The organism is uncultured Clostridium sp. (assembly GCF_934754925.1).
Lineage (GTDB): Bacteria > Bacillota > Clostridia > Clostridiales > Clostridiaceae > Clostridium.
In genome coordinates this window covers 1-57,671 of record NZ_CAKVJA010000011.1, presented here as the reverse complement: position 1 = coordinate 57,671, position 57,671 = coordinate 1, and the positions used below count along the sequence as shown (strand labels likewise).

General features: G+C 27.3%; 56 protein-coding genes, 1 other RNA gene and 1 riboswitch. Of the genes, 11 read left to right on the top strand and 46 right to left on the bottom strand.

Going from position 1 to position 57,671, the window contains the following annotated elements; all coding sequences use genetic code 11:
• Nucleotides 1-81: 81 nt before the first annotated feature.
• Nucleotides 82-573, top strand: a complete 492-nt coding sequence (locus Q0G30_RS05865) for a DUF4883 family protein (protein ID WP_294387772.1) — start codon at nt 82-84, stop codon at nt 571-573.
• A 73-nt stretch (nt 574-646) separates the two neighbouring features.
• Here the strand turns inward: Q0G30_RS05865 and folK are convergent, their stop codons facing one another.
• The 7 genes from folK to Q0G30_RS05830 form a co-directional block, all read right to left on the bottom strand.
• Entirely contained in the window at nt 647-1,450 is an 804-nt protein-coding gene (gene folK / locus Q0G30_RS05860) for a 2-amino-4-hydroxy-6-hydroxymethyldihydropteridine diphosphokinase (RefSeq protein WP_294387771.1), read from the bottom strand.
• Nucleotides 1,451-1,458: 8 nt separating this feature from the next.
• Complete coding sequence (folP, locus tag Q0G30_RS05855; RefSeq protein WP_294387770.1) at nt 1,459-2,268, bottom strand: dihydropteroate synthase; 810 nt, start codon at nt 2,266-2,268, stop codon at nt 1,459-1,461.
• A gap of 13 nt (nt 2,269-2,281) precedes the next feature.
• Nucleotides 2,282-2,755, bottom strand: a complete 474-nt coding sequence (locus Q0G30_RS05850) for an HD domain-containing protein (RefSeq protein ID WP_294387767.1) — start codon at nt 2,753-2,755, stop codon at nt 2,282-2,284.
• 100 nt (nt 2,756-2,855) lie between these two features.
• On the bottom strand, nt 2,856-3,407 hold the full coding sequence (folE, locus tag Q0G30_RS05845; RefSeq protein ID WP_294387764.1) for a GTP cyclohydrolase I FolE: 552 nt from the start codon (nt 3,405-3,407) through the stop codon (nt 2,856-2,858).
• A gap of 1 nt (nt 3,408) precedes the next feature.
• Nucleotides 3,409-4,155: an aminotransferase class IV gene (locus Q0G30_RS05840; protein ID WP_294387761.1), complete on the bottom strand. Its 747-nt coding sequence runs from the start codon at nt 4,153-4,155 to the stop codon at nt 3,409-3,411.
• A gap of 11 nt (nt 4,156-4,166) precedes the next feature.
• Nucleotides 4,167-5,510: an aminodeoxychorismate synthase component I gene (pabB, locus tag Q0G30_RS05835; protein WP_294387758.1), complete on the bottom strand. Its 1,344-nt coding sequence runs from the start codon at nt 5,508-5,510 to the stop codon at nt 4,167-4,169.
• Nucleotides 5,511-5,536: 26 nt separating this feature from the next.
• Nucleotides 5,537-6,133 carry an aminodeoxychorismate/anthranilate synthase component II gene (locus Q0G30_RS05830; RefSeq protein WP_294387755.1) on the bottom strand — a complete coding sequence of 199 codons (597 nt, stop codon included), beginning with the start codon at nt 6,131-6,133 and terminating at the stop codon, nt 5,537-5,539.
• A 215-nt stretch (nt 6,134-6,348) separates the two neighbouring features.
• Here Q0G30_RS05830 and Q0G30_RS05825 point away from each other — a divergent pair, with 215 nt between their 5' ends.
• Nucleotides 6,349-7,182, top strand: coding sequence for a PHP domain-containing protein (locus Q0G30_RS05825; protein WP_294387753.1), 834 nt, complete (start codon nt 6,349-6,351; stop codon nt 7,180-7,182).
• A gap of 34 nt (nt 7,183-7,216) precedes the next feature.
• Here Q0G30_RS05825 and Q0G30_RS05820 read toward each other — a convergent pair whose 3' ends face one another.
• The 3 genes from Q0G30_RS05820 to Q0G30_RS05810 are packed head-to-tail and all read right to left on the bottom strand — an operon-like array spanning nt 7,217 to nt 9,741.
• Entirely contained in the window at nt 7,217-8,605 is a 1,389-nt protein-coding gene (locus Q0G30_RS05820; protein ID WP_294387752.1) for an aminopeptidase, read from the bottom strand.
• A 13-nt stretch (nt 8,606-8,618) separates the two neighbouring features.
• Nucleotides 8,619-9,533, bottom strand: a complete 915-nt coding sequence (gene hprK / locus Q0G30_RS05815; protein ID WP_294387749.1) for an HPr(Ser) kinase/phosphatase — start codon at nt 9,531-9,533, stop codon at nt 8,619-8,621.
• A gap of 13 nt (nt 9,534-9,546) precedes the next feature.
• A complete protein-coding gene (locus Q0G30_RS05810; protein WP_294387748.1) occupies nt 9,547-9,741 on the bottom strand; it encodes a DUF896 domain-containing protein in 195 nt (64 codons plus the stop codon).
• A 308-nt stretch (nt 9,742-10,049) separates the two neighbouring features.
• Between Q0G30_RS05810 and Q0G30_RS05805 the strand changes: the two genes are divergently transcribed.
• Nucleotides 10,050-10,259 (top strand): hypothetical protein, encoded by a 210-nt coding sequence (locus Q0G30_RS05805; RefSeq protein WP_294387747.1) that lies wholly within the window; start codon nt 10,050-10,052, stop codon nt 10,257-10,259.
• 40 nt (nt 10,260-10,299) lie between these two features.
• Here Q0G30_RS05805 and ssrS read toward each other — a convergent pair.
• From ssrS to Q0G30_RS05785, 4 genes are all read right to left on the bottom strand, one after another.
• Nucleotides 10,300-10,478, bottom strand: a non-coding RNA gene (gene ssrS / locus Q0G30_RS05800) — 6S RNA.
• A 62-nt stretch (nt 10,479-10,540) separates the two neighbouring features.
• A complete protein-coding gene (locus tag Q0G30_RS05795; protein WP_294387744.1) occupies nt 10,541-10,942 on the bottom strand; it encodes a hypothetical protein in 402 nt (133 codons plus the stop codon).
• Nucleotides 10,943-10,959: 17 nt separating this feature from the next.
• Nucleotides 10,960-11,232: a DUF1292 domain-containing protein gene (locus Q0G30_RS05790; RefSeq protein WP_294387741.1), complete on the bottom strand. Its 273-nt coding sequence runs from the start codon at nt 11,230-11,232 to the stop codon at nt 10,960-10,962.
• Between the two features lie 48 nt (nt 11,233-11,280).
• Entirely contained in the window at nt 11,281-11,796 is a 516-nt protein-coding gene (locus tag Q0G30_RS05785) for a SprT-like domain-containing protein (protein ID WP_294387739.1), read from the bottom strand.
• Nucleotides 11,797-11,930: 134 nt separating this feature from the next.
• Between Q0G30_RS05785 and Q0G30_RS05780 the strand changes: the two genes are divergently transcribed.
• Nucleotides 11,931-12,557 carry a CoA pyrophosphatase gene (locus Q0G30_RS05780; RefSeq protein WP_294387735.1) on the top strand — a complete coding sequence of 209 codons (627 nt, stop codon included), beginning with the start codon at nt 11,931-11,933 and terminating at the stop codon, nt 12,555-12,557.
• A 25-nt stretch (nt 12,558-12,582) separates the two neighbouring features.
• Here Q0G30_RS05780 and Q0G30_RS05775 read toward each other — a convergent pair whose 3' ends face one another.
• Both Q0G30_RS05775 and Q0G30_RS05770 read right to left on the bottom strand, forming a co-directional pair.
• Entirely contained in the window at nt 12,583-14,262 is a 1,680-nt protein-coding gene (locus Q0G30_RS05775) for a YrzE family protein (protein ID WP_294387733.1), read from the bottom strand.
• Between the two features lie 134 nt (nt 14,263-14,396).
• Nucleotides 14,397-15,566 (bottom strand): clostripain-related cysteine peptidase, encoded by a 1,170-nt coding sequence (locus tag Q0G30_RS05770; RefSeq protein ID WP_195468253.1) that lies wholly within the window; start codon nt 15,564-15,566, stop codon nt 14,397-14,399.
• Nucleotides 15,567-15,861: 295 nt separating this feature from the next.
• Between Q0G30_RS05770 and Q0G30_RS05765 the strand changes: the two genes are divergently transcribed.
• The gene (locus tag Q0G30_RS05765; protein ID WP_195468252.1) at nt 15,862-16,137 is read left to right on the top strand and encodes a DUF3343 domain-containing protein; all 276 of its coding nucleotides are present in this window, start codon (nt 15,862-15,864) and stop codon (nt 16,135-16,137) included.
• 22 nt (nt 16,138-16,159) lie between these two features.
• On the top strand, nt 16,160-17,296 hold the full coding sequence (locus Q0G30_RS05760; protein ID WP_294387728.1) for an aminotransferase class V-fold PLP-dependent enzyme: 1,137 nt from the start codon (nt 16,160-16,162) through the stop codon (nt 17,294-17,296).
• 56 nt (nt 17,297-17,352) lie between these two features.
• Here the strand turns inward: Q0G30_RS05760 and Q0G30_RS05755 are convergent, their stop codons facing one another.
• Nucleotides 17,353-19,146: a hypothetical protein gene (locus Q0G30_RS05755; RefSeq protein WP_291658744.1), complete on the bottom strand. Its 1,794-nt coding sequence runs from the start codon at nt 19,144-19,146 to the stop codon at nt 17,353-17,355.
• A gap of 61 nt (nt 19,147-19,207) precedes the next feature.
• Nucleotides 19,208-20,362: a hypothetical protein gene (locus Q0G30_RS05750; RefSeq protein WP_195468249.1), complete on the bottom strand. Its 1,155-nt coding sequence runs from the start codon at nt 20,360-20,362 to the stop codon at nt 19,208-19,210.
• Nucleotides 20,363-20,530: 168 nt separating this feature from the next.
• On the opposite strand from Q0G30_RS05750, the gene Q0G30_RS05745 reads away from it, so the two are divergent.
• Nucleotides 20,531-21,442: a hypothetical protein gene (locus Q0G30_RS05745; protein ID WP_195468248.1), complete on the top strand. Its 912-nt coding sequence runs from the start codon at nt 20,531-20,533 to the stop codon at nt 21,440-21,442.
• A gap of 90 nt (nt 21,443-21,532) precedes the next feature.
• Here Q0G30_RS05745 and Q0G30_RS05740 read toward each other — a convergent pair whose 3' ends face one another.
• From Q0G30_RS05740 to Q0G30_RS05720, 5 genes are all read right to left on the bottom strand, one after another.
• On the bottom strand, nt 21,533-22,513 hold the full coding sequence (locus tag Q0G30_RS05740; RefSeq protein WP_294387726.1) for a calcium/sodium antiporter: 981 nt from the start codon (nt 22,511-22,513) through the stop codon (nt 21,533-21,535).
• A 220-nt stretch (nt 22,514-22,733) separates the two neighbouring features.
• Nucleotides 22,734-25,025: an RNA polymerase recycling motor HelD gene (helD, locus tag Q0G30_RS05735; RefSeq protein ID WP_294387724.1), complete on the bottom strand. Its 2,292-nt coding sequence runs from the start codon at nt 25,023-25,025 to the stop codon at nt 22,734-22,736.
• A 263-nt stretch (nt 25,026-25,288) separates the two neighbouring features.
• A complete protein-coding gene (locus Q0G30_RS05730; RefSeq protein WP_294387721.1) occupies nt 25,289-26,644 on the bottom strand; it encodes a PFL family protein in 1,356 nt (451 codons plus the stop codon).
• Nucleotides 26,645-26,673: 29 nt separating this feature from the next.
• Nucleotides 26,674-26,943, bottom strand: a complete 270-nt coding sequence (locus tag Q0G30_RS05725) for an ACT domain-containing protein (protein ID WP_294387719.1) — start codon at nt 26,941-26,943, stop codon at nt 26,674-26,676.
• Nucleotides 26,944-27,219: 276 nt separating this feature from the next.
• Nucleotides 27,220-28,434 carry a GHKL domain-containing protein gene (locus Q0G30_RS05720; protein ID WP_294387717.1) on the bottom strand — a complete coding sequence of 405 codons (1,215 nt, stop codon included), beginning with the start codon at nt 28,432-28,434 and terminating at the stop codon, nt 27,220-27,222.
• A gap of 269 nt (nt 28,435-28,703) precedes the next feature.
• On the opposite strand from Q0G30_RS05720, the gene Q0G30_RS05715 reads away from it, so the two are divergent.
• Both Q0G30_RS05715 and Q0G30_RS05710 read left to right on the top strand, forming a co-directional pair.
• On the top strand, nt 28,704-29,285 hold the full coding sequence (locus tag Q0G30_RS05715; RefSeq protein ID WP_294387715.1) for an accessory gene regulator B family protein: 582 nt from the start codon (nt 28,704-28,706) through the stop codon (nt 29,283-29,285).
• Complete coding sequence (locus Q0G30_RS05710; RefSeq protein WP_294387711.1) at nt 29,263-29,400, top strand: hypothetical protein; 138 nt, start codon at nt 29,263-29,265, stop codon at nt 29,398-29,400. Before Q0G30_RS05715 ends, Q0G30_RS05710 begins: the two co-directional genes overlap by 23 nt.
• Before the next feature lie 73 nt (nt 29,401-29,473).
• Here the strand turns inward: Q0G30_RS05710 and Q0G30_RS05705 are convergent, their stop codons facing one another.
• The 17 genes from Q0G30_RS05705 to Q0G30_RS05625 all read right to left on the bottom strand — a co-directional run bounded on the left by Q0G30_RS05705 (nt 29,474) and on the right by Q0G30_RS05625 (nt 46,964).
• Entirely contained in the window at nt 29,474-30,742 is a 1,269-nt protein-coding gene (locus tag Q0G30_RS05705; RefSeq protein ID WP_294387708.1) for a GHKL domain-containing protein, read from the bottom strand.
• Nucleotides 30,739-31,461, bottom strand: a complete 723-nt coding sequence (locus tag Q0G30_RS05700; protein ID WP_294387705.1) for a LytTR family DNA-binding domain-containing protein — start codon at nt 31,459-31,461, stop codon at nt 30,739-30,741. The genes Q0G30_RS05705 and Q0G30_RS05700 overlap by 4 nt, the downstream gene beginning before the upstream one ends.
• Before the next feature lie 225 nt (nt 31,462-31,686).
• Nucleotides 31,687-32,142 carry an S-ribosylhomocysteine lyase gene (locus Q0G30_RS05695; protein WP_294387703.1) on the bottom strand — a complete coding sequence of 152 codons (456 nt, stop codon included), beginning with the start codon at nt 32,140-32,142 and terminating at the stop codon, nt 31,687-31,689.
• Nucleotides 32,143-32,157: 15 nt separating this feature from the next.
• Nucleotides 32,158-33,045, bottom strand: a complete 888-nt coding sequence (gene metF, locus Q0G30_RS05690) for a methylenetetrahydrofolate reductase [NAD(P)H] (protein WP_294387700.1) — start codon at nt 33,043-33,045, stop codon at nt 32,158-32,160.
• Between the two features lie 171 nt (nt 33,046-33,216).
• Nucleotides 33,217-33,385: riboswitch (SAM riboswitch) on the bottom strand.
• Between the two features lie 51 nt (nt 33,386-33,436).
• Nucleotides 33,437-34,390: an MraY family glycosyltransferase gene (locus tag Q0G30_RS05685; protein WP_294387698.1), complete on the bottom strand. Its 954-nt coding sequence runs from the start codon at nt 34,388-34,390 to the stop codon at nt 33,437-33,439.
• 150 nt (nt 34,391-34,540) lie between these two features.
• Nucleotides 34,541-35,185: a V-type ATP synthase subunit D gene (locus Q0G30_RS05680; RefSeq protein WP_195468239.1), complete on the bottom strand. Its 645-nt coding sequence runs from the start codon at nt 35,183-35,185 to the stop codon at nt 34,541-34,543.
• A 3-nt stretch (nt 35,186-35,188) separates the two neighbouring features.
• Nucleotides 35,189-36,571: a V-type ATP synthase subunit B gene (locus tag Q0G30_RS05675; protein ID WP_195468238.1), complete on the bottom strand. Its 1,383-nt coding sequence runs from the start codon at nt 36,569-36,571 to the stop codon at nt 35,189-35,191.
• Nucleotides 36,571-38,340, bottom strand: coding sequence for a V-type ATP synthase subunit A (locus tag Q0G30_RS05670; RefSeq protein ID WP_294387693.1), 1,770 nt, complete (start codon nt 38,338-38,340; stop codon nt 36,571-36,573). The genes Q0G30_RS05675 and Q0G30_RS05670 overlap by 1 nt, the downstream gene beginning before the upstream one ends.
• Before the next feature lie 17 nt (nt 38,341-38,357).
• The gene (locus Q0G30_RS05665) at nt 38,358-38,669 is read right to left on the bottom strand and encodes a V-type ATP synthase subunit F (RefSeq protein WP_195468236.1); all 312 of its coding nucleotides are present in this window, start codon (nt 38,667-38,669) and stop codon (nt 38,358-38,360) included.
• A complete protein-coding gene (locus Q0G30_RS05660) occupies nt 38,662-39,663 on the bottom strand; it encodes a V-type ATP synthase subunit C (protein WP_294387690.1) in 1,002 nt (333 codons plus the stop codon). Before Q0G30_RS05660 ends, Q0G30_RS05665 begins: the two co-directional genes overlap by 8 nt.
• Nucleotides 39,664-39,674: 11 nt before the next feature.
• Nucleotides 39,675-40,259 (bottom strand): V-type ATP synthase subunit E family protein, encoded by a 585-nt coding sequence (locus tag Q0G30_RS05655; protein ID WP_294387687.1) that lies wholly within the window; start codon nt 40,257-40,259, stop codon nt 39,675-39,677.
• A gap of 48 nt (nt 40,260-40,307) precedes the next feature.
• Nucleotides 40,308-40,790, bottom strand: a complete 483-nt coding sequence (locus Q0G30_RS05650) for a V-type ATP synthase subunit K (RefSeq protein WP_294387682.1) — start codon at nt 40,788-40,790, stop codon at nt 40,308-40,310.
• A gap of 13 nt (nt 40,791-40,803) precedes the next feature.
• Nucleotides 40,804-42,753, bottom strand: coding sequence for a V-type ATP synthase subunit I (locus Q0G30_RS05645; protein ID WP_294387680.1), 1,950 nt, complete (start codon nt 42,751-42,753; stop codon nt 40,804-40,806).
• Nucleotides 42,740-43,066, bottom strand: coding sequence for an ATPase (locus Q0G30_RS05640; RefSeq protein WP_294387677.1), 327 nt, complete (start codon nt 43,064-43,066; stop codon nt 42,740-42,742). Before Q0G30_RS05640 ends, Q0G30_RS05645 begins: the two co-directional genes overlap by 14 nt.
• A 213-nt stretch (nt 43,067-43,279) precedes the next feature.
• Nucleotides 43,280-44,956 carry a B12-binding domain-containing radical SAM protein gene (locus tag Q0G30_RS05635; RefSeq protein WP_294387673.1) on the bottom strand — a complete coding sequence of 559 codons (1,677 nt, stop codon included), beginning with the start codon at nt 44,954-44,956 and terminating at the stop codon, nt 43,280-43,282.
• 21 nt (nt 44,957-44,977) lie between these two features.
• Complete coding sequence (locus tag Q0G30_RS05630; RefSeq protein WP_294387670.1) at nt 44,978-45,472, bottom strand: hypothetical protein; 495 nt, start codon at nt 45,470-45,472, stop codon at nt 44,978-44,980.
• A gap of 217 nt (nt 45,473-45,689) precedes the next feature.
• Complete coding sequence (locus Q0G30_RS05625; RefSeq protein ID WP_294387667.1) at nt 45,690-46,964, bottom strand: hypothetical protein; 1,275 nt, start codon at nt 46,962-46,964, stop codon at nt 45,690-45,692.
• A 195-nt stretch (nt 46,965-47,159) separates the two neighbouring features.
• Between Q0G30_RS05625 and spoVB the strand changes: the two genes are divergently transcribed.
• A complete protein-coding gene (spoVB, locus tag Q0G30_RS05620) occupies nt 47,160-48,659 on the top strand; it encodes a stage V sporulation protein B (protein ID WP_294387665.1) in 1,500 nt (499 codons plus the stop codon).
• A 52-nt stretch (nt 48,660-48,711) separates the two neighbouring features.
• Here the strand turns inward: spoVB and Q0G30_RS05615 are convergent, their stop codons facing one another.
• The 6 genes from Q0G30_RS05615 to Q0G30_RS05590 form a co-directional block, all read right to left on the bottom strand.
• The gene (locus Q0G30_RS05615) at nt 48,712-50,166 is read right to left on the bottom strand and encodes a catalase (protein ID WP_294387663.1); all 1,455 of its coding nucleotides are present in this window, start codon (nt 50,164-50,166) and stop codon (nt 48,712-48,714) included.
• A gap of 114 nt (nt 50,167-50,280) precedes the next feature.
• Nucleotides 50,281-51,885 (bottom strand): polysaccharide biosynthesis protein, encoded by a 1,605-nt coding sequence (locus Q0G30_RS05610; protein WP_294387660.1) that lies wholly within the window; start codon nt 51,883-51,885, stop codon nt 50,281-50,283.
• 21 nt (nt 51,886-51,906) lie between these two features.
• The gene (locus Q0G30_RS05605) at nt 51,907-52,875 is read right to left on the bottom strand and encodes an RluA family pseudouridine synthase (protein ID WP_294387656.1); all 969 of its coding nucleotides are present in this window, start codon (nt 52,873-52,875) and stop codon (nt 51,907-51,909) included.
• Nucleotides 52,876-53,058: 183 nt separating this feature from the next.
• Nucleotides 53,059-54,243 carry a M20 family metallopeptidase gene (locus Q0G30_RS05600; RefSeq protein WP_294387653.1) on the bottom strand — a complete coding sequence of 395 codons (1,185 nt, stop codon included), beginning with the start codon at nt 54,241-54,243 and terminating at the stop codon, nt 53,059-53,061.
• A gap of 125 nt (nt 54,244-54,368) precedes the next feature.
• Nucleotides 54,369-54,755, bottom strand: coding sequence for a hypothetical protein (locus Q0G30_RS05595; RefSeq protein WP_294387649.1), 387 nt, complete (start codon nt 54,753-54,755; stop codon nt 54,369-54,371).
• A gap of 70 nt (nt 54,756-54,825) precedes the next feature.
• Nucleotides 54,826-56,820, bottom strand: coding sequence for an ATP-dependent helicase (locus Q0G30_RS05590; protein ID WP_294387646.1), 1,995 nt, complete (start codon nt 56,818-56,820; stop codon nt 54,826-54,828).
• Nucleotides 56,821-56,943: 123 nt separating this feature from the next.
• Between Q0G30_RS05590 and Q0G30_RS05585 the strand changes: the two genes are divergently transcribed.
• Nucleotides 56,944-57,671, top strand: a 728-nt coding sequence (locus tag Q0G30_RS05585) for a nicotinate phosphoribosyltransferase (RefSeq protein WP_294387644.1), incomplete at its 3' end; no start/stop codon positions are given.

Here is a 57,671-nt window from a genome sequence, read left to right as displayed (position 1 = left end):
AAGTTATTTATACTTTAGCTTTGTTCTAAAATATACTTTTACAGAATAATTATTTATATAAGCATTTTCTAGGAGGATAAAATGAAATACTTAAAGTTTATTTATATATTGTTATTAGTTACTCTTTTATCTGGCTGTGTTTTTAATGATCCTAAATACATAAACCTTAGAACTAAACCTAATCTTTATTATTACTCAAGTGAAATTTACGAAAAAATAAAGAATAGTGAAAGCTATTCCCTTAAAGTCTTTGATGTTAACTTTTATGAATATCATGAAGTTGCAGAAGAAGATGAAGATATTTTGCCTTGTTTTTTAGAATCTTTAAATAACGATAACTATGTAAGCGAACTAAATTTAGAAGATGAAAAAGTTAAATATAAGCTTATTATTGAATTTGATAATGATAACTCAAAATATGTTATAAATGTTTATGATAAAAATTCTATAACACTCTTTCCTTGGGATGGAAATTTAGAAGAAGATATGATAACTATGACTGATATCCCTATGAGGAATAATATTTACTCATTTTGTGTTTATATAATTAATAAAGCTAATTCTAACAATTAATTTGCTACCTACTAAAAATAGAAATACACTCAAAATACTCTATGAAATCATAGATATTTTGAGTGTATTATTTTTACTCTATAAGTTCAAAAATTCTCTTATTTTTTAATGGATGTAATGCATATGGTGCTATTTCATTTAATGGCTTTAATACAAAATCTCTTAAGTGCATTAATGGATGTGGTAAAATAACAAATTCATCATTACTTACTATATCATCATATAAAACTATATCTAAATCTATTATTCTTGGTCCCCATTTCATTTCTCTAACTCTTCCAAGTTCATGCTCTATTCTAAGAAGTTCAGACATAAGTTCTCTTGGCGTTAAATATGTTTCTACTTTAATTGCAGCATTTAAAAATTCTTCTTGATTTTCATTTCCCCATGGCTCTGTAACTATCAAAGATGAAGTTTTAATAATTTTTATTCCACTAACCTCTTCAATTTTTTTCATAGCATTTTTAAGGTTTTCTTCCTTATTTCCCATATTACTTCCCATTGTTATATAGGCAAAATGTCTCTCTCTAGTAATTTCAACTGCTGCATAATCTAAATGTCTTCCTATAGGTGCCCATGGTTTTTTTAATAATACTTTAACACCTTTAACCATTGAATAATTATCTAAAATGAAGTTAGCTACCTTATTTACAACACTTTCAATTAAATCTAAAGATTCTTCTTGGAAAATATCTATAACCTTATGACATAACTCCCCATAATGAACTGACTTAGTTAAATCACAAGTTGTTGCAGCTTCCTTAATATCTAATGATAACTCTAATGATAATATAAACCTTTGACCTAATGTTTTTTCTTCTTGGAAAACACCATGGTTTGCAAAAATTTCAATATCTTTTAAATATATTTTATCCATTTTCTTACCTACTTTGCTTTTAATATAGTATCTGTCATAACAGCTACTCTTTTATTTTCTAAAACATCATGAACTCTAACAAATTCCATCCCCTTCATTATTCCTATAACAGTAGTTGCAAGTGTTCCCTCAACTCTCTCATTAACAGGTAAATTTAAAGTTAATCCAATCATAGACTTTCTTGATGTTCCTAAAAGTACTGGATATCCCATCTTCCTTATAATTTCACAATTATTCATTACTATTAAGTTTTCTTCATAAGTCTTAGCAAATCCTATACCTGGATCTAAAATTATATTTTCCTTTTTTACCCCAGCTTCTAATGCAATATCAATACTTTCTTGTAAATCGCTTATTACATCCATCATTAAATTCTCATAAGGCTTATCCTCTCTGTTATGCATTAAAACAATTGGAACATTATATTTTGCAGCTACTTTAGCTATATTTTTATCATATTTAGCTCCCCAAATATCATTTATAATGTCTGCTCCAGCTTTTATAGCTTCTTCTGCTGTTTTACTTTTATATGTATCTATTGATATAGTAACATCTAGCTCTTTTTTTATAGCTTTAATTATCGGAACTACTCTTTTTATTTCTTCTTCCTCTGTTACATACTCTGCTCCTGGTCTCGTTGATTCTCCACCAACATCTATAATATCAGCCCCATCTTCCACTAGTTTTTTAGCTTGATTTACAGCAGCCTCTATTTCATTAAATTTTCCACCATCTGAAAATGAATCTGGTGTTACATTTAATATACCCATTATATAAGTTCTTTCACCTAACTTATATTCCTTATTTCCTATTCTCAATTCCTTTTCCTCCTTAATATGTTATCTTAAAGTTTTTCTTTTCACTACTCCAATAACATTCTTTTTCAGCTTTACAATTAAAACATTGCCTAGATAGTTTATCCGCCTTATATATTATTTCTTCTAATTTATTATCACTTTCTTTTCTATGATTAGCAATTCCATTTAAAATAATATTAATTTCATTCTTTGTAAAGCTTGTTTCTTTTAATATTTCTCTGCTTATTTCTACACTAGCAATATCATGATGAATTCCTTCTTCATATTGCTTTACTCTACCTATATCATGTAACAATCCAATTGCATAAACAATTTCTTTTGAAACATTTAAGTTTTCCTCCAAAATCATTATATATGCAATTCTTGATACATCCATAAAATGTTCTATAGTATGATTACAAAACTCTCTATCCTTCTCATACTCTTCTATTTTTTTTAAGGCTTGCTTATATTTTTTATTATTAAGAATTATATTTACATTCTCCATGTTACACCTTCTTTAAAGTTAATAATTATTGTTTAACTTAAATATACTAAATTTATATTTTCACTTCTATTCAATTTCTATTAACTATTAACCTAAAAAACTATCTTATAAAGTTCATAACTTCTCTTCGTAATTCTATATTTTCTCTAAATACACCTCTATAAGTAGTAGTTACAGTCTTAGCTCCTGGTTTCTTAACTCCTCTCATAGTCATACATGTATGTTCTGCTTCAATTACAACCATAGCACCTTCTGCATCTAAATATTCCATTATGGCATCTGCTATTTCTGTTGTTAATCTTTCTTGTAATTGTGGCTTTTTGGCATAAACCTCAACTGTTCTTGCAAGCTTTGAAAGTCCTGCTACCTTGCCTTTAGGTATATATGCTATATGGGCTTTTCCAAAAAACGGCACTAAATGATGTTCGCACATAGAAAAGAATGTTATATCTTTTTCTAATACTAAATCATTATTTTCCACTGAGAATGTTTTAGATAATACTTCTCTAGCATCCTTACCTATCCCTTCAAAGATTTCCATATACATTCTTGCTATTCTATCTGGTGTTTCTATTAATCCTTCTCTGTTAATATCTTCTCCTATACCTTCTAGTATTAATTTTACACCTTCCATTATCTTCTCTTTATTCATGTTACTCGCCTCCATTTATTGCTTTATCATATTGCTCTTTTATTTTTTCAATAATTTCACTATTAAATAGTTTGTTTTCTATATTAGAAACTTTTATAACCCCAACTAATGAATTAGTTAAGAAAACCTCATCACTATTTAATAATTCTTCTCTTGTTATTTCTTTCTCTATTACATCAAAATTATTAATAATCCATTGACGAACTATTCCTGGTAATAATCCACACTTAATTGATGGAGTATATATTACTTTATCTTTAATAATAAAAATATTAGTTGTACATCCTTCACATAAATTACCCTTTTCATTAAAAAAAATTGATTCGTTTAAATCATTTCTTTGACATAATTCATATTCTATAATATTTTCTAAATAATTTAAAGTTTTAAAACTCACTATCCTAGAAGTAGAATTTCTTAAGACCTTAGAAATTCCAACTTTAAACCCTCTTTGATAATCACTATCTTTATATTTTATTTCTCTTATAGAATAAATTAAATTCTTCTCAGTTACAGTAATTTTTAAGGCTTTATTTTTTATATTATGTTTATTTATAAACTCAATTACATCTTCTATATATATTAATTCACCTAGCTCTAGTTCTATAATTGATTTATTTAGCCTTTTTATATGCTCTTCTAAAAATATTGGTATTGTTGTTATTAATATAGTTTCAAAAACTCCCCTACCAAAAAAGACTCCACTATCTATATTTATAGTATCATTATCATATATAAGTTCTCTCATACATTTTCCTCTTATAATACTCTCATTAAGGCCTTTGCTTTATCTAATGTTTCACTATACTCATCTTCCTCTATTGAATCATAAGTAATTCCGCCACCCACACCAAAGTATGCCTTATTATTTTTTTTGATTATTGTTCTTATTACTATATTAAAGTCACAATTACCCCTAAAATCAAAATATCCTATAGAGCCTGTATAAATATTTCTTTTAATCCCTTCTAATTCTTCGATTATTTCCATAGCTCTTATTTTAGGAGTTCCTGTTATTGATCCACCTGGAAAACACTCTTTTATACATCTTACAGATGAAACATTATCCTTTAGTTCCCCCTCTACGGTAGAAACTAAATGAAATACTGTAGCATATTCCTCTAGTTTGAAATTTTCAGTTACCTTAACTGTATGTGGTTTACAAACTTTACTAAAGTCATTTCTCTCTAAATCTACAACCATTAATAGCTCTGCCTTATCCTTCTCGCTATCAATAAGTTCTAATTTATTCTTTTCATCCTCTTCAACATTGTTACCTCTAGGTCTTGTCCCTTTTATAGGCCTTGTATGTGCTTTATTATTAAATACTTGAACAAATCTTTCTGGTGACGAGCTTATTATTTGAAAATCTTCAAAGTTTAAATATGCTGAAAAAGGAGCCTTATTTATGCTTCTTAATTTCTTGTATATATTAAAGGAATCCTCTTCATTATGACACCAAAATCTTTGTGTCATATTTGCAATATAAACATCTCCAGACACTATGTATTCCTTTAATCTAGTAACTGCTTTCTTATAATCTTCTTTAATAAAATTTGAGTAAAAATTATTTTCACTTTTTTCACGTACTATTTCATCATGAATTTTTTCTCCACTATCTATTACTTTCAAAAGAATATGTATATTTTCAATATTTCCATCTAAATCAGTTATATATTTTTTGTCATTAATTAAATCAAATATTATTATATTCTTATAAAAAACAAATCTCATGTCTGGTATATTAAAATCTTCTTCAGCTGTATTAGGTAATTCTTCTAATAACCTTCCAGTATCATAAGAAATATATCCCATAGCCCCACTTAATAACGGTATATTATCTTCTATATCATATCTATATTCATTTACTAAGTTTTCTAATATTTTAAATGGATCACCTTCAACTATATTACCATTTATATATGTATTTTCATTTTTTACTTCAAATTTTAAAAATGGATTTACTCCAATAAAAGAATATTTAGAAAGATTTTTATCTTCCTTAGAACTATCTAATAATATTGTATCTGTTTGATTTTTAAATAAATTATATACTTCAAATGCATTTAATTCACTATTAAATTCTATTTTAATTAACCCCACTTACCTCACTCCTAATAGTATTTTTATTAGCATTTATTATGTTTTTTGCTAAATTCCTTTGTTATTTTGATAAAATTATTTAAAATTTTATGCCCCTCTTCTGTCATTTCAGCTTCTGGATGGAATTGAACTCCATATATATGATACTCTTTATGCTTAATTCCCATTATTATCTTATCTTCAGTCTCACTAATTATTTCTAAATCATCTGGAAAATTTTCTTTATCCACTATTAACGAATGATATCTTGTAACTCTTAAAGGATTCTTTACATTTTTAAATATCCCTTTATTATTATGAGTTATGTTAAAAATTTTTCCATGAACCGGTTCATTTCCCTTTTTGACAACAGCGTTAAAATAATGTCCTATGCATTGATGCCCTAAACAAATTCCTAATATAGGAAGCCTATCTTTAAACTTATCAATAATATCTAAACTTAATCCAGCCTCATTAGGTGACTTTGGCCCTGGAGAAATAACTATTCCATCTATATTCATACTTTCTATATCTTTAATAGTAATTTTATCATTTCTATAAATAATAATTTCTTCCCCTAACTCTTCAAAATATCTAACTAAGTTATATACAAAAGAATCATAGTTATCAATCATTAAAAGCATTATATTCCTCCAATTTCATTTGTAAAATTTCAAATTTTCTAATTTCAAGCTATATTTTTTTTATTTAAACATAAATTATTAATAATATATTACTCACAACTAATAACTTTACCTATAAGAAAAGTTAATTCATTATTATTGCATTATTGATGAATAAATTATATCATAGCTTTATATACTACAAAACACTTACTTGAAAGGAGTTTAAATTTATTATGATTATATGCGATTTACATACACATTCTACTGCATCAGATGGTAAATATTCACCTAAAGATGTTGTAAGAAAAGCTTATGATAGAGGAGTAAAATATCTAGCATTAACTGACCACGATACTCTATCTGGAATAGAGGAAGCAAAATCTGAAGCTGACAAACTAGACATGCACTTTATTCCAGGAGTGGAGTTATCTACAACTTATAAAGGGGAAACTATTCATATTTTAGGGTACTTCAAAGGTGATGATTATAAAAATCCAGATTTAAATCACTTTTTAGAAGATTTAAAGAAAAAAAGAATTGCTCGTGCTCATGAAATAGTTAAAAGATTAAAGGAATTTAATAATATTGAAATAGATGTTAATGAAGTTCTTAAAAATGGTAAAGATACTATTGCAAGACCTCATATAGCTAAAGCTATAATAGATGCTGGTTATCCTTATACAAAAGAATATATCTTTGATAACTTTATTGGAGATCATTGTCCTGCATATATACCAGCAAATAAATTAGATGCAGAAGAGGGAATTAAATTATTAAGAACTTATAACGCTCTTGTAATTTTAGCTCACCCTGTATTGTTAAAAAAATTACATGTACTTGACGTACTTCATCTTGATTTTGATGGTATCGAAGGCATCTATGGCCTTAATACTGCTGAAGATACTGAAAACTTCTTAAAGATTGTAGATGAAAAAGATATATTAACTTCTTGTGGCTCTGACTCACATGGTCATGAAGGTGAAGATGCAAAACATGGAATATTAGGTTCTCAATCTATGGAAGAACATAGACTGCAAAAGTTTTTAAATAAACTTAACACTAAATAAGAGTTGCCATTGGCAACTCTTATTTTTAAACTATTTATTCTTCAATTAAAAATGCTTTATATCCATTCTTAGTTTCATATATATCAACTTTACTTGATACTTCCCATGGAGCATGCATATTTTGCAGAGCAACTCCGCAATCTATTACTTCCATATTATATTGAGCTAAAATGTAAGCGATAGTTCCACCGCCACCTTGGTCAACCTTTCCAAGTTCTGCTGTTTGATATGCAACATCATTTTTCTCCATAATCTTTCTAAGCCAAGCAACGAATTCTGGATTTGCATCATTACATCCACTCTTACCCCTTGCTCCAGTATATTTACTAAATACTAATCCTCTTCCAAAATAAGCTGTATTCTTCTTTTCGCAAACCCCTGGATAATTTGGATCAAAAGCTGCAGTAACATCAGCTGATAACATTAATGAATTTTGAAGAGCTCTCTTTAACTTTAATTCAGAATATTGTCCCATTCTATCCATTACTTCAGCTAAAGAGTTTTCAAAGAATCTTGAATGCATTCCTGTTGCTCCAATGCTTCCTACTTCCTCTTTATCTACTAATAATACAACAGAAGTCTTTTCAACATTTTCAACTTCTAATAAAGCCATTAATGAAGTATATGCACATATTCTATCATCTTGACCATATCCCATTACCATGCTCTTATCTAAACCTAAATCCCTAGCTTTACCTGCTGGTACAATTTCAAACTCTGCTGAAATAAAATCTTCTTCTTCAAAATCATATTTATCTTTTAGAAGAACTAATATATTTTCCTTAACAGCTTCTTTTTCCTTACCTTCTAATGGAATATTTCCAACAAGAACATTTAAATCTTCTCCAGCAATAACTTCGTTTGCTTTCTTTTGTAATTGATGTGCTGAAAGATGTATTAAAAGATCTGAAATTCCAAGTACAGGATCAGTATCATCCTCACCTACTACAACATTAATTTTTGTCCCATCTTTTTTAACTACAATACCATGTAATGCAAGTGGTAATGCTACCCATTGATATTTTTTTACTCCACCATAATAATGAGTGTCCATTAATGCTAACTCACTATCTTCATATAATGGATTTTGCTTTAAGTCTAATCTTGGAGAATCAACATGAGATCCTATAATTCTCATTCCATTTTCAATAGAATCTTTTCCTATTAAATATAAAGCAAGACTTTTATCTTTATTATTAGAATAAACTTTATCCCCAACTTTTAAAGTTTCATTATTCTTTATTATTTCATTTAAATTTCTATAACCTTTTTCTTCAGCTAATCTTATGGCTTCATGAATACATTCTCTTTCTGTTTTTCCTACTGAAAGATAATTCTTATATCCTTCACAGAAATTAAAAACCTCTTGTTTTCCACTTTCATCATATTTTAGCCATGCATTTTTTTTAGCCTCTTTACTCATAATATAGCCCTCCTTATTCTTCTTCACTAATTTCACACATTCTTTGTTCTATAATATCTACTGGTGTAACATCTGACATTAATGAGTGTCTATAATTACCTGCTGCAGCTTCAATTATAACTGCGATATTTCTTCCTGGTCTAACAGGCACCCTTAATCTTCTAACCTTTACACCAAGTATATCTTGTGTTTCTTTATCAATTCCTAATCTATCATAATCTCCATCGTCTTTCCAATGCTCAAAATGCATTAACAAATTTATGTCTTTTGATGGTAAGATAGAACTCAATCCATATAATGAAGATATATCAATAATACCTATACCCCTAACTTCTAACATTCCAATAGTTATTCTAGGTGATGTACCTATTAAACTACCATCTATTTCTTTAATATCAACTGCATCATCAGATACTAATCTATGACCTCTTTTTATAAGTTCTAATGCAGTTTCACTTTTTCCTATTCCACTTTCTCCAGTTATAAGTATACCTATACCATATACATCCATTAAAACACCATGTAATCTAGTTTCCGGTGCAAGTTTTCCGGCCAAATACATAGTAAGTTTACTTATAAATTTTGTTGTAACCATATTGGTTCTTAACAACCATGACTTTGATTTTTTAGCAGCCTTTAGGAATTCATTATGTGGTTCTAATCCTCTAGTAATAATTATACACTTAGAATCAAAACTAAAATACTTATTAATTCTTTTTCTCATAAGTTCTATTCCCATGTCATCTAAAAAGCTCCATTCAGCTTTTCCAATAACTTGGATTCTTTCAGGTGCAAAATAATTATAAAAACCAGCTAACTGTAATCCAGGTCTATTTATATCGTTAACAGATATCTTTACATTCTTTTCGCCCTCAACTAAAACTTCTAATTCAAAATCTGATATTAACTTTTCTACAGTAACTGACAATATTAATCACCTTCTACTTTTTTTTGTTCTTAGGCTCAATACCCTGTAATTGTGCTCTAAGATTCGCCTTATAACTGTCTATATATCTTCTTCTTAGAATTTGTTGTTCTTCCTTTTCTTGTTCATTTAAGCCTTCTTCTTTGCTCTTCTTATATAACTCATTTATTCTAATTACTACATCTTCAATTTTTGCTTTTGTATAATCCATTTTTTACATCCTTTCCTTATTTAAGTATCTTAAATATTTAATACTTCTTATTTTTATTTTACATTTATTTCTTTTTAATATCAACTTTAAATATTTTTTATTTCATCTTTTTGATAATTTCGGCAAAATATTTACTTTTTTTCTATCTTTAATCTCCCATATATTATTAACAAATTTGATTTTAAAGATACTTATGTTTATTAATTAAATGTTTTGTGTTTTTTTGTAAAATTATATTATTTTACTTTTCTTCCAATTATGTTATAATAATCCATATAATGTTAATTAATAACATAGGGAGGTGCTTTATGAACAAAAAAAGTCTTAAAAGAAAAATTATTCTACAAAAGATAACTTTAAATTTACTTTTGAAATTTCTATCTCCTAGAAATAACTTCGTTATATACATATCTCAAAGTTTGGACAACCATTTATGGAGATATCAACATCTTATTTATAAAAAGTATAAAAGAAAACATTCAAATAAATATTCTATACCTAAATCAAAAGCTGCATAACATGAAAAAAACACCTCAAAATTGAGGTGTTTAATTCTAATTAATTCCCAACATGCCGGTCGCTTAAATATTCACACCTGCAGCTCGCAGGTGGGTTCTGCTCAACTTGCTTCTGCCATCTTCTGATCTTATGAAGCCCGACATCCACAAATCTGTTGCAAATCCCGTAAATATAATGTAGGTTGAACATCATAAGCTAAACGCACATCTCAGGATTTCATGCTTTTATTATATCAAATTATATCAGAAATTCAATAGTAATCTATTCCTTTTTATAAAATTTATTTAGACATGTAATCCTTTACTACCTCTTCTATTGATATATTACTATCTTCTTCTGTAAATAAAGCCATAAATTGTACATAATCGCTAGTTTTCTCAGTCATTTGAATAGCCATCATTTCGCCTTCAATTCCTAATTCTTCTATTATATCTTCTATGATTTCTAATACTTCATCATTAGCAAAATCATACAGATAAGGGAAGTAATATTCGTTGTACCAATCTTTGCTGTATTCTTCTAAATTACTTTCTTCATTAGAATAAGCTTTAGCTGCCTCTAATACATCTTTGTCAAAATCAAAGTAAAAATTTATTAAAGCAAATTCATCACCGCTTTTTAAAACCTCTACATCTGATAAATCATTTTCACTTAATATTTTTATAATTTGTGATTCTTGCACTTTTCTTCTCCTTATAATTAATATAATAACTTATTATACTCTTTCTTTACTGCTATAAACTCTTTATCATCTTCTACAAGATTTAACTCTTGCTTTCCATCTACTTCATCTATTCTAAACACATAAATATCTTCGCTATCCTTTTCTTCAACAGGTGCTAATAATAAATATTCCTTATCCTCTAAATAAATTCTAGCAATAGCTTCAAATTGAACCTTATTACCATTTTCATCTAAGAAAGTCATTATTTGAGTTTCTTCATTTTGAAGTTCTTTTATATCTTCACTCATTAGTCTATTCTCCTTCTCTTCTAATGTTATACTTTATTAAAATTTTCACTATAAAAGCTTATCACAAAATAGCTTTTGATTACAACATTTAGATACATATAATCTTATTTTTCTTTCTGCAGAATTTTTTCTAACATGCATACATACAAGCTTCTTACAATTGCTACAATATATCTTATACTTATATTTTGATAAATCTAATTCTGATTCACTATTATATTTAAATGTTGTACTACTAGATATACCACTTTTAATACAACAATCTTTAAAAAACTTATTATGCCCATTATTACTATTAGTTATAGTATTACAATAATAGTGTAAATATTCATGAATTATTACCTCTTTAACAACTTCTTCACTATACTTACCATTTAATAATTCTTCAGCAAATACAAATTTTAAAGGCTCTATTTTGTTATTATATTTTTTATAAAAAAAAGCTCCCATTCTTTTCTTTGCTCTTTTAGAAATTTCTATTTTTATATCACATGGATAATTCCATTTTTGTGATATTTCATTTATAATTATTCTTATATCTGCTATACACCAAACTTTATACACAATTTACTCCTAAATTATAAATATTTATATAGAATATTTATAATTATAAATCGTTTTTCTTTATTTAACAAACTCATTTTTAAGGTCATGTATATTATATTTCTTTTATTAATATAAATAATTAGGTGATTTTTATGATTAATGATATAAATAATATTTTTACAAATTATACTCCATACATTAATGGATGGGAAAAATTCAAAAGAGCTTCTGTTACTATTCCACTTATTAATTATAATAATTCTTTGCATATTTTATTTGAGGTTAGATCTAAAACACTCCGTACTCAACCAAATGAAGTTTGCTTTCCTGGTGGAAAAATAGAAAAAGAAGAGAGTCCTCTTACTACTGCCATACGAGAAACTTGTGAAGAAATAGGAATATGTGAAGATAAGATTAGAGTTATATCTCCATTAGATATTTTCATATCTCCTTATAATACTCTTATTCATCCATATTTAATTTTTATTGAAGATATTAGCAATATTAAAATTAATATTGAGGAAGTCGAAGAAGTTTTTTTTGTTCCATTAGATTTTTTACTAAATACTAATGTATCTACTTTTATTAATAAAGTTCATATTACTCCTGATTCTAACTTTCCTTATGAATTAATTCCTAAAAAACATGATTATAAATTCTCTACTGGCTCTTACGAAATTCCATTTTATATCTATAATGATTATGTTATTTGGGGTATTACGGCTAAAATTCTTCTTAACTTTTTATCTTATTTAAAGCAAAGAAACTACCACAATTAATATGTGATAGTTTCTTATTTTTATATTAATTTATATCTGTCGTATCCTCTTCTGTAATAGCTTTATCATCACTTATCGATACTTCTTCTTCTAATTTTTTACTATCTTCAGACTGATTTTTTAAAGTTAAATTTTCAAAAGAATTAGTTATTATATATTGTCCATCTCCTACTTTTATAAATTTAATAGAAATAGTATCACCAATATTTGTTAAGGCAACTTCTCTTGATGTTTCAGTTGATACTGAGAAGAAATTATCTTGTCCTTTTATCTTTATATCATAAATACTTGAACCCTCTTTAACAACTAATCCTATTCTTTCAACTTCGCCAACTAATGATTCTTCACTATTACTTCCCTCTAATGAAATATTAGTATTAGTTAAAGCTTCTAAATATCTATTTAATGTTGATTGTAATGTGTCACCTACTGCAACCGTATTATAGTTTTTAACATTAACCATAGCATATTGCTTAACAAGCCCATTAGAATCCTTTAATGTCATAAAATATGTTGGCTCTGATTGTATATTTATTAAATATGGGAATGTTGCTGTATAGCCATATTGTTGAACTTTACCCTCTGCTGATTTCATACTTGCAGCTTCAGTTGCACCTGAAGTCTTGTACATTTTTGCTTCACCAGTTCTAGTATTAGTTAGCATAAATCCAACTAATCCTTCATCATTTCCTACCGATGTTATTCCTGTATAGTAATAACACTCATCGTCGTTAAATATTATGTTCATCCCTTTAGTTGGTTTTAATTTATCTTTATCACTAAAGTTTAAGATACCATGAACTAGCTCACCCCATTTATTTAAATAATTATTTATATAACTTGATGGCTGTATTCTATCTACCCATTTTGGTGTATTTTCTATATCATAAATATTAGTTTCACCTGTTTGTGCATTTATTATTTCTGTCCCTATTGCTTTTTGCTCTGTTATTCCAATAGCATTGTCATATCTTGTAATAACCCAATAAGGATTTCCTTCATCATCTAATTCAAAAGTATAATCTGTATGTCCAGCTTTCATATCATTTAAATAAGCATGTCTATCTAAGTCGCTAAAAAGATAAGCTGATGGAATATATTTTAAATGTATATCTTCTCCATTTAATTCTGTAACTAATTGTACATCATTTTGATTAGTAGCACTTACTTTAATATACCCCTTTGTTCCTTCTCTATTAGTAAGCCATTTAAAGAATGATGAATGCTCTAATGGGCCTACATAATATAATTGCCCATTTACGCTTTGTAAAGATAAATCTCCTATTGTTACTTGGCTACCTAAGCTTGGTATTTCTCCTAATTTTTTATCTGCTAATTTGTAAGCTAAATCCTTATCAATAATAGGTAGTTGTTTTAAATCTATATGTTCAATTTCACTTGAAAATTCTATTTCTTCTACATTTCCAATTAAATTTCTATGAGTGCTTGGCATAAATATTGGACTAAATACCATTAATGCTACAAAATATAGTAATCCAACCCCTATTCCACTAATTATATATTTTTTATTTAATGTTAAAACTCCATACGCTACTGTACATAATACGAATGGTCCTACTAATACAAATGTACTTAGTGAAAAATCTAAAATAAGCTTACTATTAAAAGCTAATAATATACCTATTACTAAATAACTCCCTAATAACCACTTTAAATATTGTTTAAAATTACCTTGAAATTTCATTTTTATCCCTCCATAACAATATTATAAAGGGATATTTAGTTGAATTCAATACTTTTTTAAGCGTTTAAAACCATTCTTTAATAAGTTATTAAATAACTTATTCATTTGGAAATATTCTTAGTTTTTATATTCATTTAATAAATACTCCATTTATTATGTTTATATATCTCATTTGCTATATCTTCAATATTTTTTTCATCTATTTTATCCTCATTAAAATTTCTAATAAACAATTCTATATCTCTCTTATCTAAGACTTCCTGTTCTACAATTGATTTTTGCATATTAGGCTTTTCATTAACATCTTTTTTTGCGATTACATTACTACAGTAATTATTTTTAGTAAATGATAATTTATAATAAAATCTCGTAAATGATTCAATATCCTCTATTTGATATTTGTTATAAAACATTAAATGCAATAATGACTTCTTTTGCTCCCTATTATTTTTAGCTATTACTAATTTATTAATAACTTTATCTATTCTTTGATGAAGATCATTATATAATTTTATCTCCCTATCAGTTGCCTTTTTATTATTTATTAAAAGCCAATAAAATGATAACTTATTGCTTAACTCTTTTATCTTTTCTAACCTTCCATGTTTTACTTCTGCAACTACAATATTATTTATACTCTTTTTAGTTATATCCATTAAAATATTCTTAGTATCTTTACTATCTAATAAAGGTATTATATCCTTATATTCCATCCCCTCAAGAGGTCCATTATTAATATAGGTCATTAAATATTTTATTGTATTATTCTTATTTTTTCCTAGCTCATATATTAGCTCTACAGTATTCATATTACAAATATCTAATGATAATATATCTATGTCTATATTTAAATCTTGTTTTAAGCTATTTATAGAAAAACACATCTCATACATTCCCATAATATAAGGTTTATCCCCACATAAATCTGATAAACTAGCTACTATAAAACCATGTCCTGAAATAACTAACATATATCTATCTGCTGGATAATATTTTACTGCCCACTGACAAAATTTATATAAGTTCTTATAATCAGCCATATTTATATTGGAATATTCCTCTATTAAATTTAAATCTCCATTTGTTATTGCATATCTCCTTGCTCCTACCCATTCATCTTTATATCTACTTTTATCTTGTCTTATTAGATTGACTATTTCAATGGGAGCTTTACTTAATTGTATAACTATATTTACTTCACTATTTTTAATTTTACATACTTCTTTAAATGTATTTTCCATCTCTATTCCTAGTTCATTATTCCCATTTAAGTACATCATAACTGTCCATTTTTTCTTTGCCATATTTAAACTCAACTCCTAATATAAAATAGCATTCTTCTTTATATTTATGATTGTATAAAGCTATAATAGACTAAATTCTTCTAATATCTATTTTATACTCATAAACAAAATGACTATAATATATCAACATAGTATTCCATTACAAATTATTGTTAATATAATATTTTACTTTTCTATTCTATTTTGTATTAATGATTTTACTTATGCTTTTTAAAGCTTTTATCTATATCTTTACACTTTATATACTGCTATTGAATATAATATTAAAAGTAAAGATAAGCTAGGAGGAAATAATATGTCTGAAAAACCTATATATATAATAACTTTTGACTCTGCAAATAATAGTATGTTGTTATATAGATTATTAAAGAGTAATAAATTAAATATTTATATGATCCAAACACCTTGTTGCTTATCCGCTGGTTGTGCAAGGTCTATTGAAGTTGATGAGTCAGAAATTGAAAAAGTAATTGAATTAATAAAAAATAATGATATTGCAATAAGAGCTATTCATAAAAAATATGTAAATACAGCAATAAGAAGATATTGTTATGAAGAAATAACATTTTAAATATAATCTTTAAGGAGGATCTATGATATATTTAGATAATGCAGCTACCACATTTCCCAAACCAAATGAAGTGTATACAGAGGTAGATAAATGCTTACGAACTTATTGTGCTAATCCGGGTAGAGGGTCACACAACATGTCTCTTAAATGTGAACTAAAAATTTTTAATTGTAGAGAAATACTTGCAAAATTATTCAATATTGATGATCCTCTTAGAATAATCTTTACTTCTAATACAACAGACTCTTTAAATATGGCCATTAAAGGTATCCTCAAACCTGGAGATCATGTAATAACAACTATGATTGAACACAACTCTGTATTAAGGCCACTATACTCATTAAAAAAATATAATGTAGAAACTACCTTTTTACCTGTAGATTTAAAGGGATACTTAAATTTATCTGAAATCAAGAAGTCTATTAAAAGTAATACAAAAGCAATAATCGTTAATCATGGTTCTAATGTATTAGGAACTGTACAAGATATTGAGTCTATAGGTTGTTTAGCAAAATCACTTGGCTTAATATTTATTGTTGATTCTGCCCAAACTGCTGGATATTGTGATATAGATGTAAAAAAAATGAATATCGACCTACTAGCTTTTCCTGGCCATAAATCACTTTTTGGTTTACAAGGAACCGGTGGTTTATATATAGCTGATAATTTAACACTATCTCCCATTAAGGAAGGGGGTACCGGTAGTAATTCTGAATCAATGATTCAACCTGATTTTTACCCCGATAAAATGGAAAGTGGTACTTTAAATTCACCTGGAATAGTTGGATTGAATGAGGGTGTTAATTTTATATTAAATACAAGTCTTAATACAATACGCAATCATGAAACTGAATTAATGGAATATCTAACTTCTGAATTAAAAAAATTACCTTATGTAAAATTATATGGAGAGACTAATTCCTCTATAAAAACGCCTGTTTTATCTTTTAATATGGAAAGATTTGATAGTTCTGAAATAGGCGAAGCCTTAAATAATAAAGGAATTTACTTACGTACCAGCTATCATTGTGCTCCACTTATTCATAAAATTATAGGAACTGAAGGTAAAGGAACTGTTCGAGTAAGTCCTGGTTACTTTAACACATTTAATGATATTGAAGTTTTAATAAATTCATTAATTAAAATATACAATACTTAAATATAATAAAAATAGACTACTTCTATAATCATATAAAAGCAGTCTATTTTTATAAACTATTCTCCATTCTTAAATAATTTTCTTATAAATGAATCATTATTTGTTCTTTCCTCTAATAATATAATTTCTTCTTTCAAAGAATTAATTTCATTATTATTATTGTCTATTATTTGATTCAATTTATTAATATTATCTTTCAAAGCACTTATTTCACTTAAATATTCTGTTTTTTCTTTATTTGCTAAATTACTCTCTTCCATCAAATCTAATATTTTTTTATTTAAATTTGATACCTCTATTTTATAGTTATACTCTATTTTCTTATTTTCTTCAATTAAGCTTTGAATCTCATTTGCTTTTCTATTCAAATCTTCATTTATACTTATTATTTTTTCATCTTTTTCTTTAATAATATCAATATAGTTATTCTTTTCAACTTCATCTTTATTTATTATTTCTCTAAGCCTAATCAATTCTTGATCAACTACTTTTTCTTCCTTTTTATTTACTCTTCTTGTTAATTCATTTATTTTACTTTCATACCCTGCAACCGATATTTTATTTTCTGTTAAAGCACTTTGCAAGCTATTTATTTGATAATTCTTTTGAGTTAATTGTGTATTTAAATAGTTTATATTTTCCATTAATTTCTTCTTTTCATCTTCAGATATCATAAATTTTTCAGTTAAGTTATTAATAGCAACCTCATATCCCTTTATCTTTGAAATAAATGGCCTTATATATTCTTTATTAATTATATCTTCATCTAAATTAAGACTACTTATACTTTCATTTAAATCTTCCTCTGTTATAAGAGAATCATTTATAAGACTTGGAAATTTCATTGTAGACTTATATTTTTCAATAGCTACATTTTTAACAAAATTACTATCTGTATAAATATCTAAATCATCTGTTTTTATATAGATAATAGTATTTTTTGATATTTTTTTATCACAAGAATAGCTGTATTTTTTATAATAAGATATATTTTTAAGTTTCATATCTTCAATTGATCTTATTTCTCTATTTACTTCTAATTCTTTTATTTTTAGAACATCCTCTAAAAGATATACTAAATATAGTTTATTATCTTCCGAAATATACATATCACTTAACCTTATTGTTGGTTCTGCTTCTTGTATAAGATTGTTTTTAATATTCTCTTTGCCTATACCACAAACTATATTTGCTCTTCTATAATTAGCAAATATATATGAATATGCTATAGTATCCCCCTTAACAACAAAGTCAAAATTTATAATTGGAAAATTACATTGATCTAACTCTTTAAAACTTGACCAATTATTTCGTTTTATATCATAAGTTCTATATCCAATAGTATTAGGATAACCTATTTTTACATAACATATTGCCAGTCCATCATTACTTGCACTTATTATATACGGAACATTGCACCTAGTATCCACACCATCTATAATTACAGCTGGAGTTAAAGTAAGCCTATTACTTAATACTCTAAAACAAATAGTGCTAATAGTATTAACTTCATTAATATAAAAAATGTTTAAAGAATTATTTACAGAAGCAATTTGCATATAATTATTTTTAGATACAGCTCTAGTCAAAATTACACTATTTTCTAATTTGTTATTAATGAAATTACTTAAAAATAATTCTCCCTTTAAATTAATATATATAAGTGAAATATCTCCATCTGAACTTAGAATTACAGTATTTAATGTTTGACACTTATCAAATATAATATTTTCTTCTACTAATTTATGTTCCTCATATCTAGCTACATATATTTTGTTTTCTTTATTATAAAAATTCAATAAGCTATTCTTTAGCTCTATCCAAAAATTTTCCCTTTCATAATAATCCATCATTCTCCTCCATGATATTGTTACTATATCTTGAATAATTTATCTAATAATATATAAATTTTTATCTACTTAATAGCTTATATATTATTTTATCTTTTTCCATAATTATACTATTTAATTCTCTTATTTTACTTAAATATTCCTCATTCTTACTATTATAATACTGTTGAATGTTTAATAAATTATTCATATTATCTAATTTCTTGCTTAGACTATTCTCATAAAACATCAACTCTAAAAGTTTATATGATTGATCTCTAATTTTGCAATTTTCTCTATTAACAATTAAGTTATATACTATATTTTCTTTCATATAAGTATTCATTCTTTCAATCCTATCCTCACAAACCTTTATGATACTTGTATTTATATTATTTATACATTCTTCGCTATAATTAATATTCCAATTACTTAAATTTCTAGACATTGCACTTCTAATGCATCTATTACTCTTCCATACTAAATATATAATTCCCATATATACAGATATTTGAGGATTTATTATATCTTGAGGTAAACTATTTAATATTTTTTCTTCATGTATATTTTCTTCTTCCTTCTCTATATCAATATATCTATACCTTATATATAGCTTACTATCAATTCTTTTGTTATAAAAAATAATAGGTTTTTCATCATATTTGATCATAGAAACATCAGAAGTGTTTGGTAATGAAAAACTTTCTTCTACTCTATCCTCTATTAAATTATATAATACGTACTCTTCACACTGTCCCTTTTCTGAAATTAATAATATAGCTTTATCATCTTCTGAATAGACGGAAAAAGGTCTCTTTCTACTATTTGAAGTATTATCAGAAATTATATTAAACTTATTACATATACTTATATTGCTATTGAATATAAAAGATTTATTATTATTCCATCCTCTAAATACTAAATTTATCTGATTAGTATTCTTAATTATCATTGTCAATGAATCTATTTTTTCTGAATATCCTTTTGTGTCTATAACCAATTGTTTATTAATTTTTATTTCTTTATCCTCTTGTATACTTATTTCTAATAAAATTATTAATTGTATTGTATTATATATACTTATCCACAGTGATTTATTGAAATATTCTAAAGAATATTTTAAAACATTTTCACTTATTACTTTAGTTTTTCCATTAAAGTTTATGTATAAAGTTTTCCCCTCCATAAATATTTTGTACAACTTTCCATTATAATTGAGTAGTTTAAAATCCTTCATAACAACATCATCCAAAATATACTATATATTAAAAGTATGAAAATATTTTTGCAAATATTACCTGTAAGACCATCGATATTTGCATATGGATTTTTTTCACACTTTATATACCCTCTCATATTATATTATTAAGTTAGTTGCTCAACCTATTAATAAGGAGGATTATATATGTCACAAGACAATTTTAACGTATTACAACCAGAAGCACTTTCTGATGAGTGCTTGATTGCAAAAAAAATATATGGTCGTTGCAAACAACAAGATTGTTTAAGACCTATTGATTGTTCACAACCACCAGTTCCACCATGTCCTAATGGAGGATTACCACCTGAAACTTCAGATTTTATAAAAATAAGTTCAAGCTTATATGGTGGTACTACATCACTTGCAAATGCAACTGGAGAAACTGGCCCATTAACAACTTCTCCTATTACACCTGGCACTGTTATCGCTTTTGATAATACTATAACTAGTATTAAAATTTCTAATTTTTCTACTGCAATTAGTAATATTTCTGTAGCATCTCCAGGACAATTTGGACTTCCTGGATTTTATGATGTAACTGTTCAATATACATTTTCATATGATTTAACATTCTATAATTCAAGTAATACTGCATTTCAATTTCTTGTAGATGGTACAACTACAAGTACAGTACCTGCTTATACAGTTTATACAAAACAAATTTCATTAGAAGGTGGAGTTGTTGATCCAAATACTTCTATAGCTATTGGAGATAGTGCACTTTGTCCTAACTGTAATATTCCTCAAAATACAAACAATGTGCCTTATGCTTATGTTCAAGCTATAGCTAGTCCATTGGTTCCTAAGATAGGACAATATCCTTCAACTCCATCAACTCCTTGTGCTACTGCAACAAGTTTGGTTTACCATGCTGACGTAGTAATTGGGCTATTTACAATTATCGAATTATACAGAATTACTAACATGACTGTAGCTTCTAGTGGACCAATAGAAGTTCCTCAATGTCAACCATCTGTAATCAATGATCCATGTGTTGGATTTAATCAATTATTATTCCCATACGATGATTTTGATCCACCATATAGAAAATGTTAACAGTCTTCATAGTGTTTTAACATTTTAATTAAGTATATAAAAAACTCTACGTGAAAGTATTAATTTTTAATTCTTTCACGTAGAGATTTTTTAATTTCTAATTATTATATAAATCATATAAATTACATAAAAAACTACTAAGATAATTCCTTCTTTTTTACCAAAGCGTTTTTCTTCACTTTTATTAATAAATATCATAATACCAATTATTAAAGTTACCACAATTAAAAATACAAAATCAAATATTAAATTATGAGATACAGCTATAGGACTTATAGCTGATGATAATCCTATGATTAATAGAATATTAAATATATTTGATCCTAATATATTTCCAAGTGCAATATCCTCTTCTCCCTTAACAGCAGCAACTACAGATGTTACTAATTCCGGTAATGATGTTCCTACAGCCACTATTGTAAGTCCCACAAGTTTTTCACTCATTCCTAATGAAGTTGCAATAAAAGTTGCTGAATCTACAACAAGTTGTCCTCCAATAATAATTCCTGCAACTCCTATAATTAACTTTAATATGCTTTTAAAAATATTTACTTCATTAGTTGATTCTAAAGCCAACTCTTCATGTATATTTTCGCTTGTTGTTTTACCTACTTTTACGGATAATATTAAATAGATTATATACGAAATACACCCTATTAATAGTATAATTCCATCAAGTCTTGATATGTAATTATCCTCTCCTCCTAGCAAAGTAGTAAACGTTAAAATCAAAAGTAATATTGTTACTAATATATTTATACTAAAATCCCTTTTAATATCAGATTTCTTAATTGTTAATGCCATTATTATAGTAGTAACCCCTAGTACCATTAATGTATTAAAAAGGTTTGAACCTAATACATTTCCTACAGCTATCTCATTGCTACCTTCAATTGATGAAATAACACTTACTGCAAGCTCTGGCGCACTTGTTCCTAATGATACTATTGTTAAGCCTACTATAACAGATGGTATCCCTAATTTTTTTGAAATATTAGATGCACCACTAACAAAAATATCTGCTCCCTTAATTAATAGAAAAAATCCTATTATTAAAAATATATAACTCATTCCCATCCTCCTATTTTTCATCCTAAATCCTATATTTTTTTCAAATTCACTAAAATTATTCTACCTTAACTAAGAATAATCTTTCAAATTAATTTTTTGTATATATTTTATAAATAATCAAGTAAGTTAATAATAGTATTTACACATCTTATTAGCTTACTTGATTTTAATTTTTATATTTTTCTAATTTAATAAATTCTATCAATTAATAATTTTATAGCTAAGATATTTCAAATTTTATATTTTTAGAAAGCTCTTCTTCTGCAATTATATACTCACTATGTAGTGCTCTAGTTAATGCTACATAAAGTAATCTTTGATTTAATATATTATCTGGATAATTTTTTTCTGTTGGATTATATATTATAGTTCCATCAAATTCTAATCCCTTTGTTAAATAAGCAGGTATTATTATTATATCTGTATTGGGACTTTCTTTTTCATTTCCCTTAATTAAAGTAAATTCTAAATCAGTACACCTTTTTAATTCTTTTTCTAAAACCTTACCTTCATTATAGGTTTTTGTTATTATTGCAATACTATGTTTTCCCTTAGAATTAAGTTTTCTTACAATTTTCTCAATGATTCTTACAGATTCTCTCCTTGAAACTGATTTAATTACTTCTGGCTTTTCTCCATGTCTCAATACTGGTCTTGCACTTTTTAACTCTAGCCCTTGAGCATTTAATGCTGAATTAGCAAATTCAATTATTTCAACAGTTGAACGATAGCTCTGGCTTAATGTTATAAATGTAGCCTTACCATCAAACACACCGTCTGTAATATCATTCCAGCTCCTAATACCCTTATAGTGATAGATACCTTGTGCTAAATCTCCAACTAAGGTTAAAGAGTTTCCCTTAGATAAACTATTAATTAAATAAATTTGAAATGGACTATAATCCTGAGCTTCATCTACTACTATATGTTTGTATTTTGATTTCTCATCAATTCCTTCTAATAGCATATATATATAGAAAAGTACTGGTAAGTCATCTTCATCTATTATTCCTTTATCATAATTTGATATTACTTCTGATTTTATATATTCAGCTAATGCTCTAGGAATTCTATTTCCAGTTGCAATTTCAAAAACTTGATCATCTTTAAATAAGTTGATATAAATATCACTACAAGTGATTCCTCGCCAATTTTTGAAATATTCATTCATTACTTTTTTTGCATCATGCTTAATATATTCCTTAAGAGTATCTCTTTCATTATATATTTCTATTAATTTATGTCTTCTTAAGTCTCCATCATCTAGCTCTCTTTTTACTTCTTTAATTTTTATATCCCATTCTCTATCAACTTGAATAATAAGACTTTCTATTCTTTCCTTTAGCTTTAATGATAGATATCTCTTTATTTCATCTTTTCTCTTATTTATAGGATAACTTTGTAAATCTTTTAGATATAGTCTCATTATTTCTCTTTTGGAAAATAGAACATAATCTGAAATTAAAATATCATCTATTTCTAAGGAACTACTTTCCAATAAGGCTATATATCTATCTATTATAGTTTTAAATATTAAATTTCCTTTAACTCTTGAAGCATTAACAATAAATTGTTTTTCTCTATGATCCCCTATTTCTATAAGCTCCTTAAGTTTATCATCTTTAGTTTTTATTTTTCCTTTTAATTTAAGGGTTTTCATAACGAGTTCTTGAAATGTTGTTTGTTTTACATCATTTGATCCTAAAGTAGGTAAAATGTCAGAAATGTAATCTATAAATAACTTATTTGGTGCTAATACTAATATATCTTTTCCTTCCATAGATTCTCTATATCTATATAAAAGATATGCTAGTCTATGTAATGCAATTGTAGTCTTTCCTGATCCTGCAGACCCTTGAACTATTATCGGAAGATTTTTAGGCCATCTTATAATATCATTTTGTTCTTTCTGTATAGTTGCAACTACTTCTTTAAGTTTTTTTCCTCTACTCTCCTCTAGATTTATTTTTAAAAACTCATCAACAAGCTCTGATCCTTCTTCTCCGTTAATAATTATTTCGTTGGTACTTTCATCAAAAATTCTATCTAAATTTTCATCATTAAATAGAAATTTTCTTTTTAAATTTAATTCACCTTCAACTACTCCCATGGGAGCCTTATAATATGCCTCTCCTCCAGTTCCACTATAATAAAGATCTGCTACTGGTGCCCTCCAATCAACAACGATTTCTTCACCGTCTATGGTAGATGTTATTCCCTTTTTGCCTATGTAGATTTTTTCTTCAGAACCAAACTTTTCACTAAAATCAACTCTACCGAAATATGGATTCTTTAATGCTTCCTCATAATTTTCTATCTCTTTTTTTAATAAATTATATATTTTTTCTGTATTTTCTTTTTCTTGATCATAACTTCCTTTAGCTTCCTTAGTTAATAATCTTAATTTTTTAGATATTTCCTCTTGATATTTTCTTTTCTCCCTAACTTCATTTAATATATCCTTACGCTTTTGCTCAAGGATCTTTTTTTCTAAAGCCAAATTTTCACTCATTACTTTTCCTCACGACCAATCTTTTTTTGTATTATTTTATGCAACATTTAATAATAATCTACTGTTGCCAATTTGTACAGTTATAATTATTTATATTATTACCTTAATTGAACATTTTTATTTTATATTTCCTATACTTTATTATATAGATTTCAATTTTTACGTCATAAACATTTAATTTTATCCAATAAAATAGAGACTCGTCAACCATTATTTATTATTTTTATAATGATTAAGCGTCCCTATATAAATGTTATTTTTAACTAATTTTTAAATGAGTGAATTGGTGCTGGTATTCTTCCTCCACGCTGAATAAAATCAAATGAAGAATACTTATTTATAGCCATTACAGGTGCTGTTCCTAATAATCCCCCAAATTCAACTAAGTCTCCTACCTTACATCCTGGGGCTGGAATAATTCTAACTGCAGTAGTTTTATTATTAATAACTCCAATAGCACTTTCATCTGCTATAATTGCTGATAAAGTTTCTGCTGTTGTATCTCCTGGCACTGCTATCATATCTAGTCCCACTGAACAAATAGCTGTCATTGCTTCTAGCTTATCTAAATTTAATGATTCATTTAATACAGCATCTATCATTCCTGCATCCTCCGAAACTGGAATAAAAGCCCCACTTAATCCACCTACATGACTGCAAGCCATTACTCCTCCCTTTTTAACTGCATCATTCAAAAGTGCTAAAGCGGCAGTTGTTCCATGAGTTCCAACAACTTCAAGCCCCATAGCCTCTAAAATATGTGCAACAGAATCTCCAACTGCAGGAGTAGGTGCTAATGATAAATCTACAATTCCAAAAGGTGTATCTAATCTTTTAGCCGCTTCGTGTGCAACTAATTGTCCTATTCTAGTAATTTTAAATGCAGTCTTTTTAATAGTTTCAGCAACTACATCAAAACTTTCTCCTTTAATCTTTTCTATAGCTCTCTGTACTACTCCTGGACCACTAACTCCAACATTTATAACTCTATCTGCTTCTCCAATTCCATGAAAGGCTCCTGCCATAAATGGATTATCCTCAACAGCATTAGCAAATACAACAAGTTTTGCACATCCAAATCCCTTTTTGTCTGCTGTTAATTCTGACGTTTTTTTAATAACTTGTCCTATTTCTTTTACTGCGTCCATATTAATTCCACATCTAGTAGATCCAACATTTACCGAAGAACAAACCTTACTGGTTTTAGCTAAAGCCTCTGGTATTGAATTAATAAGAATTCTATCTCCCTTACTGTATCCCTTATGTACTAAGGCTGAAAATCCCCCTATAAAATCTACTCCTAATTCATGTGCAACTTTATCTAATATTTGTGCAAATTTTAAATAATTAGTTTCATCTGTTGCTCCTGCAATTATTGACATAGGTGTAACTGAAATTCTTTTATTTACTATTGGTATACCAAATTCATTTGATATTTTATTTCCAACCTTAACCAAATCCTTAGCATAAGTATTAATCTTATTATATATTTTTTCTCTTGCCTTATCTCCATTACTATCTATGCAGTCTAAAAGAGAAATTCCCATGGTTATAGTTCTAATATCTAATTTTTCCTCCTCTATCATTTTTATAGTTTCTAATATATTATTTACATTCATAATTTTCCTCCCTTGAAAAACTTAATATTTTATACAGTGTACATAGAGTTGAATATTTCTTCTCTTTGAATTTTAACTTCAACACCTAAGTCTTTTCCTTTTAACTCTAAAATATTTTTAATTTTTTCAAAATTATCATTACTTAATTTCAAGTCTAACATCATTATCATTGTAAAAAATTCTCCCATTATGGTTTGATTAACATCTAAAATATTAATATTTAATTTTTGAAGTTCACTGCTTACTCCTGCTATAATTCCTACCTTATCTTTTCCTATTACTGTTAAAATTGCTTTCATTCCTAATCCTCCTTGCTTTACTTAATACTTTTCCTATAAATTATATTAATTCTACACTTTACTTACTTAATTGTCAATTTATTCCTATTGTTTGTAATGATTTTCTTATTTTCATATTAGAACATAATTAATAAAATTTAATTACTAAATTTAAATGATAATAGATAATATAAGTAATAATTTTAATTAAGAAAAAGTAAGTTAAAAAGTTAAATTTATAGATAACTAAAATAAAAAGTAGTATGAAAAATACTACTTTTATTTTTCATACTACTTCTATATCTCTATATTTATATTAAAGCTACCCTCATTAAAAAATATATTAATTTTCCCCTTATATTTGTTAACGATTTTTTTTATATTATATAATCCATATCCCCTACCAGTTCCTTTAGTTGAAAATCTGACTTTAGATATATTAGGAACCATATCTTCATTAAAGTCACTGACACTATTAACAACTTTTATTATATTATTTCCATTTTTATATGTTATATGAATATCTATGTATTTTGATTCACTTTTACTTGCAGCCTCAATTGCATTATTTAATAAATTACTTAATACTACAGTCAACTCGCTATCATCTAATGGTATATCTTCTAATTGATTATCTATTTTATAAGTACATTTTATCTCATTTTTCTCTGCTTGATTTATTTTACTTAATAATACACCCTTTAAAATAGTATTATCTATAAATGATAAATTAGTTAATAAGTTCTTATTTTCAAAAACATTTCCTATATATCTCTTTGCTCTATCTCTTAGCTCGTCCTCTTTACAAACTTGTATCATACAATATAATATATTTAAATGATTTTTATATTCATGTTCACTAGCTTTCATTTCATCAATTAACTCTTGTATCAATGGATTAATACTTTGTTTTAATTCCGACTTTTTATTTTTTTTATCTTTTTTATAAAGTCCTACAAAATAATATACATTTATAATTATCATAGCCAAAAATAAAACTCCAGTTTGTACCATCTCTGTTTTAGCTAGCGCATTATTTTGAAATAATAATTTAAAAAATAAAAATATAATAATTACATTAATACAAACTAATACTATAGAATTATATCTTTCTATAAATTCATCTACTTTAAAGTGTTTAAATTTCATAATTCTATAAATGCCATATATAATACATCCCATAGATACTAAAAGAATTATAAAATATACCCAATACGGTAAATCATTATGTCCAAATATTAAAAGCATCATAACTGAAACTATAAGTTCAATAATAACTATTATCATACTTGAAATAATTAATTCAACTATATTAACAATAATATTTTTATTATAAAACTTATTGACTATAATAATTCCTATTAAAAAAAGTAAACTAAATGCAACTATTCCATAGTCGCTAAAAACTATAAATACACTTGTTGCGACTATGCTTCCTAATACTGAATAAATAATATATCTTTTTATATTTCTATTTTCTTTGATAAAAATTATATTATATATCATTAACATACTTATGAACTCAATAAATGTTATTATTAAAATCGCCCCCTTTTTCATTTATACTTTATCATATTTTGACATTTTATTAAAGTTATACTTTCCTTTTTTAGTAATAAAATGTAATATATTTATCATATTAAGAAAAAAAACATCTTTTTTTTCCTTTTTTCTATTTCTATATTCTTTTTATGACTATTTATATGAAATTCATGTCTTTAATGGAATTTAAGTATAATTTATATTATAATAATTATGTAATACTTAAGGAGGTATATTTTTTGAGTAATCCATTTATAAAAAAACAATTAGACTTTATAGTTACAACTATTGGTTTAACTGATATTTACGAGATTGATAAAATTAGATATGGTCTAGAAATTTTCTATGGAGAACTTTCAAAGATATTAATTATGATAATACTGGCAATTCTATTAAACAAATTACCGGCATTTATCTTAATGATAACATTATTAATGTTGATAAGACCTTTTATAGGCGGAAGCCACTCAAAGAATTTTGTTAATTGTATCTTTAGAAGTAATCTTACTTTTATTCTTATATATTATTTAGCTTATATAATTCCTTCGATTAATATTATTATTCATTTAATTATAATATTAATCAGTATCGTAATTATTAGAAAATTTGATCCTGTTAACCCTCTTAGAGATGAGATTAAGAAGCAATATAAAAATTTAAAATTTAGAGATATAGTAACTTATGTTTTATTAATTTGGTTTATTTTTTCAAGTTTATTTTTATCAAATTACTATGTTAACTGTGGTTTACTAATAATTTTATATATAATAATAGATTTTTTAAAGGAGGTTTATAAAAATGAAAAAAAAATTAGCGCTTAAATTAGCTACTTTAATGTGTACAGTAACAAGCATGGCCGGGATAGCTACAATTGCAGCACCTAACTGTCTTTTACTATGGGGTGAACCAACTCCGCCATTAAAAAAAGATAAATAATATTTTTAAAAGCTATGTAAAAATAAACTTAAAACTTATTTTTACATAGCTTTTTTATATAATTATACTTATATTACTTATAAAACAATATTTTAATATCTACAATATCATCATCTAATGCTATTTGAATTTTTCCCTTATATTTATCTACTATATCTTTTACATTATATAATCCATAACCTCTACCTTCACCTTTAGTACTATATCCCATCTTGAAAATATTAGATAAATCTTCTATTTTTATTCCCTCTGTCCTATTTTTAATATTTATAGAATAAAATTTACTATCTTCATCAATAAACACTTCTAATTCTTTTTGCTTTATCATACTCGTAGCTTCTATAGCATTGTTTAATAAATTACTTAATATCACTGTAAGTTCTGAATCATCAAGTGAAATATCTTTAAAATTACTTTTTATATTATATGTATATTTAACACCTAATTTTTCTGCCCTCTGTCCTTTATTATAAAGTACAGCTTTAATTATAGTATTTTCTACATTTAAAAGCATTGAAAACTCTTCAGTATCATCAACTACATTAGCTATATACTCTTGCAACTTTTCTTTTATATCTTCTTGATTGGTAACTTGTGCTATACTCCAAATAGTATTTAAATGATTTTTATATTCATGTTCATTTGCCTTAAGCTTACCCATTAAATCATTTATTAATGGATTAAAAGAAGTTTTTATTTCACTTTTTTTCTTTTCATTAAGAGTTCTGTATAAATAGATATAAAAATAACAATTTACTCCTATCAGTATTAAACCTAATATTGTAATTGGTATAATAATCTTAGTGTTCATTAATTTATTACCCATTAACACTTTTATAAATAAGAAAAATACAAATAAATTTAATATTATTATATTTATGCTTTTATACTTAGAAAAAAGATTTGAAAATTTTATATTTTTTATAAATTTATTTGTATTCAACAAATAAATTAAAATTGACATTATACATGTTACTAATATTAAATATACTGTTGGGCTTAAATTATCATCTCCCATTGTCACATATACTATAAAGCTTATTATCAATTCAAAACCTAATACAAGTAAAGTACTGACTACTAGTTCAATAAATGTTACTATTGTATCCTTTTCTTCAAATTTACTTATTACTATCGAATTTAAAAATAATACTCCAATAAGAATAATTAATGTATCAGTATCATATACTATGGTAAATAATGAATATATAAATGAAGTAATTATAGAAAGTATGCCTATCCTTGAAATTCCCTTAAATACATTATTATTTATTAGTATATTATAAATCAATAATATAGCTAAAATTTCAATAAATGAAATTCCTATACTCATTATATTCATTGTTCAATCCCCCTTAAAAATGCTTGTCTATATGTGTAGCTTAATAAAACCACATCATCACATCCCCTTAATTTAATACTCCATACCTTTTCATAATTTTTTTCAATTTCAGTTATATATTTTATATTAATAGCAAATGATCTATGTGTTTGAAGTATATTTTCATTCCTTAAATTATTTAAAAGCTTTACTAAAGATGTTCTTTTAACATTGTATACTCCATTGATAGTATGAATATTACAACTTTTATCAATATACTCTATATAGATAATATCATTATGATATAATTTTATAGATATATTAGAATCTATATCTATAAAAGAATACTTTCCTTCTTTAATATTTCTTAACGGCGTTGAGTTTAAAAAAACATCAACAATATTTATAATATCTTTTTCCTTATACGGTTTTACTATAAAATCATAACAATGAACATTTTTAAATGCTTCTATAATGTGTACAAATTCCCCTGTTACAAATACTATTCCAGTTAAAGAATGATTTTCATGTTGTCGTATTTTTTTTGCAAGTTCTAATCCTGATGAATCTTTCAAGTGAATATCGATAAAAAATAAATGTATGTCTTTTTGATTAACAATTTTAATAGCTTCCTTTTCAGAAGCTGCTTCATATATTCTAACATCAACAAAATTTGATTTAATTATTGACGCTAATGCTTCACGTTGAATTTTTTCATCCTCAACTAATAATATATTCATAGCTGTCCCCCTAAAATATACATTTACATATATTATAGTACAATTTTAGACATTTTGCCATATTATTCACCTAATATAATACTCTATTTTATATTTTAATATTTTCCATTTAAATATTACTAAAATTTATTTAAAATCATTAAAAAAACAAGATTATATGCTAAAAAGCACCTAACCTTGCTTATTAAAATTATATTAGATTTTATATTACAAATAATTATTTAACTATTCACCATAAATATTTAAAGAAAATCCCTTTTCTAACGCTTCTTTAGCATATTCTTTAGCACCAAATAATGATAAATCTCTATAATTTCCACATTGTATATCATTAGCTGCTGGTACTTCTGTTGCCTTTAAAACTTCATTTAATGCATTTTCCACTGCTACTTTTATATCACAAGCTTCTCTATCACCAAAAATACTTAAATAAAATCCTGTTCTGCATCCCATTGGTGAAAAATCTATTATTCCCTCTAAATTATTTCTAAGTTCATATGCTAATAAATGTTCTAACCCATGCATAGCAGCAGTTCCAAAAGCTTCTTTATTAGGTTGTAAAAATCTGATATCAAACTTTGTTACAAAATCTCCTTGTGGGCCATTTAATAAACAGCATTTTCTTATATACGGTGCTTTAACCTTTCTGTGATCTAATTCAAAACTTTCTACCTTATTCATTGTTACCCTCCTATATTAAACAACTTTTTTATTATTAATTGAATTTATAATTGTGTTTATATTTTCATGTATTCTTCTTGCTACATAGGGATTATTCATTGTATATAGATGAATTCCATCTACACCTGTAGAAACTAAATCTACTATTTGTTCAACAGCATATGCAATCCCAGCTTCTCTTAAAGCATCCTTATCATATTCATATTTATTCATTATTTTAATAAACTTTTCTGGAACATAAGCACCGCATAAAGAGGATATTCTTTCTATTTGATTTTTATTTACTACTGGCATAATTCCTGCTTGAATCGGTGATTTAATTCCTAATTTTTCTTTTTCCTCTAACATATTGTAAAAGTAATTATTATCAAAAAATAATTGAGAAATAAATTGAGTTGCCCCCATTTCCTCCTTTAATTTTAAATGCAGCATATCTTCTTTAAAATCTCTGCCTTTCACATGCCCTTCGGGGTAGCATGCTCCCAAAACATTAAAATCTCCTCTCTTTTTTATATGGGATATTAGCTCATATGCATATTTAAATTCTCCTTTAGGATCTTGCCCAACAGGAATATCTCCTCTTAAGGCTAATATATTTTCTACGCCCTTTCTTTTTAAATCATCTAATATAATATCTATTTCTTCCTTAGTAGATGATATACATGTCAAATGTGCTACTGATTCTACCCCATATTTTTCTTTTACAAGTGATGATAATTCAGTTGTCCTATTATTAGTCAAACTTCCCCCTGCTCCATAAGTTACACTAATAAAATCTGGTTTTAAATCCTTTAATTCTTCTAAAGTATTATAAATAGTACTAATTGATGATGTAACCTTTGGCGGAAATATCTCAAAGGAAAATACTAACTCCTTATTATTAAATAATTCATTAATCTTCACAAAAATGCCCCCTTTAAATTATTTAGCAACTTTTAGCTTATGATATATTACACTAACTAAAATTCTTTAATAAATTTTTATTCTTATTTTTATTGCTTATTCTTTTTATAAAAATAAAAAAACCTAAAGGATATTTCCTTCAGGTTTAAAAATACTATGCCTATAAAAATACCCTTATCTATCAGCCTAAAGCTGTTGGAATTAGCACCACGTTCGGATAATAACAAGTTTCAAGCAACAAATTACAAGTTATTAATATTAACTTGCCACTTGTCATTTATCATCTATAACAGGTTGCTGGGTTTCAACGGGCCAGTCCCTCCACCACTCTTGATAAGATTTTATTAAATTATACAAAATTTTTCAGTATTTGTAAATACTTTTTTCTAAATTAAAATTTTATTAGTAGTAATAATATAGAAATAATACTACAAGTCAGACTAATTACACTTATAAACGTTACTACTTGAGTAGTATTCAATCCTTTTTCTTGAAGCCTATAGTGTATCTGACTTCTATCTGCTTGATATATAGGTTTTCCTTCTGAAAACCTCTTAAATATAACAAATATATTATCAAATATCGGAACAGCTAAAGCTAAAATCGGTATCATTAAGCTTAATATTGTTGCGCCCTTAAAGGCACCATCTAAGGCAATTATACTTAAAATAAATCCTAAAAAATTAGCTCCTGAATCCCCCATAAATACCTTTGCTGGATATTTATTGTAATATAAAAATGCTAATACAACTCCTGCCGTTATAAGTGAAAATAATAGTGATGGAGGTTGACCTAATATTATAGCTGTTGCTGCAAAAGTCATTGCTGAAATAAATGATAAACCTCCAGCTAATCCATCCATTCCATCTGACCAATTTATTACAGTAGTAACACCAAAAATCCATGTTATAGTAAGTACAAATTGGACTATAGGTGCTAATGTTATGTATTCATCTGTAAAAGGATTGGTAAATCCCTCAAAAGAAATTCCAGACTTAAATACAATTACTGCAGCTAAAAGTTGAACTATCAACCTTGGAGCAATACCAAATTCTTTTCCTATACTCTTATAATAATCATCTACTATTCCTATAATTAATATTAATAGTGACCCTATAAATATTCCATATTTTTCATCAAAATTATAATTATAAAAAGCAATAAAATATGCTATAAAGAATCCAATAAACATAGCAATTCCACCACAAAGTGGTGTTTCACCTTTATGTTTTTTTCTCTTAGTGGGTTTATCAGTAAAATTATATTTAAAAGCTAATTTCATAAGTATTGGTGTTAAAATAAATACTGTAGAAAAAGCTATTATTGTCGCTAGTAAATATTTCATTAAGATTCTCCTTAAAAATTATCATAATATGCAATATTATGTATTCTATTAGCATTATACTATTAATTTACTTCATTATCAAATATATAATTAAAGAAAAAGTTTAAGGGAGCTGCATAAAGCAACTCCCTATTGTGATAATGTAAAGATTTATTCTGCTCTTGCGTTAATTATATCCTTAACCTTCATTAATCTAGTTAAAGCTCCTCTTTCATTTTCATCAAGCTTCATTCTAATGAACTTAATTGTTTCTTCTAATTGAGGAATAGTCATATATTCAAGCGCATTAACTCTTCTTCTTGTCTTTTCAATTTCATCAGCCATTAACTGTGTTGATTTTTCAACTTCAGCTAATTCAAGAAGCTTAGGAAGTATAGATTCTAGCTTTCCTATAGCATCATCTAATTCAGAAGATGTATTGGCAAAACCATATGGATAAATGCTTCCTTCACTATCTTGTAATTGTCTGTGGAATTTCATTTGCGGAACATTAACACTCATTATGTTTTTTGTTCCTACTTCAACAGATACACTATCTTTTGGATAAGCAACTGCTTCTTCTAAAAATTCAGAACTCATTACAGCACTAGCCATAACGAAATCTTTAAATGAACCTTCAAGTTCAGCTTCTACTGATTTTCTTAATTCATTGTTATATTTAACAAGATTAATAAATTGTCTCATTAACTCATCTTGTTTGTTTTTAAGAAGCTTATGCCCTCTTGCTGCAGTAACTAATCTTTTCTTCAGCTTAGATAGCTCCATTCTAGTAGGATTGACATTTAATTTTGCCATATTCTACTCTTCATCTCCCTTTGGCATATACTTTTCAAGATATTCATCTCTGATTCTCTTAAGTTCTGTCTTAGGAAGAATCGTAAGTAATTTCCAACCTATATTTAAAGTTTCTTCGATTGATCTATTTGCTTCGAAACCTTGAGAAACATATTGTTCTTCAAATGCTTCTGCAAACTTAGCAAACTTCTTATCTGTTTCAGATAAAGCAGATTCTCCTAAGATTGCTGATAATTCTTTAGCTTGCTTACCTTGTGCATAAGCTGAGAATAATTGGTTCATTGTATCAGCATGGTCTTCTCTAGTCTTACCTTTACCTATACCTTTATCTTTAAGTCTTGAAAGTGATGGTAATACGTCAATTGGTGGCATAATACCTTTCTTATATAACTCTCTTGAAAGGATAATTTGTCCTTCTGTAATATATCCAGTTAAGTCTGGAATTGGGTGAGTTTTATCTTCTTCAGGCATTGTTAATATTGGAATTTGTGTAATTGAACCACCTCTTCCATTAATTCTACCTGCTCTTTCATATAATGTAGAAAGGTCAGTATATAAGTAACCTGGGTAACCTCTTCTACCTGGAACTTCTTTTCTAGCTGCAGAAACTTCTCTTAAAGCTTCAGCATAGTTAGTTATATCTGTCATGATAACAAGAACGTGCATATCTTTTTCGTATGCTAAGAATTCAGCAGCTGTTAATGCCATTCTTGGTGTAGCTATTCTTTCGATAGCTGGGTCAGAAGCTAAGTTCATAAATAATACAGCATTATCTATAGCACCTGTCTTCTTGAATTCATCAACGAAGAATTGAGATTCTTCGAATGTTATACCTATAGCAGCAAAAACAACGGCAAAGTTAGCATCTGAATTTAAAACAGTCGCTTGTCTTGCTATTTGTGCAGCTAATTGAGCATGTGGAAGACCTGATGCAGAGAACACTGGTAACTTTTGTCCTCTAACAAGTGTATTTAATCCATCAATTGCAGATATACCTGTTTGTATAAATTCTGATGGGTAATTTCTTGATACTGGGTTAATTGCTTCCCCATTTATATCTAATTGCTTTTCTGGTATTATTTTTGGACCGTTATCAATTGGATGACCCATTCCATCAAATACTCTTCCTAGCATATCTTCTGATACACCTAATTGAAGTGGCTTTCCTAAGAATTTAGCCTTAGTTCCTTTTAGGTTAATTCCTGATGATCCTTCGAATAATTGAACCATTGCTTTAGTTCCATTAACTTCTAGAACCTTACCTCTTCTTAATTCACCAGTTTGTAATTCAACTTCAACTAGTTCGTCATACTTAACACCGCTAACTCCTTCAACAACCATTAAAGGACCAACAACTTCTGTAATTGTTCTATACTCCTTAAGCATTAAAGAACCCCTCCTTCGTTGATTAAAGTATCAATGTTAGCTCTTAATTCAGCAGCAATTTCATCCATTCTAGATATGTTATCTTCATGGATATATTTACTTCTTGCAATCTTATCTCTTACTTCTAATTCTAAGATTTTATCTAAGTAAACACCTGCATCTAAAGCTCTTTCAGCTTCTTTTCTGAATAATAATACAAGCTTTAACATTTTGTATTGTTTATCTAATGAAGTATAAGTGTCTATTTCGTGGAAACCATTTTGTTGTAAATAGTCTTCTCTTACAGACTTAGCAACTTCTAATTTTAATCTATCTTTTTCAGATAATGCATCTATACCTACTAAGCTTACGATTTCTTGTAAACCTGATTCTTCTTGAAGTAAAGCCATTGCTTCTTGTCTTAATGCAGACCAATCTTCAGCAACTGTTTTATTTAAGTATCCATCTACAGTATCAGCATATAATGAATATGAATTAATCCAGTTTATAGCTGGGAAGTGTCTCTTATATGCAAGTTGAGCATCTAATCCCCAGAAAACTTTAACTATTCTTAATGTTGATTGTGTAACTGGCTCAGATAAGTCTCCTCCTGGAGGCGAAACTGCACCGATTGCAGTAACTGCACCTTGTCTTCCATCTTTACCTAAACAAACAACTTTACCAGCTCTTTCATAGTAGTCAGAAAGTCTTGAACCTAAGTATGCTGGATAACCTTCATCCCCTGGCATTTCTTCAAGTCTACCTGACATTTCTCTTAATGCCTCAGCCCATCTTGAAGTAGAGTCAGCCATAATTGATACTGAGTATCCCATATCTCTAAAGTATTCAGCTATTGTTATACCTGTGTATATACAAGCTTCTCTGGCAGCAACTGGCATATTTGAAGTATTAGCTATAAGAACTGTTCTCTTCATTAGAGATTCACCAGTTTTAGGGTCTTTTAATTCTGGGAACTCGTTAAGAACGTCTGTCATTTCGTTACCACGCTCACCGCATCCAACGTAAACAACTATTTCAGCATCTCCCCATTTTGCAATTTGGTGTTGAACAACTGTCTTACCTGCTCCGAAAGGACCTGGTACGGCTGCAGCCCCCCCCTTAGCTACTGGGAAGAATGTATCGATAACTCTTTGACCTGTAGTCATTGGAGCTTCTGGCTTTAATTTTTGTGCATATGGTCTACCTTTTCTTGCAGGCCATTTTTGCATTAATTGAACTTCTCTATCTCCTTTAGCTGTTTCAACAACACAAACTGTATCAACAACTGTGAAATCTCCGCTCTTTATTTCTTTAACAGTCCCTTCTATTCCATAAGGAACCATTATTTTATGTAACACAACAGCAGTTTCTTGAACTGTTCCTATTACATCTCCAGCTTCAACTTTATCTCCAACTGCAACTGTAGGGTTAAAAGTCCAAACTCTTTCTCTATTTAATGAAGTAACTGAAACACCTTTTGTTAAGAATGGTGATTGAGCTACTTTTTCAAATGCATCTAGAGGTCTTTGTATTCCATCAAACATTGACTCTATAAGCCCTGGCCCAAGTTCTATACTTAATGGTTCTCCAGTTGTAACAACTGGGTCCCCTGGCCCTATTCCTGTAGTTTCTTCGTAAACTTGGATAGATGCCTTATCGCCTCTCATTTCAATGATTTCTCCGATAAGACCTTTTTCTCCAACCTTAACCATATCATAAATATTTGCTTCGTCCATTCCTTCAGCAACAACTAAAGGACCTGCAACCTTGATTATTCTTCCGGTCTTCAAATTTCTAACCTGCCTTCCTATAAAATATTTACACCAACAGCTTTTTCTACGCTATCGCTGATTCTCTTTGAACCTATGTTTAGAGTTCCTTGATTACTTGGAATTAAGATTATAGCAGGAAGCATTTGCTTATTGTAACGTTCAATTGTTTCTTCAATAGTTACTGCAACTTGCTCTGTTATGAAGATAACTGCATATCCATTCATAGCCATTCTATCAACAGCGATTCTAGCCTCATCAGCTTCTACAACTGGAAATACATCTATTCCAATAGCTTTGAATGCTAAAACTGAGTCTTTATCACCAACTACACCGATTTTCTTATACATAAATATCACGCAGCCTTTCTCTGATTACTTCCTCAGCAATATTATTAAGCTTTCCTACCATAATAATTCTTATTATTTTAATTTCTGTTTCCTTAGCATAAATGTATGATAAAATTCTTTCTGGCCCAAATGTTACTAGCTTACCAGTTTTCATAAGATCCATAATATAATTATCACTTAACTTTTCTAAAAGATTTGCTGAATTTGTAGCTATATATCCTTCAACACCGTCTTTTATTAAATCAGAATATACACTTGTGCTTAATTTTGAAATAATATTTTCTGGCGTTTCATTTAATATAGATACTAATGTATCTTTGCTTATAGATCCACCATTAACTAATACTTCTGAAGCAAATTCTCTTCCCTTACCTTGCTTTTTAATTCTTAATAAGGTTCTAATATTTGTAGAATCAATAATTGCATTTACAAGTTTATCTGTAAATTTATAGTTTAAAGCTTTCTTTATTTCTACTAATTCTTTAAACATATATCTATCTACTATAATATCAATATTTTGAGGATCTTTATTTACTTCAAAATCAGCCATAACTTCTAGAACTGCTTTTTCAACATTTCCCTTTAAGTCTCTGAAATTGTCTGTATCAATTTTTCTCTTTAAATCACTTAAATCTTCTTTTCCTAAATCTATTAGCATATTTGAAAAATCTTTATTTAAGAATTTTCCTTTTAATAAAACCTTAATATTATGGTATTTATATTTAATGCTCATTAAATCTACGATTTCTTTTACTGGGCATAATTCATAAACTAATTTATAAACTCTTTTAAGTTCCGTGCTTAGAATTTCTTCATAATCAGCAGCTCTTTTTACATTGCCCATTATATTTGCATACTCAGTTTCCCCAAGTATTTTTAAAACCTCATCAGCAGAATTAGCTTCTAACATTCTTTCTACTTTGGCCTTATCAAGGAGTCTTGTTTCCAATACCCAAATTCTTGAAAGAGCTTGAGTAAATTGCATTACATCCATACTACCCCTCCTTAATTAAATAACACCTTTGCTACTTCAAACTCTAACTCATCTCTTAATGAGCTTACTAAAGCTTCATAAGTGCTATTTATTTCTATGCCATTATTTTCTAATATGAAACCACCTCTAAATTTACCTGGAGTTTCACTTAAACTTATTTGTGCATCTACTTTTTTATTTAATTTTTCAATAAAAGTTGTATCTACAAACTTTAATCCTGTTTCATTTAAAATTAATGTTTGCTTACCACTTAAGTTCATTGATAAAATTGTATTTTCTACAAATCTTAAGAAGTCTTCTTTAGATAATTGTGTTAATTTATCTATGCTTTTTTCAAAAACTTCATTAATAATTTCTTGCTTAGCTGCTAATTTGTTATTTCTAACCTTTAATTTAGCACTAGATATTACTCTTTCTTTTTTAGATTTTGCTTCAACTTCAGCTTTATCTAAAATTTCTTTAGCAATTTCATTGGCACTGCTTACTTTTTTAGAAATAATTTTGTCTTTTTCTTCAGCAGCAGTAGCTAAGATATTTTCCTTTCCAGCTTCTGCATCCTTAAGGATTTTAGAAGTTATATTTTTTACATTTGACATAACTTATATCTCCAATCTTTATATTGCTAATATTATTGCATGTATTAATTACATTGCCATACTTACTAGCATGAATGATATAACGAATCCTAATAATGCATAAGTTTCAACCATCGCTGCTAAGATGATTCCCTTAGTATTGTGTTCTGGTCTCTTAGCTAATATTTGAATACCTGATGCAGCAACTCTACCTTGAGCTATACCTGAGAATAAACCTGCTAAAGCGATTGGTAAACAAGCACCAATTAAGTATAAACCTTGTTCTAAAGACATTCCTGAAGACATCTTAGTGTAAGCAACGAAACCAACAACGAAACCGTATAAACCTTGTGTACCTGGTAATAATTCTAATACTAATGCTTTACCGAACTTTTCTGGTTCTTCTGTAACTAATCCTGAAGCTGCTTCCCCAACTAGTCCAACACCTTTAGCTGAACCTATACCTGATAAACCAACTGCTAATGCAACACCTAAAGCTGCAAATATTAATCCACCATTATTTTCTATAAAAAATTGTATCCATGTATTCATTTTTTAAATCCTCCTAATTTTCCTTTAAATTCATATATTTTTCTGATGCTTTAAATGGAGTAAATGCCTTTCCTCCACCTTCGTAGAATTTTGAGAAGTATTCTACATATTGTAATCTTGCTGTATGAACATATGCTCCTAATAACCCTAATAGTAAGTTAAACACATGAGCTGCCACAAATACGAATGGTAATAATACTATTGCTGGACCAGTTAATGACTTCATTAATAAGTTTAACGCTCCTGCTATACATCCACCTGATAGTCCTAATGCCATAAGTCTTGTATATGAAACTAAATCACCAATATAACTTGTTATTCCATATAAAGCATATAGCCCTTGACCTATTTGAGCACCCTTTGTCTTTTCTTCTCTACCACCAGTTAATACTATTACAAGCATACCAAATATCATTGCTGCTATTGCAATATATTTAACTATTGATGGCCATCCTAACATTATACAACCAGCTAATACACCAATTGATATTAATGTTATTAACCATGAACCAACATCATAAAAGGCATCTTTTGGTTTTCCTGCCTTAATAAGTGTATATGCTTTTATGCATAAACCAAATAATATCTGAATAACACCAAATACTATAGAAGCAACTAAAAGAGTATTAACATCTTCAGTTGGATTTATAAGTCCTGGTATTTTTACTGCATCACCAAAGAATGATCCATAAATTAATCCTATAACGATTGTTGGTATACTTAAGAATAAGAAGAATCTAGCAAAATCTTCATTTTTCTTATCTAATTTTAAGAATTTCATTGCGCAGAATGCAGTAATTAACATTACTAATCCGTATCCAACGTCAGCAACCATCATACCAAAGAATATTAAATAAAATGGTACTAATAATGGAGTTGGATCAACTTCATTATATTTTGGTAAACTATACATTTCTGTAACAGATTCAAAAGTTCTATTAAGTAATCCATTTCTTAATTTAACTGGAACTGCTTCAACTTCATCCTCTTTTACATCTTCAAATGATATATAATAATCATCATTTAAAACTTCTTTACATATACTTTGTAATTCTTCATTCTTCTCTACTTCACACCATCCTTGGATAGCAACAGTGTTAGTAGTTCTTAAAAAGTTATTTGAAGCCTTATATCTTAAAACTGCGTTTGTAAGATAATCATACACTAACTTCATTTTTTTGTAGTCTTCTTCAAAAGATGCTACTTCTTCTTTTACGAAGAATATTTTTGATTTTAATTCTTCTATTTCATGAGCATGATTTGTGATAACCACTTGTGGTATTTCATCAAACTCTGATTTAAATGAACTAAACCCAAATCCTCTTAAAATGTTTAACACTTCATCATGTCTTTCTTTTAAAGCCACGACTACTATATTTATATCATTATTACCTCTTGAGATAATCTCAACATACTCAGCATCTAAACTTTCATTAAGTTGCGTTTCATATTGTTTTGAAATACTTCCAACAAAAGTTGATACTGTATTTAGCTCGTTTAGAGCTTCAAAAGAAATATCTAAGGCTTGCCATGGAGTTAAAACTTCAATTTCACCTTCTAGCTTAGTAATCTTGCTTTCTATGCTGTGAAGCTCATCTTCCTTTTCCTTAACTTTAGAATAAATTTCATTCCAGTTAATATCCTTAACCGCATTTTCTAATTCATCAATAGTTAAGGTTTCCTTGTCATCCTCTAATGCTTTTAATCCTGACTTTTTAGGCATATAGTTAGTTAAAAAGTCTAGAGTAGTTTTAGCCTTTGATAAATCTTCTTCGTACTTTGCAATATTTGAATCTACTTCATCTTTATTAAGAGATTTTAACTCTTCATTAGCTTCTAATAGATTTTCATCTTGTAAATTTATAAATTCTACATTTGAAAATCCTTGTAATCTACGAAGAAGTTCTTCCTTTTTAGATTCAAAAGTAAGCAAAGTGAATTTGTTCATCTTAACTATTGCCATGAATCTTCACTATCCTCTCAACAACTATATTAATAGCATTATCTTTTAAATCTTGAGACATATTACGTATAGCCTCTATTTCTTTCTCCCCCATCTCTAAGATAGGCTCTGCATTGCTATTTCCTTCTTCTAAAGCAGCACTTAATAAGTTATTAGCTTTTGTTTTTGCATCACTTACTATTTCATCATATTTGATGTCAGCTTCTTTAGTTGCATTGTTAACAATTTCTTTTGCATTTTGTTTAGCATCTGAAATTATTGCGTCAGCTTTTTTTTCAGCTTCCTTTATCTCATTAATTGCTTCTAATGCCAAAGTCTCACCACCTTTACTATATACAAGTTGGATAATATAAACATTAATACTTTATATAGTATTAATTACTTTTTATCTCCCTTTTAATTATACACTGTTTTTACAATTTTTCAACTTTTTTTTGTTAACATTTCCTAAACAACATTTTAATATTACAATATTATCCATTTATTGAGATGTATATATTCTTTTTTCTATATTGTTTTCATAATATTAATTCTGTTTTATTTTTTTAGTTATATCTATCATTTCACCTTCATAAGAGCATAAGAAGTATGCCGTTTCCTTATTTATACAGTTGTTCTTTACAAAGTCATTTATATTTATATTAAAGCTCTCAATGTAATAATCCCTAAATGAATATTCTTCTCTAAGAAGATCCTTAATTTCATTTTCAATTCTTTTTTCTAATCCCTTCCCTAAAAACTCTGGCATTCCCCTTCTTTTATTAAAAGTTAAATAATCATATTTTATTATGTCTCGTAGTATTTCGTTATCTAATTTTGTTATTTCCATATTAAAATCTAAAAATACCTTATAATACTCACTATTTCCTATATTTCTATCAAAGTATCCTTTCTTATGGAAGTACCTTCCTAACTCTAAATAAAAATCGTATGGAGTCTCAAAGCTATCTATTAAATATTTTATTATGTTATTAAATTTTTGAGAGTTATAATATTTGTCAACCATACTCTCTACTTTTTTCAGTATTAGTAATTCATCATATGATATATCCTTAGTTTGTAATATTTCATATGGAGGATATGGTGAATACTTCATTCCATACTCTTCAGCCTCTTCTCTCATAGAAGATCCTCTAAGTAATTTTAAGAACCCTAACTGGATTTCTTCTGGTCCTATACTATAAACATCATTAAATGACTTTTTAAAAGATACTATATCTTCTCCTGGTAAGCCTGCTATTAAATCTAAATGTTGCTTAATATTTTTAATCTCAAGCAACTCAATTACCTTTTCTTTTATATCGCTAAAATTAACAAATCTATTTATCTTATTTAATACTTCATCATTAGTTGTTTGTACACCAACCTCAAATTGGAATCTATCTTTTGGTGCTTTTCTTAACAACTCTAATTCCTGTGGTTTTAGTATATCTGCAGAAATCTCAAAATGGAACTGAGTATTAGTATCTGCATTTATTAAAAATTCCCATATAGCCATTGAAAACTTAAAATTACAGTTAAATGTTCTATCCACAAATTTAACTAATTTAACTTTTTTATCTATAAAATATTGTAATTCTTTTTTTACCCTTTCTATATTTAAGAATCTCACTCCATGTGTAGTGGAAGAAAGGCAATATTTACAATTAAAAGGGCATCCCCTAGAAGCTTCATAGTAAACTATTTTATTATCTAAGTTTTCATCTTCCTTATATGGAAATACTATTTCATCCATATTCATAAGTGGTCTATTTCCATTACTAAAAACTTGGTTATTCTCTTTAAAATACAAACCTCTAATACCTCTTACACTTCTATCTCCAAGTAAATATTCAACAAACTCCTTATAAGTTTTTTCTCCTTCTCCCTGAATTACATAATCACCTGAGAGTTCTTTTAATATATTTAGACTATCATAAGAAACTTCCGGTCCACCATAAACAATTTTTATATTCTCATCTACTAATTTTATTAAATTTGATAACCTTTTTACTATTTCTATATTCCAAATATACGTTGAAAAAGCTACTACATCTGCCTTTTCTTTAATTATCTCTTCTAATATTTTTTCATCTCTATCGTTTATTGAGAATTCTCTTATTTGACATTCATAATTCATATCCTCCGTAAATGCCTTTAAATATCTAACTGCTAAATTGCTATGAATAAACTTTGAGTTTATAGCTGTTAATAGTACTTTCATTTTTTTCTTCCTTTCGTTTAATTACTTTTTTTCACCTTTTATAAAAAAAATGTCCTCCCAAACTTTTTCCTCTTTTATATCATAGATATCACTCAACATTCTTTTGGTATCCTCTATATTAGATTTAGAAAGTGGGTTTAAATTTTTAAACTCAAACTCCTTTGTCTTTCCTGATGGCAATACTGCCATAACCTTATTATTTGATACTTCACCAATTTCTTTATTTATATCCCATATATATATTTCTCCTCCAACCTTAACCAATTTACTAGCTTCTCTAATTAAATTAACTTTATTAGACTCTCTCCATATGCTACTTAAATAGAAAAACACTGTACAAGTATCATATTCTCCATAAGTATTTTTTTCATCAATTGTACCTTCCAGCAAATCTACTGAAACTTCATCTATAGCATCTTTTGAAATATTATAAATTACACCATAGCTTTCTCCAACGTCTAATACATCCCCTGTTAATTTTATTCCACTTAAGTTTAATATAATTGTTTTTCCCATAAATACCACTCCCCTAAGATAAAAAATTTAATTCTTTATAAATTTTACTATTATATTTATATAATTATGTAACTTATTTTAAGTTAAACCATATTTTTTATTATGTATTCAGATTTAGTAGTATTTATTCTTACTCATGTATATTACATCATTTATCTATATTAATGCAAAAAAATATTTTGAAAATAAGTTTCAAAATATTTTTTAATACAACTATTTATTTTTTTATAATTTTACTTTTATACATTAAGGCTATTATTATTGACATTATAAAAATTATAATAAATATCCAGATTACATTTGGTAAATTAAATATTCTTGTATTTACTTGTCCACATATTTTATATAAACAACCACCTTTGCTATCTAATATATATATATTTGCAGCATTGTATTTTATTTTTTCTATATGACTTTCTTTATCTAATGCTAATATTGCTTTTGAAGTGTCATTTTCAGTTAAAACATATATATAATTTTCCACATTATCTGCAAATATTACCGTATCCTTTGGAAAGCATTTTCCTTCATAATCAATAGTTAATCCATTCAAAGCAGATACTTTATCATGCTGATATCTAGGTCCTAAGGTAACTTCTGTTGGATGATTAGCTATAACAAATGATAACTTATTAGTTCCATCTGAAAATCTTGGGGATGTAATTGGGTCTCCTCCACTAAAATCTGGCCATCCATACCAAGCTCTTTCTTTTATATCATATATATAATCTACATCATCTTTAACAGCCCTTACTCCACTATCCTCCATACCACCAACTATAGCTGTTAGTTTTCCTATACTATTTACTGCTAATCCTTCAACATTTCTAATTCCTGTAGCATATGTTATAAATTCATTACTATTCAAATCATATCTTAAAATACTCGCATTACTCAAGACACTCTCTTTAACTTTCTGTCCTTCAATACTCCTTTCTCCAAATGGCATAAATGCATAATTGTTATTATATCCTATGCCAGTTACCTCCCACTCAAAAGATGCCTTGTCTTCATTTTTATTATTTTCATCAACAACCCCTGAATTAGTATTAGAGCCTATACTTATATATAAATACTCTTCATCTAAAATAATATTTGTTTTATAATTTAAACCATTATTAGGTAAATCATTAATCAACTCTCTATATTGTTCTGTATTTATGTCATATAACAATACTCTATTATCAGTAGCAATTATGATATCATTATTATAGCAAGCTATATCATATATATTTAAAGTTTTATCATAAACTAAAATCTCTTCCTTATTCTCCTTATTAATAACCTTAATATTATTTTTAAAAGCTATGTATAAATTATTTTCTTTATCAAAATCAAAAGATACAGCTCCCTCTAAACCCTTTGTATTTATAGACCAATCTACATTTTTATAAATAATATTCAAATCATATCTATTACTAAATTTATAAATTCCAAATGATAGAGTCACAATTATTATTGAAAATACTAGAAATTTAAAAAATCTTCTCATTACGCCTCCCCCCTTTATATTTTTATTTATATTTTCTCTCTAATAAAATATTACTTAATAATTAAATAATAACTACTTAATATCATATTCTCCTATTTTACTGAATAAGTATTAATGTAATTCACTACAATTTTTATACTTAAAATTTCATTTTGAAGAAGACTTATAAACTTTACTTAAGGAGGCTAATTAAATTTGGAGAAAGATATATTTTTTAAAAATTCATTTTTTCTTACAGCAGCTAATATAACAACTGGAATACTTGGCTTTATTTTCTCTATGTATTTAAATAATTTAGCTGGACCTGAAGGCGTTGCTCTTTATGGTTTAGTAATGCCTGTATATAATCTTTTTATCTGTTTAATGACAGCTGGTATTATTGCCGCTATTTCTCAAAGAGCTGCAATATATAGCTCAAAAGGAGAATATAATAATTTATTTAAAACTATTCGTTCTGTTGCTTTCTTTAACATAATTTGGTCTATTATTATAGGATTTTTAGTTTTTTTCCTAGCTCCATACATAAGTCAATATGGTATAAAAGATGCAAGAACATTAAATGCTATTAAAGTAACTTGTCCTGCAATGATCTTTATTGCTCTTTCTAATATATTAAAAGGTTTCTTTTATGGAACATCAAAAATTGCAGTTCCTGCAATTATTGATATATCTGAAAAAGCTATGAGAATTATAACTATTGCTTTATTAGTATATGTTTTTAAAGCTCAATCATTATCATCTTTAATTACACTAGCTTATGTATCTTTGGCCTTAGGAGAATTACAAAGTTTAATATTACTATTCTGTTACTATAAATATACAAAAAAAAGAATGCCTACTAGTAACGAAATTCCAGAAAGTAGAGCTCAACTTATTTTCAATGTGTTAGTAATTTATTTACCTCTATGTTTAAACGGCTTTTTAGGAAATATATTTGCAACTATTTCAACATTAATTGTCCCAAGACAACTAGTGGCTTCTGGTATTGATTATAGCTCTGCATTAAATCTTATTGGTAGATTTAATGGAATGGCTTTGACTATAGTAACATTCCCACTTATAGTTGTTAATTCAATAAATACATTACTTGTACCAGATTTATCACAAAGTATAAGCTCTGGAGAATATTATAGTGCTTCGCAAAGAATTAAGACTATTTTAAAAATTGCTTTTTTATTAGGTATGGCCACAACAATCATATGCCAATTAATTCCTGATTCCTTAGGACAAATGTTTTTCCAAAGAGATGATTTAGGTTTATACATTAGGCTTGCTTCTTTATCAGCACCTATTTTCTTTGTAGCTAATACAATGTTTGGAATATTAAATGGATTAAATAGACAAAGTATTATTTTAAGAAACTCTATAATTATTTCTGTTACTGAAATATTATGCCTTTATTTTTTTACTGCAATACCAAGTATAAATATTTTTTCTTACGTTATAACAATTTTTATTACCTCTACCCTAAGTTTAATAATAAATTTACATGAGGTAAAGAAACATATTGAGTTAAACTTATCTATATATAATATAATAATTTTTATTCTTATAGGAATACTAGTTTATTTACTTATTAACTTAATTACCAATCGATTTTTGAATGGTTTATATTTAAGTAAAAATATAATTGTAATAATATTAACCTTTAGTATTTTTGCATACTTAAGTAGATTTGGTCTAGAAGAAGATTAATATTACTAATAATAAAAGCCTAAAATCTTAGGCTTTTATTATTAGTAAAATATTATTTATATCCTATAGCTTTCTTTACCCTATCTCCAAATTCTTTATCTGCCTTTGTAAAATTACCTATTACTCTATCTTGAATATCTTTGTTCACACCTTTTAAATCGCAAGCTATATTATAAATTAAATGATCTTGCTCTTTCTTTGACATGTTTCTATATCTTTCACCGGCTTGAGTAAAATCATCTGTTTTCTTTATTATAGCCCTTATTTCATCTCCATTTAAGGAAATTGGTTGACTTACCATTGGCTTATAAACTTTAGGATTATCATCATTTAAAGAATTTGGTTTATAATTAACATGTCCCTTAGAAGATGAATATCTCATATCTCCATTTTCTCTATAATTACATACTTTCACCTTAGGAGCGTTAATAGGTAATTGATTAAAGTTTATCCCTATCCTATGCCTTTGAGTATCTTTATATGCAAACAATCTACCTTGAAGTAATTTATCATTTGATGCTTCTATTCCTGGAACTAAATTAGCTGGTGAAAATGCCACTTGATTTGTTTCTTCAAAGAAGTTATCCGGATTTCTATCCAATGTCATTCTTCCCACCTTAATTAACGGAATTCTATCTTCAGGCCATACTTTAGTAGCATCTAGAACATCAAAATCAAAATCATCTATACAACTCATTTCTAATATCTGAACATATAAATCATATTGAACTTTTTGTCCACATTCTAACGTATCATATAAATCTTGTCTTGCTATATCTGGATTTATTCCTGCTAACATAATTGCCTTATCTCTCTCTAAAGTTTCAACTCCCGATAATGGCTTCCAATGATACTTTATTAATCTTCTTTTCCCTTTAGGGCAAACCCATACATATGTGTTAACTCCAAAACCCTCTATTTTTCTAAAACTTTTTATTGTCCCTAAATCTGAATATAAAAAAGTAATCATATTTGTGGATTCAGGATTAAGTCCTATAAAGTCCCAAAATCTATTTAAGTCTGTTACTCCAGTATCAGGAGATGGTTTAAATGAGTGAATCATATCTGGAAATTTAATAGCATCTCTTATAAAAAAAACAGGCAAATTATTTCCAACCAAATCATAATTCCCCTCTTCTGTATAAAATTTTACTGCAAACCCTCTAGGGTCCCTTGCTGTATCTGCAGAACCCTCTGAGCCAATAACAGTAGAAAACCTAACAAAAACAGGCACCTTCTTGTTATCCTCTGTAAAAACTTTAGCAATTGTATAATCCTTCATAGAATTTATAACTTCAAAATAACCATGTGCTCCTGCCCCCTTAGCATGAACTACTCTTTCTGGGATTCTTTCACGATCAAAAGATGCAAGCTTATCAATTAAGTTAGTATCCTTTAATAATACAGGTCCATCTTCACCAACTGTTAAGGAACTAGTATCATTAAATATAGGTACTCCAGCATCAGTGTTTAGATTACATTTTTTTGATTCTCCTTTTCCTTTCATATACTCTCCCTAAAAATATTTATTATTTATATAATATTCAAATGATTATTTTTTGTTAATGCTAAAAAAGCTCATCATCTTAATATAAAATGATGAGCTTTTAATAATTTAATTTTACATATTTTTTCTTAAAAATCTTGGTAATAGTGTAAATAATCTAGGTGAAATCATATCTAAATCCTTTTTATTTATTCCACCAAGTAAAATTAGAGTAAATAAATATATTAAGCCACCAACTAATACAAGTATTAATATAACAAAACAAGTTATAATTCTTCCTCTTCCAATAATATTCATAATTCTATCAATAGGAATTCTACAAATAAAAATTGATAAAGCCATAACTGCAGAAGATATAGTTGGCATAATTGCTAATTTTATTATAGGAATTTTCATTTTAAAAATTCTTTTTAATCTTTTGTGATTTATAATTACAGGAACTAAAAATGCAAAAAAGCTTGCAAAAATTGCACCTAATATATTTATATTCTTTATAGCAACTAAGAAATAATTAATAATAAATTTAATTACTATACCTAAAAAAGCTGTACTTAATACTAAATATACTTTATTAATACCTTGCAATATAATATTTTGAATTGCAGATATAGACATAAACACTAACACAACTGAACCATATTTTAATAACTCATATCCAGCTGTTGTATTAAATAGCATTAAGTATATTTCTTTGCTTAACATAGATAATCCTACCGCTGCTGGTATAGTTATTAAATAAGTTATCTTAAAGCTGTAAGACATTTGAGCCTTTAATTCTTTTCTATTCTTTTGTGTATAAGCTTGTATTACCTTAGGGAATATTGCAGCACTTAATGCTGTAACTAATGCAAAAGGTACATTTAATAATGTATTATAATACCCTAATACACCATATAACCTTGTTGATTCTATATTTGAAAATCCTGCTGCAAGTAATCTTGCTTTAACATTTATAGTATCAACAAGACTTCCTGCATTTTGTAGTCCAGCTACCATTATTATTGGTACTCCATAAAACAGAAGTTTTTTTAATATTTTCTTATTGCTTATATTCTTTTCGGATTTATTTTCTATTTCAGCCTTTCCCTCATAATCAAGCTTATCATACATTATTAATATAAATATTAAAGCAGCAATTGCGCCAATTGTAGTTCCTACGGTCCCACCTGCACTACCCCACTCAATACTAATTTGAACAAATACATATGCAAATATTAAGCTTAATACTATATTAACTATTTGCTCAAGTACTTGAGAGATGGCTAATGTTTTCATATCTTCTGTACCCTGCATGTATCCCCTATACGTTGCTAATATGCAACTAAAAAATACTGTAGGTGCTAAAAATCTTAACGATAAAGCTGCCTCAGCCCATTCAGTACCTTCAGCAATAACTCCAGCTAATAATATAAAAGCTATAGTAATAATAGCTCCTATAATAGCTAAGTACATCCTTGCCACTTTCATAGCTCTTAGAGCATCTTCATGATGCCCTTGAGCCCTTAACTCTGATACAACCTTTGCAACTGCTGGTTGTGCACCTAAACTTGTAATAGCCAATATAAAAATAAAATATGAATAACTTGCATTATATATTCCAATTCCGTCTTGCCCTATAATAGCATTTAATAATGGTACATATGCTGCCGATAATATTTTTACGAGTATTCCTGCTACAGATAATATAAGAAAACTACGACCCACTGACTTCTCTTCCATAACTTTCCCCTTTATATCTTCTTATATAGTAAATTTAAATACATCCTTCTTTATCTTCTTAAACATTGGTGGAAGTGATTCTGCTATTGTCTTATTTTTTAAGTATTCTAACTTTCCATCAGCTCCCTTAAATATAAGTTTATAGGCATAAAGGAATTGATAATTTAATCCAAACTTATTATCAAAGAATGAATTTAACTTTCTATCTCCATATTTAAAATCACCTATTATAGGGTTGCCTAAATGACTTAAATGAGCCCTAATTTGATGACTTCTACCTGTAATAAGATCAATTTCAAGTAATGAATATGCTCCATTAGTTTGAACTGTTTTTACTTCCATAGAAATTTCTTTTGTATTTGGTTTCTTTTCATCATATACTCTTGATATATTTTCATTTTCATTTTTTGAAATATAACCTTTATATATTCCATCCTTTATTTTTCCTTTAACTAAGGCATTGTAATATTTTTTTACCTTACCTTCTCTTATCATCTCATTCATTGTTCTTAGTGATTCAAAATTTTTTCCGAATATAACAACTCCTGAAGTATTTCTATCTAACCTATTGCATGGTGCTGGTGTAAATGTTTTTTCTTTCTCCGGTAAATAATCACCTTTTCCATGTAAATATGATAATACATAGTCAGTAAGTGAAGGTTGAGCTCCCTTTTGATCTGGATGCACTAAAACTCCAGGCCATTTTTCAACTATTAGTATATTATCATCTTCATATGTAATCATAAGTCCACTATAATTTACTTTTATAAATGAATCTTCTTTCTTCTCTTGTTTGCTTTGGATATATCTTATCTCAATAACATCCCCTAATTCTAGCGAATAGTTTTCTTTCTTCTTTGCTCCATTTACTCTTATATCACCTTTTCTTAATGCCTTAAATATAGCACTTAAAGGTACATCCTTTAAATATTTTCTCAAAAACTTATCTAGTCTTTGACCTGCCTCATTTGTTCCTATTTCAATTTTCAAAAAATCAACTCCTATATTATGTATATGAAACAACTCTTCTTTATTCAATCAGAGTTGTAAATTCATCTTGCTAAATCAAAGATTTAGAGATTCATTTATGAAACAACTCTTCTTTATTCAATCAGAGTTGTAAATTCATCTTGCTTATCCACTTTTCCATTATATTAGATTAATATTATTTTTTTAAGTTGTCAAATAATTTATAGCAACCTCACATTGAATTGCAACTCCAATAGGTAATGCATCTTCATCTATATCAAATAAACTATTATGTGCTGGATGTATTATCCCTTTTAATTCATTTCTAATTCCTAAGAAGTAAAATACTGATGGTACTTCATTTGCAAAATAGGCAAAGCTTTCTACTCCCAACTTAGGATTTTTTTGCACTTTAACATTTTCAGCTCCTATAATACTTTTTGCAGAATCCTCTAATATTTTTACCATAGTATCATCATTGTATAAACATGGATATGATTCTTCTATTTCAATATCTGCATTTCCCCTAAAAGTTGTACAAATCCCATTTACTATCTCTTTTAATCTTACTTTAGCAAATTCTCTATCTTCATTTGTCATAGTTCTTATTATTCCACCTAACTTTACTTCATTAGGTATTATATTTTGTGCTGTTCCTCCATGAATACTACCTATTGTTACAACTGCCGGATTAACAGGCTTTATTTCCCTACTAACTATGCTCTGTAAAGAGGTAACAACATGACTTGCCATAACTATCGGATCAATAGCTGTATCTGGATAAGCTCCATGTCCTCCTGATCCTTTTATTGTAATATTAAATGGATTAGAGGCAGCATTTACTGTTCCTCTTTTAACCATTATCATTCCAGCATCTAAAGTTTCTTCCACATGTAGTCCGCACATAACATCTACAGTAGGATTTGTTAAAACTCCTTCTTCTATCATTACTCTAGCTCCACCAGTAGTTTCTTCTGCAGGCTCAAATATCAATTTTACAATTCCATTAAACTTATCTTTATTTTTATTTAATAACTTTGCTACACCTAATAAAATCGTGGTATGTGCATCATGTCCACAAGCATGCATCTTTCCACTAACCTTTGAAGCGTAGCTACAACTTTTTTTATCCTGCATTGGTAATCCATCAATATCTGCTCTTAAACCTATTACTTTAGTATTTTCACCTTCTTTAGTACCTTGTATAATACCACATACACCGGTACCAGCAAATTCTTTAAATTCTATACATTCTTTTTTTAAAAAATCCTTTATAAATTTAGAAGTGTTTGTTTCCTCAAATCCTAATTCCGGATATTGATGTAAAGTTCTTCTTATTTTTATTAATTCATCTTTAATGTTTTGTGCTTCTATATTAAAATTTTTCATAACTTAAAAACTTCTCCCCAAAAATTTACAGGCTTATACTAAAAATATAAGCCTATTTAGATTAATTATATATTATGCCTTCCTTTTATTCAATTAATTTGATAATCTATCTCACTTTTTTAATTTTATCTTAACATTTTCTCTAATTCATATAACCTAAATCTTTCTGGTTGTTGAAATTCTACCCCTGATGCCCTTTTTTCTATAAGTTTTTTATACTCTTCAAATTGTGCATCACCTAACTTTTTTCTTATTACATTCAACTCACACTCTTGAATATATTCCCTTTCTTCTTGAGATAAAACCATATATTTATTTAATTTTGAAATTATTTCACCTAGATTTTCCTTTTCTTCTTCACTAATTAAATCATTATTTTTCTCAATAAATGCTTCTATTTTCTTACCCTCTTCAGGTGAAAAGGCATATGACTTTTCTATAAAATTATTTAAACTTAAAGTAGTAATAATAACAAACAAAAGTATTTTTATATATTTTTCATACTTACACATAATAAATCCGCCTTTTACAAAAGATTTTATATATATTTATTATTACCCTTTTACTGAATATTAATTAATATTACTTAATTAATATTATTAAGTTATTTTCCATTAATATCCTTAGAGAAAAACTTCTATCTATATCATCTTTAAACTCTAATGTTATTCTGTCTCCATCTATTGCCTTTACTTTTGCATCACCATACTGCCTATGATATAAAGTATCACCTTTCTTAATACCATAATCTACATTATTACTTTCTTCTTCTAAACCACTTTCTAATATAAATCTAGATAAATCACTAAATTTTCCTCTTATAGTCTTAGGTGAAAAAACATATAAATTTTTAATAGCTCTTGTTATTGCAACATAAAAAAGTCTTCTTTCCTCTTCTAAATTATCTTCTATTGATGATTTATGTGGAATAGTTTCTTCTACACAATTAATAATAAATACATTTTTAAATTCCATTCCTTTAACACCATGTATCGTACTAAGAATTACACCATCTTGAACTACTTTGCTTTTCTCTATTTCTTCTTTAACATTATCCACATGAGCTAAAAATTCTGATATATTTCTAAACCCTTCTATGGCACCCTTAAATTCCTCTAATACATCCTCTAAATCACTAAAGTTTTGGTTAAATTTACTTGCATATTCTCTTAGATAATCAATATATCCTAAAGAAGATATTATGTATTGTATAGCACTTCCTAATGAAATCTTATTAAGATATGCAATATCCCTTTTTAAATCATCTAACTTTTTTGCTTGAAATGGTGCTATATCACTTTTATCTATGAGAATATCAAATACATTTTTATACTCCTTATAAGTATCTAAATAACTTAAATTGCTTTTACTAATATACCTAAAAGGCTTATTTATTATAAAAGCAAATGCCTCCCTATTATATGGATCTATTGATAATATTAAATAATTTATTATATCCTTACATATAAAGTGATCAAAAAAATTATATCCCTTATCTAATAAAACAAAAGGGATTTTTCTTCTTGTAAAAGTATCTATCAAACTTCTTGCTTCCATATTTGTTCTATATAATATTGCATTATTACTGTACTCTTCTCCAACAAATTCCTTAATTATACTTACAATATCTTCCCCTTGTAAAAACTCATTATAAGGCTTCACAAACTTTATAATTCCTTTTCCAGACTCAAATGATAATATCTCCTTATTATTTCTACCTAAATTATTAGAAATCAACTTTTTAGATATATCAACTATATTCTTTTTACTTCTATAGTTTGTTGATAAATATACCTTTTCTCCACCAATAAAAGATTTATCAAATTCTACCATATATTCAGGTTTAGAGCCTCTAAATGAATAAATGCACTGATCTTCATCTCCTACAGCAAATAATTCATTTCCATCATTTATCATTTTCAAAAATTCTACTTGTAACTCATCACAATCTTGAAATTCATCAACTAAAACATACTTAAACAAGCTTTTATACTTACTTAATATATTAGAATTATTTTTAAATAAATATAGTACTCTTACAGATAAATCATCAAAATCCCAAAGCTTTTCTTTTTCCTTTTGCTTTTCATATTGTTCATAACACTCTTTAAAAATTTCCATAGATATTGATGGAGAAAAATCTTCTAATTTTCCTAATGATGTTTTAAATAATGATATATTATTTAGAACATCTCTAACTTTATCGTCATTTACATCATCAAAATATTTTCCTAATACAGATTTTACTATTCCATGGCCTTTCCCACCATCTATTATTTTTATATCAAACCCTTCTCTAAGTAAAATCTTGTAAAATAATCCATGAAATGTTCCAAAAAAAGGTGCTATATCTTTTTTAAAAATATTTTTATATCTTGATTTCATATTTTCAGCTGCTGCTCTTGTGAATGTTATAACAATTATATTTCCAATTCTCGCCTTCCTTTCTTCAATAAGATGATTAACTCTATTTATTATAACGGTAGTTTTTCCACTGCCAGGAGCCGCTACTACCAATGTATTTTTACACTTAATATTAATTGCTTTCATTTGATAATTATCTAACTCTATCTTCATACGTTCTCCTTAAATTTGATATACTTTAATTATTACCACTATTATAATATAAATAACTATATTGTAATAATTTATATATAGATGTACAATATCTTTAGGTATTTTTCAATAAAGGAGATAAAAATGGAAGATTTAATGAGATTTGACGTTACTAATGAAAGAAATCTTACAATGCTTGTAGATTTTTACGAATTAACAATGGCTAATGGATATTTTAATAAAGGAGTACAAAATAGAATCGCTTACTTTGATATGTACTTCAGAAGAGTACCTGACGGTGGTGGATACTGCATTATGGCCGGAGTTGATCAACTTATTCAATATTTAAACAATTTGTCATTTACTGAAGGTGATATTAAATATTTAGAAGAAAAGAATATTTTTTCACAAGAATTTTTAGATTACTTAAGAAACTTTAAGTTCGAATGTGATGTTTGGGCTATCCCTGAAGGAAATCCTGTTTTTCCTAATCAACCTTTAGTAACGGTTAGAGGTCCTGTTGTACAAGCTCAATTTGTAGAAACAATGATACTTTTAACTATAAATCATCAAACATTAATAGCTACTAAAGCCAATAGAATCTGTAGAGCAGCTAATGGTAGAACAGTTATGGAATTTGGTTCAAGACGTGCACAAGGTTATGACGGTGCTATATATGGTGCAAGAGCATCTATAATAGGTGGTTGTGACTCTACTGCTTGTACAATTGCTGACAAATACTTTAATGTTCCTGCGGTTGGTACAATGGCGCATAGCTGGGTTCAACTATTTGATACTGAATATGAAGCCTTTGAAGCTTGGGCTCAAACATATCCTGACAATTGTTCTTTATTAATTGATACTTATAATGT

Excerpts from the sequence above, each read along its gene's own strand:
- Q0G30_RS05780 (WP_294387735.1), top strand. The coding sequence starts at position 11,931 with ATGATTAATGATATAAATAATATTTTTACAAATTATACTCCATACATT.
- folE (WP_294387764.1), bottom strand. The coding sequence starts at position 3,407 with ATGAATAAAGAGAAGATAATGGAAGGTGTAAAATTAATACTAGAAGGT.
- Q0G30_RS05625 (WP_294387667.1), bottom strand. The coding sequence starts at position 46,964 with ATGAGAAGATTTTTTAAATTTCTAGTATTTTCAATAATAATTGTGACT.
- Q0G30_RS05590 (WP_294387646.1), bottom strand. The coding sequence starts at position 56,820 with ATGAAGATAGAGTTAGATAATTATCAAATGAAAGCAATTAATATTAAG.
- Q0G30_RS05830 (WP_294387755.1), bottom strand. The coding sequence starts at position 6,133 with ATGCTTTTAATGATTGATAACTATGATTCTTTTGTATATAACTTAGTT.
- Q0G30_RS05660 (WP_294387690.1), bottom strand. The coding sequence starts at position 39,663 with ATGGATGTAATGCAATTTACTCAAGCTCTTTCAAGAATTTGGGTATTG.
- Q0G30_RS05615 (WP_294387663.1), bottom strand. The coding sequence starts at position 50,166 with ATGAAAGGAAAAGGAGAATCAAAAAAATGTAATCTAAACACTGATGCT.
- Q0G30_RS05765 (WP_195468252.1), top strand. The coding sequence starts at position 15,862 with ATGTCTGAAAAACCTATATATATAATAACTTTTGACTCTGCAAATAAT.
- helD (WP_294387724.1), bottom strand. The coding sequence starts at position 25,025 with ATGAGTGAAAATTTGGCTTTAGAAAAAAAGATCCTTGAGCAAAAGCGT.
- Q0G30_RS05730 (WP_294387721.1), bottom strand. The coding sequence starts at position 26,644 with ATGAATGTAAATAATATATTAGAAACTATAAAAATGATAGAGGAGGAA.
- Q0G30_RS05750 (WP_195468249.1), bottom strand. The coding sequence starts at position 20,362 with ATGAAGGATTTTAAACTACTCAATTATAATGGAAAGTTGTACAAAATA.
- Q0G30_RS05700 (WP_294387705.1), bottom strand. The coding sequence starts at position 31,461 with ATGAATATATTATTAGTTGAGGATGAAAAAATTCAACGTGAAGCATTA.
- Q0G30_RS05865 (WP_294387772.1), top strand. The coding sequence starts at position 82 with ATGAAATACTTAAAGTTTATTTATATATTGTTATTAGTTACTCTTTTA.
- Q0G30_RS05850 (WP_294387767.1), bottom strand. The coding sequence starts at position 2,755 with ATGGAGAATGTAAATATAATTCTTAATAATAAAAAATATAAGCAAGCC.
- Q0G30_RS05720 (WP_294387717.1), bottom strand. The coding sequence starts at position 28,434 with ATGTTAATGATATATAATATAATTTTTATCAAAGAAAATAGAAATATA.
- Q0G30_RS05695 (WP_294387703.1), bottom strand. The coding sequence starts at position 32,142 with ATGAATAAGGTAGAAAGTTTTGAATTAGATCACAGAAAGGTTAAAGCA.
- Q0G30_RS05665 (WP_195468236.1), bottom strand. The coding sequence starts at position 38,669 with ATGTATAAGAAAATCGGTGTAGTTGGTGATAAAGACTCAGTTTTAGCA.
- Q0G30_RS05710 (WP_294387711.1), top strand. The coding sequence starts at position 29,263 with ATGAAAAAAAAATTAGCGCTTAAATTAGCTACTTTAATGTGTACAGTA.
- Q0G30_RS05595 (WP_294387649.1), bottom strand. The coding sequence starts at position 54,755 with ATGTGTAAGTATGAAAAATATATAAAAATACTTTTGTTTGTTATTATT.
- Q0G30_RS05770 (WP_195468253.1), bottom strand. The coding sequence starts at position 15,566 with ATGGCAAAGAAAAAATGGACAGTTATGATGTACTTAAATGGGAATAAT.
- Q0G30_RS05790 (WP_294387741.1), bottom strand. The coding sequence starts at position 11,232 with ATGAGTGAAGATATAAAAGAACTTCAAAATGAAGAAACTCAAATAATG.
- Q0G30_RS05775 (WP_294387733.1), bottom strand. The coding sequence starts at position 14,262 with ATGAAATTTCAAGGTAATTTTAAACAATATTTAAAGTGGTTATTAGGG.
- Q0G30_RS05675 (WP_195468238.1), bottom strand. The coding sequence starts at position 36,571 with ATGCTTAAGGAGTATAGAACAATTACAGAAGTTGTTGGTCCTTTAATG.
- Q0G30_RS05655 (WP_294387687.1), bottom strand. The coding sequence starts at position 40,259 with ATGTCAAATGTAAAAAATATAACTTCTAAAATCCTTAAGGATGCAGAA.
- Q0G30_RS05840 (WP_294387761.1), bottom strand. The coding sequence starts at position 4,155 with ATGAGAGAACTTATATATGATAATGATACTATAAATATAGATAGTGGA.
- Q0G30_RS05680 (WP_195468239.1), bottom strand. The coding sequence starts at position 35,185 with ATGGCAAAATTAAATGTCAATCCTACTAGAATGGAGCTATCTAAGCTG.
- Q0G30_RS05755 (WP_291658744.1), bottom strand. The coding sequence starts at position 19,146 with ATGGATTATTATGAAAGGGAAAATTTTTGGATAGAGCTAAAGAATAGC.
- Q0G30_RS05650 (WP_294387682.1), bottom strand. The coding sequence starts at position 40,790 with ATGAATACATGGATACAATTTTTTATAGAAAATAATGGTGGATTAATA.
- Q0G30_RS05630 (WP_294387670.1), bottom strand. The coding sequence starts at position 45,472 with ATGGGAAAAACAATTATATTAAACTTAAGTGGAATAAAATTAACAGGG.
- Q0G30_RS05820 (WP_294387752.1), bottom strand. The coding sequence starts at position 8,605 with ATGAGTAAAGAGGCTAAAAAAAATGCATGGCTAAAATATGATGAAAGT.
- Q0G30_RS05745 (WP_195468248.1), top strand. The coding sequence starts at position 20,531 with ATGTCACAAGACAATTTTAACGTATTACAACCAGAAGCACTTTCTGAT.
- Q0G30_RS05600 (WP_294387653.1), bottom strand. The coding sequence starts at position 54,243 with ATGAAAAATTTTAATATAGAAGCACAAAACATTAAAGATGAATTAATA.
- Q0G30_RS05645 (WP_294387680.1), bottom strand. The coding sequence starts at position 42,753 with ATGGCAATAGTTAAGATGAACAAATTCACTTTGCTTACTTTTGAATCT.
- Q0G30_RS05740 (WP_294387726.1), bottom strand. The coding sequence starts at position 22,513 with ATGAGTTATATATTTTTAATAATAGGATTTTTTCTATTAATTAAGGGA.
- Q0G30_RS05810 (WP_294387748.1), bottom strand. The coding sequence starts at position 9,741 with ATGGATTATACAAAAGCAAAAATTGAAGATGTAGTAATTAGAATAAAT.
- Q0G30_RS05635 (WP_294387673.1), bottom strand. The coding sequence starts at position 44,956 with ATGAAAGTACTATTAACAGCTATAAACTCAAAGTTTATTCATAGCAAT.
- Q0G30_RS05805 (WP_294387747.1), top strand. The coding sequence starts at position 10,050 with ATGAACAAAAAAAGTCTTAAAAGAAAAATTATTCTACAAAAGATAACT.
- Q0G30_RS05610 (WP_294387660.1), bottom strand. The coding sequence starts at position 51,885 with ATGGAAGAGAAGTCAGTGGGTCGTAGTTTTCTTATATTATCTGTAGCA.
- Q0G30_RS05760 (WP_294387728.1), top strand. The coding sequence starts at position 16,160 with ATGATATATTTAGATAATGCAGCTACCACATTTCCCAAACCAAATGAA.
- Q0G30_RS05825 (WP_294387753.1), top strand. The coding sequence starts at position 6,349 with ATGATTATATGCGATTTACATACACATTCTACTGCATCAGATGGTAAA.
- folK (WP_294387771.1), bottom strand. The coding sequence starts at position 1,450 with ATGGATAAAATATATTTAAAAGATATTGAAATTTTTGCAAACCATGGT.
- Q0G30_RS05705 (WP_294387708.1), bottom strand. The coding sequence starts at position 30,742 with ATGAATATAATGAGTATAGGAATTTCATTTATTGAAATTTTAGCTATA.
- Q0G30_RS05725 (WP_294387719.1), bottom strand. The coding sequence starts at position 26,943 with ATGAAAGCAATTTTAACAGTAATAGGAAAAGATAAGGTAGGAATTATA.
- Q0G30_RS05685 (WP_294387698.1), bottom strand. The coding sequence starts at position 34,390 with ATGAAATATTTACTAGCGACAATAATAGCTTTTTCTACAGTATTTATT.